The sequence below is a fragment of the Peptoniphilus sp. HMSC062D09 genome, assembly GCF_001811425.1.
Lineage (GTDB): Bacteria > Bacillota > Clostridia > Tissierellales > Peptoniphilaceae > Peptoniphilus_A.
The window spans coordinates 23,275-63,877 of sequence record NZ_KV804703.1 but is presented as its reverse complement, the minus strand read 5'-3'; the positions used below and the strand labels follow the sequence as shown (position 1 = coordinate 63,877).

Below are 40,603 nucleotides of genomic sequence, written 5' to 3'. Positions count from 1 at the left end.
AACCGATTTTTTTGCTTATCTTATACACTCTCATTAGTCTACTGTTCTGGCTAAAGATGTTTTCTTTAAAAATTAATTAAAAGTTCGCATCCGATAAAAGTCTTGTGGAAAAAAATTAGCTTTGCAAGAGTGCCCAGCTTGTTGATGTGTAGTAAGGAATCAATCTTTACTAATAAACAGTAGAAGCCATAAGGCAGTAAGCAAAAAGTTCGAAGGCGTTAAAAAATTTTGCTGTTTGAGAGAGCGAAGCGAACGAGTTCAAAATTTTAGCCGTAGAACTTTTTGCGTAGTTTAGGGTCGAGGCCCCTGCCAGGGCACAGGGGTGTGGGGGAGGTCAAAGGAGGGGGTAGAGGGGGCATTGCCGCCCCCTATGCCCCATCCTTAAAAAGAATTTAAAAGCGAAGCTTTTTTTATTTTTCCTTTAGTTCCTAACTAACAAATGATCTCCCACTAGGGCAACTTTAAAGTTTTTATAAAAATCTTTTTCGAAAAAGATTTGCCAGTCCCTTATTTCTGGATCCTTCACGATTATATTTTCATAAATCGCCCTTATGTTTTCCGCCTTTAGTCCAAAGGCAATGGCAAGGAGAAAGTCTTCTTCTTCATCTCCCAAGCCCTTCAATAGTTCTTCTTCTACTTTTTCGAGTTCTCTATATTTTTTGTTGCCAAGCTCTGTCATCTTGGAGAAGCTTGCTATTAGCCTTGCGTAAAATACCAGAGCCAAGACTATGCTTATTATGCCAAAGAATTTTTCGTTGTAGACTGTGACTATGCCAACGAAAAACAAGAGGGAAAAGACTACAAAGGATAATAAAATTTTAAGGGTCTTTTTTTCTCTTGTAAAAAGTTTTTTTGCCACCATTTCTTCTTCCAAGAAATATATAAAGTCGTTGAATTTTTTGTTGTAGTTGTCGGGTTCTCGCCTTCTCATTTTATCTAAAGTTCGAGTTGAAATTTCTCCATCGCCAAAGGAAAAGAGGGTGTCAAAAAGTTTTTTCTCACCATCATCTAGTCTTTCTGCCCTTAAATTTTTAAGCTTGAAGGAAATTTTTTCTTCGCCAGATTTTGTAGTGTAATAATTTTTTTCAATTTCTACATGACCCTCGCCAATAACTTTTACTATCATGGCTATTATTGTGTTGTAGATAAAGTTTGGTCCCTTGTAGAGGTAGCCCTTCTCGTAATATTTTAGGTCTAGATCTCTATCTTTTGCTGGGCCTTCTTTTTTCTTGGCTAAAAGATATGCCATGATGAGGGACAAGGCTAGGAGCAAGATATTTATTGTCAAAAAGTATGTGCCTGATAAGTTCATTTTTAATTCCATTTAATCACCTCTTTCTATTATATACAAAAAAATTTTTTTGGGTATAATATTTATATTGGAGGGATTGAATGTACGATATTATTATAATTGGTGGAGGTCCTGCTGGTTTATCTGCAGGTCTTTATGCGGCTAGAAGTAAAAAGAAAACTTTAATTATAGAAAAGGGAATCGAAGGCGGACAAATCGCTGAGACTACTAATGTTGAAAATTATCCTGGGATTGATGCCATTGATGGTGTTGAACTAGGAAAGAGAATGGCTGACCAAGCGAAAAAGTTTGGGGCAGAAATTGTCATGGACGAGGTTGAGGACATTGAACTTGAAGGCAAGGTCAAAAAGATCAAGGGTCATGTTGATTCTTACGAAGCCAAGGCAGTCATCATTGCCACTGGTGCTTCTCCAAGAGAAATTGGTGCGCCTGGTGAAAAAGAATACAAGGGTCGTGGCGTAAGCTACTGCTCAACTTGTGACGCTGCCTTCTACGAAAATGAAACTGTTTATGTTGTGGGCGGTGGCGACTCTGCTGTTCAAGAGGCAATTTTCATCACAAATTTTGCCAAGAAAGTTTACATCATTCACAGAAGGGACGAGCTTAGGGCTTCAAAGGTTCTTCAAGAAAAGGCCTTTAAGAATGACAAGATTGATTTTATTTGGAACACAACTGTAAAGGAAATCAAGGGCGACAAGATTGTCAACGAAATGATTTTAAAGGACACTAAGACTGGCGAGGAAAGGTCAATTAAGGCTGACGATCCTTTCGGAATTTTTGTCTTTATCGGCTATGTTCCTAAGACAGAAATGTTTAAGGGCAAGGTAGACTTAACTGATGATGGCTACATCAAGACTGACGAAGAGATGAGGACAAATGTGCCAGGAGTTTTTGCAGCAGGAGATATAAGAAAGAAGACTGTTCGTCAAGTTGTTAACGCAGCTGGTGACGGTGCAGTTGCTGCTATGAATGCGCAAAAGTATATTGACGAAGAAGAAGGAAATCTCTACGAAGGTTTCAAGGAAAATAAATAAAATTTTGCAAAAAGAAAAACATTGCTTGAAGATAAATTTCAAACAATGTTTTTTTATTGCCTAAATTTCCCTTGTCCAATCTGCCTTTAGGGTGTAGGCAATCATGAGGACTGCGCCCAGAGTCCAGGAGATGGGATAGAGAAGGTAGACATTCTCTATTGCCATGTAATGTGGAATTACAAATTTTGCGGCGAGAATCCTAAAGAGGCAAAGGGACAAGAGCATTATTATCATTGGTGGCAGAGTCCTGCCAGTGCCCCTCACTGTGCCTGCCAGGGAGTGGAGGATGGCAAGAAGGAAGTAGAAGGGACAGAAAAATTTCGTGGCGAGGACTCCTGCTGCAATTACATCAGGCTCCTGAGTGAAAAGGGCAATGACCCTTGGCGCAAACTTGTATAGCATGGTGCCAGATATAATTGTGTAGATGATAGTCATAAGAAGGGTTGTCCACATTCCCTTCTTCACCCTGTCAATTTTGCCTGCCCCGTAGTTTTGCCCAGAAAAGGTTGTTATGGCAAGGCTTAGACTAAGTACGGGCAAGATGTTAAAGCCGTCAATTTTTACAAAGGCTCCGAAGCCTGCCATGGGCATGGGGCCAAAGGCATTGACGCTAGACTGCATTATTACATTGGATAGAGATATTACTGCCCCTTGAATTGCTGTTGGTATGCCAACTTTTATTATGCGAAGTGCCATGTCAGCCTGAATTTTTATTTTATTCAAGCGAACTTTATAGATTTCAGGAACTCGGAGCAAAAATAAAAGTGCCAATAGGGCTGAAATAAATTGGCTGATGTTTGTGGCAATGGCTGCACCTTTTACGCCCATGGCAAAATTTTTGATGAATAAAAAATCTAGGACTACATTGGTAGCTGATGCTATAAAAAGGTATAAAAGGGAGCGTTTTGAATTTCCCACAGCATTTAAGATGCCAGCCTCCATGTTGTAGATGACATTAAAGACTAGACCCAGAGAAAAAGTTCGAAGGTATTGGATAGACTCGGGCATGACTTCACTTGGGGTCTGCATCTTTTCCAAAAACCAGGGGGCAAAGATGTAGCCCAAGATGGAAATGGAGATGCCAAGGACTAGGGCAAGAGCCATGGAAGTGTGGATGGAGACCCTCACATCCTTTCTTGAATTAGAGCCAAGGGACTGGGCAAGAATTATGCCAGACCCAACAGCTATGCCTTGGGCAAAGGATATGAGTAGGTTTATAAGGGCTGTGCTTGACCCAACGGCAGCCAAGGCATTACTTCCTACGAAGTTTCCAACTATCATGGAGTCAATGGTGTTGTAGGTCTGTTGAAGGAGGTTGCCGAGGATGAGGGGTATGGAGAAGATGAGAATGGTCTTCCAGATACTTCCTTCAGTCATTAAATTTTTTTCGATATTTGTAATTTCTTTATCTTTCACTTTTATCATTCCATTATTTTAAATTCATCTTGTAAAAATTTCTCTTATGAATAAGTAATATTGTACTTGAAAAGAAAAAATATTTCAAAGTTAGGACTTATTATTTAGAATTTGCTGAGAAAAAATTTATTAATGTCTTTTAAGAAATAGTCAAAAAGAAATATAATTTTTTTTACATTATATAAACTTATTTTTTATATTTGAATGATAGAATTCCCCTTAGTAGGAAAGTAACTTAGGTAAAATTCACATTTATTAGGAGGTTTTTAATGGAAGAAAATTTTAAGAGAATTTCCAGAATTTTTATCATTCTACTTCTAGTGTTTTGTCTACCTTTTAGGGTATTTGCAGCAGATGAAGTTGAAGGCAAAAATACAAGTGGAAATTCTACAGAAATTTCATCAACAAAAGATGAAAGAACAAGAGATGTTAGCAAGGAAAAGAGTAATTATTCAAGTGAAAAAAGTTCAGAAAATAAAGTTGCTAGTGAAGACACAAAAGAAAAGTCTTCAAAAGATTCTCATGCTAATAATGAAGTTGTAGCTAGTGAAAATAATTCAGCTACTGCAAAGCTTGCTGATGATAATAAAAATTTATTAGAAGAGGAAGATAAACTTGCTACAGAAAATTCAGCTGGTGATAAAAATGAAAAAGCTGAAGAAAATAGTGAAGTATCTGACGACAAAAATGCAGGATCTGATAAGAAGGAGGATTCTAAAGATTCAACTGCTGAAGATTCAACAACAATAGAAGAAAAAGAAAATCTTTCTGATAAGACAGAAGACAATAATAATACAGAAGATGAAAATAAATCTGGAGAAAAGGATAAATCTGATGACCAAAACAAATCTGATGATAAAAAAGAATTAGAAGATACAAAGAAATCAGATGATGGAAAAAATTCGCCAGAGAATACTTCTAATCCAGAAGAAACAAAAAATTCAGAAGAAAAGACAGAAGAAAATAAAGATAATACTGAAGAAAAGACTGAAGAAAATAAAAAAAATACTGAAGAAAACAAAGATAATAAAAAAGAAGAATCTGAAAACAAGTTTGACATTTCTATAATTTCAGATACTCATATTCTTCCTGAAGATATGATTGGCGAAAATGAAGATTATGAAGTTGCAAAAAATTCTGATAGAAAACTTTTTACAGAATCTGTTGGACTTTTAAAAGCAGCTTTAAAGAAAATAGATGAAAAGGGATCAAAATACATCTTTGTACCTGGAGATTTGACTAAGGACGGAGAATATGAAGCTCACAAAGAATTCGTGAAAATTCTAAGTGAATGGAAAAATGCTAAACCAGGCAGAGAAGTATTTATAGTTCCAGGAAACCACGACATAAATAATAAACACGCTTTTGACTTTAGTGGCAGTGAAAAGGAAGAAGCTAAAAGGACAGATCCAGATGATTTTATGGAAATTTATAAGGATTTTGTCTATGCAAATGAAAATCTAATTGATAAATACAAAGACTCTTCTTTATTTAAAGAATATTTAGAAGAAGTAAATAAAAAATACAATCGTAATTTAAACTATGCACAAGGCTATGAATCCTATGTAGTAAGAGTTAAAAATGAAAAAGGTGAAGACAAAAATGGTCTTACCTTAATTGGTCTTGACACAACTATTCACTCAGCTGAGTCAACTAAGGATCATTCTGAAATTCAAGAAACAGAGGGAAGAGTTACATTGCCACTAATTAAATGGCTTGTAAGTAAAGTTGATGAAGCAAATTCTAGAAATGATGTAGTTACAGTTATGAGTCATCATGCTTTTTTACCTCACTTTGACAAACAAGAAAAATTATTGAGTCCTTATATTATTAAAGAATGGGACACAAGATTTGAAGACAGCGATGAAAGAATAAATGGAAAGACTCCATCAGAAATTTTAGCAAACCTTGGTGTTAGGTTCTTATTTACAGGACACCTTCACGCACAAGATGTTGCAAAATATGATGACGGAAAGGGAAATGTGTTCTACGACATCCAAACAGGTTATCTCGTAACATATCCACTTCCAGTTAGACATATTACAATTGAAAATAATATTTCAAAGGGACAAGACTACACAATTGATATGAAGACAGACTTAATCGACTCCTTCACATACACTGACCCAGCTACAGGAGAAAAAATCACAGTTAATGATGCTATGAAATATGCAAGCAAAAATCAATTGACACCAGAACTTGTTGCAGGTCTTGTAAATTATTATCTTGACACTAATAATTTTTCAAAAATTGAAAGCAAGAAAATGATTTTTGATCTTTTAAAGAAAAATGGTATAGAAGTTTCTGAAGATGCTTATGGAGAAAAATTAATTAAGATCCTTGGCGATAAATTTTTAACTGAATCTAAAAAAATTAACGCAGGCGTAGCTGAAGTTGAAATTTCTGTTAAACCAATAGAAAACACAGAACTATATGGAAAGGGAAATAAAATTGCTATTGATACAAAAGTCTTTGGAATTCCTACAAAATTATTAATTAGAGGAGAAAAATTAGAAGACGCAATAGACAATATATTAAACCAAGTGGATACTAAGGTAGTTACAAGAGAAAATTTATATAATTGGTCAAAAAAACTTGTTGCAAAGATGATGGATTATCCAATCTACACAAGTGAAGATGGAACAGTTGTTAAGACTCTTTCTGATATAGCTAATGATTCTTACAAAGCTTATTTAAAGGGCGATGAAGTTCAACCAGAATATATTAAAGCTACTGTAGCAAAATATTCTAATCCTGAAAATGATTTAGTAAGAGATTTACTAGAATATGCAAGTAAAGATATAGAAGATGTGTTAATGGATGCAGCTTCAAAAATTGAATACAAAAAAGAAGGCTTAAGTGGTGCAGGAAATGATAGCTTTAAATTTATTAACCATTTAATTGAAGGTGAAGACAAACCAGATGATGGGCAAATGATAAAAGCCTTCCTAGCTCAAATGATTGGAAAGAATGTTGCTGAAACCTTAAAGAACTCAACTATTCAAGGAATGCTTGCTAAACAAGTTTATGGAAAGGAAACTGATAAGAAGAAAGTAGAAGCAAAGGACCTTGTAAATATGGTCTATGGAATGGGACCTGTAGAGAATCTTTTATCAAAACTTGCTAATTCCTTTGGCGCAAATAACATTACAGAACTTGCGGTGGGAACAGTTGACGGAATGACAAATGAAAACAATGGAAAATATAAGTATCCATTCTATCCAGATAACACACATAAATTTGAAGTGACTGTAAATACAGAAGGTCCTGGAAATATAAATTTAAGTCAAGATAAAAACTTGGATTTAAGTAAAGAAATTTCTGATGATTATAAGCTAAAGGATACAAAAGTTTTTGTGAATGGCGAAGAAAGACAAATCGACAAGGATAATCTTGAAGAAGCAATTAGAAATCTTGAAAAAGATTTAAAGAATAATGATGAGGTTTCTCTTGTCATGACTCTTACAAACAAATTTGGCAATGTATTTGAATTAGAAAGTAAAATCACATACAGCAAAGAAGAGCCAAAAGATAATGAAGATCCAAAGGACAATGAAGATCCAAAGGACAATGAAGAGCCAAAAGATAATGACAATGGAGAAGAAAAGCCAGAAGTTGAAATTGATTCAGATGATTTCACAATAATAAATCGTGATAGAGACAAGGAATCTAATGTAATTTTATTAAATCCAATAGTAACACTAGATGGAAAAAACATTCAATCAAAGAATGAAATTACCTTGACTTTCAAAAACTTCAAAGGATATACAGTATACTTTATCTATCTTGATGGACAAACTCTAATTGGCAAAATAACAACAGATGCATTAGGTTTTTCAAAAGTTGATTTAAAAATTCCAGAAGGAATAAAAGAAGGAAGCCATTTAATTACAATTAAAGATGAAAATGGAAACACAGTTTATTCAAAATATATGACTCTTGCAGAATTAAAGGCAGCATAATAATTAAAGACTTACAAGCTAAAGAACCACGAGCTTATTAGATAGCTTGTGGTTCTTTTTTGGATGTTTATATTTAAAATTTTATTTTACAGGAACAACTTTTAAGTCCTTTGATACATGGTTTAATACTTCGCAGCCATCTTCTGTTATTAGGACAAGGTCTTCGATGCGGACGCCAATGCCTTCATCTAAGAGATAAATGCCTGGCTCAACGGAAAAAATTTGTCCAACTTCTATGATGCTGTCGTTTACTGATGATACATCGCCTGCTTCGTGTGTTTCAAGTCCAATGGAGTGACCTGTTCTGTGAGTGAAGTATTTGCCGTAGCCCTTTTCTTCGATGTAGGACCTTGCAGCCTTATCTACATCGGACATCTTGTTGCCAGGTCTTGCTGCTTTTATGCCGCGAAGGTTGGCTTCCTTTACGATTTCGTAAATTTCACGAGCCCTGTCGCTTACTTCGCCAATGAAAACTGTGCGAGTCATGTCTGATGCGTAATTTTTATACATTCCGCCAATGTCAAGGACTACGCAGTCGCCAAGCTTTCCACAAGTATCGTCTGTGGAGTGGTGAGGGTCAGCGGCTGATCTTCCGTAGGCTGTAATTGGTTCAAAAGAAACTTCTTCAACGCCATGAGCCTTGTAGATTTCTTTTAACTTGGCGCTTAGTTCTTTTTCATTTAGTCCCTTAACAACCCAAGGGATGAGTTCTTCCATGACCTTGTCGTTTATGGCAGAAGATTCACGCATAAGCTGTTTTTCTTCTTCGTCCTTAACTCGTCTTACTGCGTCAACTATGTCTGAACCGTTTATATATTTTTTGTCAGGGAAAATTTCTTGAAGGCGAAGCAAAAATTTTGCAGACCAAAATTTGTCAATGCCAATGACTTCATCTTCTTTGATGTATTTTGACAACTTTTCAATGCCATCTTCAACATCGTTATACCAAATTAGGTCGGCGCCAACTTCGCCATCTTGGGGGAAGAGTTCGTTTATCAAAAGTTTTAAGTCGCCATCTCTATGAAGGTAAAGGGCAAGGGCTCTTTCGCCTGGCTCAATTTTTCTATCAAGTAGATAAAAAATTGCATAGGGATCGCTTATGATCATGTGAGCCAAATTATTTTCTTCCATTTTTTTTATTAGTCTATCAATTCTATTTTTGTGCATAATATCCTCCATTCTTTTTTAAAATATATCACAAAATGCTTATAATATCCATGGACTAGAGCCAGGAATAAAATTTTTCAAAAAAAATAATCTGCAGTTGCCCACAGATTATTTTGCTTCCAATGATTTAATTATATTTGCCACCTTTGATGGCATGAGTATTTCGTGACTTCCTGGAGCAAATTTTGTCACTCCAAGATTATTGCAAGTAGCTATAAAGTCATCAGGCGATTTGATTACGCCAATTTCCATTAAGGTGTTGGCAAGGTCAGCTGGGCTTGCGCCTTCAGCAATGTTTACCTTGTAAGATTGAAGACTTGTGTTTGAAACTATGGCTAGGACTTCACGCACAGTTAGTTCCTTGCTAAGGTCGTAAGTGCCAGGTACAATTTTGTCTCCAATTTGCATGTCGTCAATTAGTGCCTTGTAGGCATTTAAATCTTTTATTAGCCCATTTTCCATTAAAATTTTGCCAAGACCGTCGGCATTTGTGCCTTCAGGAATTGTTATTTTACTTGTCGCCATATTTTCTGCTGTTTCTTCTTTTTCTTCTTTTTCTTCTTCATTGTCAATTACCACAATTGGCTTTACGAATTCTTCTTCTCTAAGACCAGTGGCAACTAAAATTTCGCTTACAGTCTTAGAAAGCTCGTCGCCTATACCAATACTTACATTGCGGTGGGAAATTGAATTGACATAAAGGCAGTCCATTCTCCACTTGATTACGAAAACCAAGAAAAGGAAAAATAATATTGACAAGAAAACTTGCAAAAATTTAATAAAAAAGAGTTTGCCTCTGTTAATATTTTTCAAAATAAACCTCTTTTCAACTTGTTTTGATATAATTATATCAGTAAAGTTAAAAAATGAAAAGTTTGGAGATCTTATGCGAGAAATTATTGTAAATAAAAATGACCAGGGTAGAAGGCTGGACAGGTTCTTAAAAATTTATTTTGAGAAGGCGCCACTGTCCTTCATATATAAAAATTTGAGGAAGAAAAATATTGTCCTAAATGGCAAAAAGGCAAAGCCTGAAGATATTTTGTCTGAGGGAGATCAAATTAAATTATTTTTGTCAGAGGAGACAATAAATAAATTTAAAAAAGATATTAAGAAGTCAAAAAATTCTAAGCTACCAGATATTTTGTACGAAGACCAGGATATTATTTTGGTAAAAAAACCAGTTAACATGCTCACTCACAACGACAGCAAGGTTTACCAGGACAATGCCCTAGACAGGATGGTGGACTATTTAATAGCCAAGGGGGACTACAGTCCAAGGATGGAAAAATCCTTTAGACCTGCCTTTGTCAATAGGCTTGACAGAAACACTTCTGGGATTTTAATTGGGGCAAAAAATTTAAAGACACTGCAAATTTTAAATGAAGCTATAAAAAATCGTCAGATTAAAAAATATTATGTAACTCTTGTTTCTGGCAGGGTGAAAAAAGATTTTGATGTGGACATAAATTTAATGAAAACTGCAAATAATGTCATGAAAAAATCAAAGGAAGATGAGGGCAAGAGGTCTATCACAAAATTTCACCTCTTAAAAAATAAGGGAGACTACTCCCTTCTTGCTGTGGACTTAATAACGGGAAGGACCCACCAAATTAGGGCATCCCTAAAGGAAAAAAACCTCTTCATCATTGGCGACAGAAAGTATGGTCATGAAGGGGTCAATAAAATTTTTAGGGACAAGGGACTGGACAGTCAATTCCTCCACAATTATTCTATAGTTTTTGAGTGTGATGGGCTTGAAAATGTTAAGGACAAAAAATTTATTTATCTACCAGGAGAAAAGATGACAAATATAGCTGAAGAAATTTTTGGCGTAAATTTAGGTGATTTGTTAAATGAAAAAAATAATTTTTAGAAACCCAAGGGAAAAATTAAATTTTGAAAATTTAAAGGGCGAGAAGACTCTTGTCATCTTGCCATCTCAGTCTGCCATAAATTTTTACATAAGGGACATGCTGAGAAGGGGCATTGACATAACAAAGACAGACTTCGAAACTTTTGACGGCATTGGCAAAAAGAATAGGAGAAAGAGGCCTGATTCCGTTTTAAAATACATTATTCTATCAAAAATTTTAAAAGATAATTTTGTTGACATGGAAATTTTTCCTGAGACTGTGGATATTATTTTAGATTTTTTTGACGACATCTGCGAAAATAATTTGTCTTGTGAGGATATTTTAGAGATTGATGGAGAAATTTTTAAGGGACTTTCTAAAGTTTTTGAGCTTTATAAGGCATATTTTGATGAAAGGGGCTACGACCTTTATGGAAGGCTAAAGGATTCTTCTCTGGAAAAAAGTGCCTACGACAGCATAATTATCTCTGGCTTTTTGGAATTTAGAAAAAATGAAGAGGAAATTATAAAAAAACTTGCTGACCTGTCAGACAAAAACATTTACCTTGACCAGCCCTTTAATTTTATAAAATCTGATTTGATTTCATCCACTATAAGGAGCCTAGAGGAGCTTGGCTTTGTCTTGGAAGAGGCAGAATTTTTGGACTACAAAGAAGACTTAAAGAAGAAGGATATAAAAATTATTTCATCAGATAAGGATTTTTACAACTTATTTTTTTCTCAGCTAAAACTCTTGTTAAGGGACAAGGGGGTCCAAGACCTTGGCATCTTAAGTGGGTCAAAAAGTCTTGCTGAAAAGATAAAAGCTAGGGAAGGCTTTGAAGGACTTGAATTTAATGTAAAAAGTAGTGAAAAATCCCTTCTTGAAAGTGAATTTTTGGTCCTCATGGACTATTTTTTAAATAAAAACAAGGAAAACACCCTAAAAAGAGTGAGACTTATGTATTTTCCTCTGGATGTAGATGGAATTTCACTGGAAAAGGCACTGATGACCTATGATTTTAAGAATTTATCTGACATAGACTTTTCAAAAGTAAAAAACCTTGAAGTAAATACAGATTCTCCAGAGAATTTTTTTGCTGGCGTGGACTTTTTGCAAAAAGAAAAAATAGATGACCTTGGGACTTTAGATTATTACATGGAATTTTTTGAAAATTATTTAGAGGGTGGCCGAGAAAAAATAAGAGAAGAAGTAGAAAAAAATCCAGAGACTTTGGCACTTCGGGACCTAAGATTTCTCGACAAAATGGAAGAAAATTTTTCCAAGATGAAAAATCTCTCCTCACTTTACAAGGAGATTTCCCTTTTTGAATTTGTCTTAATCACGAAAAAATACCTTGAAAAGTCAATGCTTGATGAGGTTCAAAACCTAGAGGCAATAGAAATTGCAAATTATTCTTCAAACTATTATAGGGACTTTAAAAATTTAATTTTAATTGGCTTTGACAAAAATTTTGAAAAAAAAAATAAGAACAACTTCCTTTACAATAGGGAAACAGAAAAGGACATGGAGAGAATTGGACTCATAAGGGAGGATTTCCAGAGGGATTACATCTATCTAATTTACGATTTGCTTTCATCAGAGGAAATTTTTATTTTAATTGAGTACAAGGACAAGGGACTTTCAAAACTTTTAAACACCCTGATTTACGACTTGGACTTAAAAATTCAAGATCAGGAGAAAATTTATACCACATCAAAACTTGACCTGGACTATGAAAGTCAAGAACTTGACTACAAGGTTTCTGCCGCCGAATTAATTGGCATCAACAAAAAAATTAAGGAGAGAAATTATTCTGTAACAGATTTTGACATTTTAAAGGACTGCCCAAGGAGATTTCTCTTTGAGAGAGTTTACAAAATTGAAAGATTGGAAAAGGAATATGAGGAAAAATATTATTTAAGTGAAGGGGACAAGTTCCACCACATTTTGGAGAAATATTTTAAGAGGGAAAGAGATTTAAATGTTGAAGTTCTCAAAGAATTGATTCTAGAGGAAGAAAATTTGGGGGACTATGAAAATTTGTCCTTCCTAGAAAAAATTTCTGTAATAAATTCCTTTAACATCTTAAAAAATTATCTTGAGAAGGACTTGGAAGAGCAAAAAAAATATGGCTTTGTTCCAAAATATTTTGAAGAGGGTTTTGTAACAGATGCCAGTGGACTAAGGGTAAAGGGCAGAATCGACAGGATCGACGCCCTGGGAGACCAGGAGATTTTAATTGACTACAAGAGGTCCAAGGGCAGGACGAAACAGGAAATTCTAGATTTAAAATCTTTTCAAATGCCACTTTATGCTATAGCGAGAAAAAATCTGGGTAAGAAAATAGCAAGTGCCACTTATGGTTCTGTGAAGAGGGCAGAGATTTCCACTGTCATAAAAAATTCTGACCTCTTGCCAAGAGACGACAAGAAGAGAAATTATTTTACAGAGGAAGACTTGTCCACCCTTTTAGAAAATGTGGAAAAGGAAATAAGAAGAATGACAAATAGCATAAGAGCAGGGGACTATACTTCCACTAGCACTTGCGACAATTGCGACTACAGAGAAATTTGCGAGAACAAGGAGATTTAAATGGATAAAAGAGAAGTAAGGAAAAAATATACAAAAGTTAGAGCAAATATTGAAAATAGAGATGAAAAGAACAAAAAAATTAGGGAAAATCTTAAAAATTTAGAGATTTATAAAAATGCAAAGTCTGTTTTTGTTTTTATTTCCTATAAAAGTGAAGTGGACACAAAAAAAATCATTGAGGACATAATTAAGGATGGCAAAAAACTTTTGGTGCCACTGGTAAAGGGCAAGGACATGATCGCTGTTGAAGTAAAGGGAATAGAAGACTTAGAGCCAAATAAAATGGGCATCCTTGAACCAAAGTCTGGCGAAGAAGTCCTTGATGTAGACCTAACTATTACGCCAGGCCTTGCCTTTGACAGCGAGGGTTACAGACTTGGCTACGGCGGAGGCTACTACGACAAATTTTTTGCCAAAGTTGATACTATAAGAATGGGCATTGGCTATTCTGATCAAATTGTAGAAGAAGTCCCTCATGAAGATTACGACAAAAAATTATCTTATCTTTTGACAGATAAGGGTTTAATCGAGTTTGGTGCTAAATGAAAAGACACTACCCAAAGATAGAAGCAAAGACCTGGAGATGGATTCTCGCCCTTGTAATTTCAATTGGATCCTTTTACGGAGTTAGCTTTTTATTTTACGCACTAAAGGTAAAAAATGAAATTATCTACGCCCTTGCCATAAGTATTTTATGTCTACTTTCACTTTTAGTGGTGGACAAAAAATTCATCAAAAAAATATTTTTGCCATTAAAGATGAAGGACCTAGTCTATATAATTATTGGGCTTGGATTTTCCATTGTTGCTGTTGTAATTTCTTCTATTGTCGTCACAAATCTTGGCATAGAGGGTGCAACTAACCCAATATTTGATGTGCTTACGCCAGATAATTTCAAGAGCTTTTTTGTCTCAACCACAATTCAATTTATTGCAGAAGAAATTATTTTTATTATTCCATTTTTGTTTGTCATAAATAAAATGAAGACGGAAAATAATATTTTAAAGACAATTTTTGCCCTTCTTCTTTCTTCTGTAATCTTTGGGGCAATGCACCTTTCTACCTATGACTTTAACCTCTTGCAAGCAGTCCTAATCATTTCAATAATAAGGACGGGCCTATCCCTGTCCTATGTCCTTTCGAAAAATTTAAGCGTCACTTATATCATTCACATAATTTACGATTGGAGCTTGATTATAATTTATCTTGCGGCAAGACAAATGATACAATAAATAAAACCACGAGCTTTGATTTACAAAAAGCCCGTGGTTTTTGTCTGTTAATTAAATATTAAATCCCTTAAAGATTAAACTGAAAGTTCTTTAAAGCCATTGCCCAAAATTTCTGAAGTGTCAGAGACAGAGACAAAGGCATCGGGGTCGATCTCCTTTATAATTTGTCTAATCTTAACAAGTTGCTTGGAAGAGCAAACAACATATAAGATGTAGACATCCTTCTTTTTGTAAGAAGTTACGCCCTTGATGTAGGTTGCGCCTCTGTGAACTTCCTTGTAAATTTCTCTTGCAATCTCTTCGTTTTTTTCAGAAATGGCGAGGACTTGCTTTTGCTTGCCAACGCCAAGTTGAATTTTATCTACAACATTGTAGTTTATAAACATCAAGATTAAAGTGAAGAGGACCTTGTCTATAGAAAAGAAATAGCCAAGGGAACTTACGATAATAAAGTTGATGCCCATGAGGACACTGCCTATAGTGATGTTAAATTTCTTTTTAAGAATTGCCGCCACTATGTCAAGACCTCCCGTTGATGTTCCATTACGAAAGGCGATGCCCATGCCTATACCATTTAAGAGACCGCCAAAGATGCAGGCAAGGACGGGTTCCTTTGTGAGATAAAAACCTGGCAAGATTTTTTGATAAAAGGATGAAAAGACAGATAGGAGCAAAATCGATAGAGTAGAGAAAAATGTAAAATCCCTATCTAAAAAGAAAAAGCTCAAAACAGATGTAGGTATATTAAGTATAAATATTAAGAGGGGAAGACTTATGCCTGTGACATTTGATGTCAAAATACTAAGACCAGTCAAGCCACCTGATATCAATAAATTTGGTTTTATTATGTAAACAATGGAAAAGGAAACTATTAAAGTGCAGACAATTACTGATAGAAGTTTTCTCTGAAAAGTCTTTGAAAAAATCCATTTTCTTAAACTCAATGCATTTGAGTTCATAAAATCACCTCATAAGCTATGATACACTAAACGCAGAAGAATTATAAGTAAAAATTGAAATAAAAATCCTAAAAAAAGTTTTATTGTGAGGTAAGTTTATTTTAAAAAATTCACCTGAATTTAGTGAAAATGATTACCTAAAAAAGTGCTAAAATAATTGATAGAAATGGAAATAAGAAGTAGCTTGTGGTGATAAAATCAAAGGAAAAAAATTTTACCATTGTTTACGATTTGAATTATTATTTGCCAAAAAAAATTAAAAATTAAAGCTATAAGTACAAATATAAACAATTCGTTAAAGTTAATTCCACAACTTGAACTTAATATTTCTATTTGATATAATTATGACTGTAAGAAATGGTTATCATGAATATACATAAAGGAGAGTGTTTAAAAATGACAGATACTTTAAATCCGTTAGTAGCAGCTCAACAAAAAGTTAAGGCTGCATGTGACAAGCTAGGTTGCGACCCAGCAGTTTATGAAATCCTAAAAGAACCTGAAAGAGTAATTGAAATTTCTATTCCAGTAAAAATGGATGATGGTTCAGTTAAAACTTTCAAAGGTTGGAGATCAGCTCACTCAACAGCAGTTGGTCCAGCAAAAGGTGGAGTTAGATTCCATCCAAATGTAAATATGGATGAAGTTAAGGCTCTTTCTCTTTGGATGACTTTCAAAGGTGGAGCACTTGGCCTTCCATACGGTGGAGGAAAAGGTGGAATTTGTGTAGACCCATCTGAACTATCTGATAGAGAATTAGAACAACTTGCAAGAGGTTGGGTAAGAGGCCTTTATAAATATCTTGGTGAAAGAATTGATATTCCAGCACCAGATGTTAATACTAACGGACAAATCATGTCTTGGTTTATTGATGAATACATCAAAGTAAACGGAGACAGACAAGATATTGGAACTTTCACAGGTAAACCAGTTGGACTTGGTGGATCTGAAGGAAGAAACGAAGCAACAGGATTTGGTGTTGCTGTAGTAACTAGAGAAGCTGCTAAGCGTGAAGGAATTGACTTCTCAAAAGCTAAAATTGCAGTTCAAGGCTTCGGTAATGTTGGATCTTTCACAGTTAAAAACATTGAAAGACAAGGCGGAAAAGTTTACGCTCTAGCTGAATGGGACAAAAAAGAAGGAAACTACGCTCTATACAATGAAAATGGACTAGACTTCAAAAAACTTATTGCTTATAAGAACGAACACCACACACTAATTGGTTACCCAGATGCAAAACAAATTTCTGCAGATGATTTCTGGACAGGCGAATGGGATATCTTAATTCCAGCAGCTCTAGAAAATGTAATCACTGGTGATGTTGCTAAAAAACTTAATGTTAAATTAGTTTGTGAAGCAGCTAATGGACCTACTACTCCAGAAGGAGACAAGGTTCTTGTTGAAAGAGGAATTCCTCTAACTCCAGACATTTTAACTAACTCTGGTGGAGTTCTTGTTTCTTATTACGAATGGGTTCAAAACCAATACGGAATGTACTGGACTGAAGCTGAAGTTGAAGAAAAACAAGAAGCTGACATGATGAAAGCTATCGAAGGTGTATTTGGAATTTGTGACGAATACGATGTAGTTCCTAGAGAAGGAGTTTACATGTACGCTATCCAATCTATCGATAAAGCTATGAAACTAAGAGGATGGTATTAATCCTAAGGCTAAATGACAAGCTTAATAAAATGACTAAAAACCGCAGCATATGTTGCGGTTTTTTTATGTTTTGATATATATGATTTCAAAAAAAGGTGGAGAACAAAATCTTGTCTCCGCCTTTTTTGACATTTTAAATTATTTTAAATTTTTTCTCTTGGAATATAGGATGTGTGAAGCAGGTCGTGGGCTCTTTCGCCATAAGGCCTTCCTAGATAATTTTTGTAAATTTCTTTTATCATTGGATTTTCGTGAGACTTTCTAATTTTTTTATTTTTGTCAATTTCGTAAAGTGCCCTTTGTCTCTTTAAAAGAACTTCTTCGTGACCATGGTGGTAAGGTTGACCGCCGCCACCAATGCAGCCGCCAGGGCAAGCCATAATTTCTATAGCATCGAAGTCGTACTTCTTGCTTTTTATGCCGTCTAACAATTTTCTGGCATTGCCAAGTCCGTGAGCTATGCCAACTTTTAAGTTCAAGTCGCCAATTTTAACATCGGCTCCTCTTATGCCCTTAAGACCTCTTAGTTCTTCAAATTCAATTTTTTCTAGTTCTTCTCCAGTCATCCATTCGCTGGCAGTTCTTATGGCTGCTTCAATTACGCCGCCAGTTGTGCCAAAAATTGTTCCTGCGCCAGAAGATTCGCCCATTAATTTATCAAATTTGCCTTCTTCAAGTCCGTTAAAGTCTATGCCGTAAAGTTTTATCATTCTTCCGAGCTCTCTAGTTGAAAGGACATAATCCACATCGCGAATATCCTTGGTTCCAAGTTCTGATCTTGCGGCTTCAGCCTTCTTTGCTGTGCAAGGCATTACTGAAACCATGACAATATCCTTGGCAGGGATCCCTGTTTTATTTGAGTAATAAGTTTTTACCATGGAGCCCATCATAATTTGTGGGGACTTACAGCTTGAAGGAATATCCAACATGTCAGGGTAATTCATTTCTATAAATCTAACCCAGGCAGGGCAGCAGGAAGTCAAAATTGGAAGAGTTTTGTTGTTTTTAATTCTGTCTACAAGTTCGCTTGCCTCTTCCATAACTGTCAAGTCTGCTGAAAAGTCTGTGTCAAAGACTACATCAAAGCCGAGCTTTCTAAGAGCTGTGACAAGTTTTCCAGTTGTAACTTCGCCTGGCTCCATGTCAAAGAGCTCTCCAATGGCAACTCTAATTGATGGGGCAACTTGCACTACTACATGCTTCTTTGGATTTTTTATGGCATTAAAAACTTTTGCCGTTGCATCAATTTCTACTATTGCACCTGTTGGGCAAACTGCCACACATTGACCGCAGAAGGTACAGGAGCTTTCTGCAAGAGGAATGTTAAAGGCAGGGGCAACTATGGCATCAAAGCCACGATTTATGCCGCTAAGTGTTCCCACAGTTTGGACTTCGTTACACATTGTTTCGCATCTTCTGCACATGACACACTTATTTGGATTTCTGTAAATGGAGTTGGAAGATGCGTCCACCTTATGTTGCATTCTTTCGCCCTTGTAGGCAATTTCTCTTATGCCCATTTTTTCTGCCAAGGCTTGAAGTTCGCAGTTTAAATTTTTGGTACATACTAGGCAGTCCTTAGGGTGGTTGGAGAGGAGAAGCTCTAGGTTAATTTTTCTCGCTTCAACTGCCCTTGGCGTGTCAGTATTTACTACCATGCCCTCAGTTATTTCTTCAGAGCAAGCTGTACAAAGTTTTGGTCTTCCCACAACTTCAACCATACAAATTCTACAGCTTGAAGGTTTATTTTCATAATTAAAGTTAGGAAGCTTCATATGACAAAGTGTAGGGATGTCGATGCCAATTTCTTTTGCAGCTTCTAAGATTGTCGTGCCTTCCTTAACTTTTAATTTTTTATCATTAATAACACAATTTATCATAATTCACCTCTATTTAGGTTCCACAACTGCACCTACAGGACATGTCTTAAAGCAAGTTCCGCAGGCTATGCACTTGTCCTCATTAATTTCGTGTTTTTCCTTTGGCTTTCCTGATATGCACTTGACAGGGCATTCCCTTGCACATCTGTGACAGCCAATGCACTTGTCTTTATTTATCTTGTAGGCTCTCTTCACTTCGTGTCTAGCATATTTTAAATATTCATCAGGGAAATATTTCATAGTAGATAGAATTGGGTTTGGTGCAGTTTGTCCAAGACCACAAGCAGCTGAGTTTATTATGTTGTGACAGAGGTCTTCGATTTTTTGCAAATCTTCCTCTGAGCCCTTGTCATCTAAAAGTTTTGTCAGCATTTCAAGAAGCCTCTTGGTGCCAAGTCGACAAGGTGTGCACTTGCCGCAGGATTCGTCTTGGGTAAATTCAAGATAAAATTTTGCAATCTCAACCATGTCGTTGTCTTCGTCCATGACAATTAGTCCACCAGACCCCATCATGGCGCCAATTTCTTTTAAGTTTTCATAATCTATTGGAGTGTCAATATTTTCCTTGGTGATCATTCCACCAGAAGGTCCACCAATTTGCACTGCCTTGAACTTTTTGCCATCAGGAATGCCGCCGCCTATGTCGTAGACAATTTCACGAATAGTTATGCCCATAGGCACTTCAACAAGTCCAACATTGTTTACCTTGCCAGCTAGGGCAAAGACCTTTGTGCCCTTAGATTTTTCTGTTCCCATGGAAGTGAACCAGTCAGTTCCCTTTAAAATAATCTTTGGAATATTTGCATAGGTTTCAACATTATTTACAGTTGTAGGCTTACCCATATAGCCCTTTACGCTAGGGAAAGGAGGCTTTCTCGTAGGTTCGCCTCTCTTGCCTTCTACAGAGTGAATGAGGGCAGTTTCTTCGCCGCAGACAAAGGCACCTGCACCGTATCTAATTTCAATGTCAAAGTCAAAGCCTGAATTAAAAATATTTTTCCCCAAGAAGCCATAGTCTCTTGCTTGAGAAATTGCAGTCTTTAGTCTATGAATGGCAAGGGGATATTCAGCCCTGATGTAAACTACTCCGTGATTTGCACCAGTTGCGTAGCCGCCAATTGTCATTGCCTCAACAACGGAGTTGGGGTCGCCTTCCAAAATACTTCTATCCATAAAGGCACCAGGGTCGCCTTCGTCAGCGTTGCAGAAAATATATTTTTCATGACCTGGAGAATTATATGTATTTTGCCATTTAATGCCAGTAGGAAAACCTCCGCCGCCACGACCACGAAGTCCAGATGCTTTAATGATGTCTATGACTTCTTGCGGAGTCATTTCAGTTAAAACTTTAAAGAGAGCTTGGTAGCCATCGTAGGATATGTAGTCGTCAATATTTTCGGGGTCAATTTTGCCGCAGTTTTTTAAGGCAACACGAGTTTGCTTGCCGTAAAAACTCATTTCCCTTTGATTGTAAATTGGCTCCTTATTTTTTGGATTTTTGTAGAGAAGTCTCTTGACAGGTCTACCGTGAAGAATGTGTTCTGCCACAATTTCATTTACATCTTCAGGTCTTACATGAGTGTAAAAGACATTGTCAGGCTCAACCTTTACAATGGGGCCTTCGCCGCAAAAGCCAAAGCAACCCGTTATCATGGCTTCCACATCTTTTATCTTGTAATGTTCAATTGCCTTATCAAAATTTTCTTTAATCAAATCACTTCTTGCAGAGACACAGCCAGTTCCCTTGCAAATAAGCACTTGTAATCTCAAATTATTCATGGGTCACCTCTTTTTCGTACTCAAGAGTTTGACTTTTCATTGAAGCAACATTTAAAATAAAATCTTTTATGGCTTCAGTGTCAAGGGAGTTGCTCTTAACATTGGCGCAGACATTAAATTTTATTTCAATGTTAAACTTTTCTTTTTGATTTGGGTCGTCCTTGAATAAAAATTTGCAGTTTCGCATGCCCTTTTCGCGGACAAAGCTCTTCAAGTCGTCAAAAACTTTTTCTATCTCTGCATATTTTTCTCTTTCATTGCCAGTTATAAAAATTTCTATAACATCATCGTCAGGCATGTCGCCAATATCTCTTAAAATAGTTTGGTGATGTCTCGATTCTTTTATAGAAATAAGTTTTTCCAAGGAATCTATTTTTGCCATAATTACCTCCTTTGAAATCTATAATTTAATTTTTTTCTGTAGCTAATTCATTTCTGTGTGCCTTTATAATTTCCTTGACATCACTAACTTCAACATGGCCATAAATTTTGTCGTTGACGCGAACTACGGGACCAATGCCACAAGCTCCCACGCACCTAATAGAATTTACATTAAAAAGACCATCTTCGCTAAGTCCATCGCCATCAACGCTAAGCTCATCTTTAAAGGCCTTCATAATTTCTTCTGAGCCCTTTACAAAGCAAGCAGTGCCAAGGCAGACATCAACTTTGAACTTGCCCATCTTCTTTTCATTGAAGAAGGAATAAAAAGTTACAATTCCATTTATTCTGCTTGCAGGAAGACCGGTAAGCCTTGCTATGTAAACTTGAAGTTCCTTTGGCAGGTAGCCAAAAATATCTTGAGCGTAGTGAAGAATACTTATAATATTGTTTTCCTTATTATCGAAAGTATCTATGTAGTCCTTTAAACTCTTTAGAAGAGCATTGTCTAGACCCATAGTATTAAACTTCATAACTATCACCTCTCTTTCCATTGTAATACAATGAAAAGGTTTTATCAAAGAAAAGGGAATTCTTTTAAAAATTTATTTAAAATATATTTAAAATTTATGTAAAAGAGCAAATAAAAAAAGGAGCCGAAGCTCCTTAAAAATTTATATTTTTAAATTTATTATTCACTTGCAAAGTTGTCAAAGTAGCCTTGAATTAAAACTACTGGAGTTCCCTTGTCGCCAGAACCACTTGTAAGGTCGCAAAGACTTCCAAGTAGGTCAGTGATTCTTCTTGGAGTTGTGCCAAGAGTTTCATCAGTTCCCACTAAATCTTTATTTTTGTGAGAAATTTTTTCCTTCATTGCAGCAGTTGCGTGTTCTGCGTCCATATCCTTAAGGTCAGTGTCTGCAATGTATTTTATTTTAAGTTCGCTAGGTGTGCCAGCAAGTCCCTTAGTGTGGGCAGGTGAAACTACTGGGTCAGCAAGTTCCCAAATTTTTCCAACTGGGTCTTTGAAGGCACCGTCGCCGTAAATCATTACTTCGATTTCTTTATTGTACTTGTCAATTAATTTCTTTTGAACTGCACTTACAAATTCTTCGCCATCTCTTGGGAATAATTTTAATTTGCTTTCAGAGGCAAAGTTTGAGCCAAGAAGGCCGAAGTCTTTATTGTAACCACTGCCATTAATTGATTCAGTTAGGATATCGTCAAGACCAAGAACAACTTTTGCTCCCTCGTCCTTTAAAAGTCTCTTAATGGAAAATCTTGTGTGAGTTGAACCAACAAGAACCTCATCTGTATATTTTAAAATTGTCTTAGGGTCATTTGAGAAGTGGATGTCGCAGTTGCCGCCACAAATTTCCTTGTAAAGAGTGACATAGTCAATGCCTGTAAATTCGTGCTTAACAACTTCGCCAAAAATTCTTCTATAATCCTTTTCTTCTAAGACATCTGTGAAAGGATTGATCTTAGTTTCGTAAAGAAGGTTTGGATCCATTAGTGAGTTTCCAACTTCATCAGAAGGGTAGGAGAATAGAAAATGGATTTTCTTTCCTGATTTTGCGATTCCTCTTAAGATAGTTGAAAATCTGTTACGGCTAAGAATAGGGAATACTATTCCAATTTCTCCGTCATATTTTTTATTAATATCACAAGCTATGTCATCAACAGAGACATAATTATTTTGAGCTCTAGCAACTAAGGATTCAGTTACTGCCACTACATCTCTATCTTTCATAGAAATATTTTCTGATTCAAGAGCCTTGCCTAGGGAATCAACGACAATATCTACTAGATTGTCTCCACTTTTTACAATCGGAGTACGAATTCCACGCACTACTGTTCCAATGTATCTTTGCATATTTCCTCCTACATTTAAAAACAAATAAATAAATTACTTTTTTACTTCAAAATTATACACGAAGTCCTATGAAATGTAAAATATTTTTAAAAATTTTTTAAAAAAAATATTTTCACCTTTTAAAAATATTCAGATTATTGGAAAAATTACAGAAAATTAATAAATTTACTGTACATTTGTAACCACTTTGTAATATAATTATTAGAGATTATAGAAAGGTGTAATTATGATTAAATTTGAAAATGTATTTAAGGAATATAACAACGGTGTAACTGCACTTTCAAATGTAAGTATAGAAATACCTCGTGGTGATTTTGTTTTTTTAGTTGGTCCATCAGGTGCCGGTAAATCTACTATGATAAAACTTCTTATTAGAGAAGAAAAAGTTAACCGTGGCAAAATTTACATGGGCGATACTGACATAACTAAACTATCTAAATACATGATACCCAAACTTAGGAGAAATATTTCTGTAGTATTCCAAGATTACAGATTGTTAGAAAAAAAGACTGTCTATGAAAATGTGGCCTTTGCCCTAGAAATTCTTGGAGAGTCAAAAAAAGAAATAAATGAAAAGGTTGATTACGCTCTTGATCTTGTAAATTTAAGTGACAAGAAGAAAGACTATCCATCTGAACTTTCTGGTGGTGAATCCCAAAGAGTTTCTATTGCCAGGGCAATAGTAAATAAGGCTCCTTATCTTGTCTGTGATGAACCTACGGGTAACCTGGACGAGTCCACTGCCTGGGATATTATGAGTGCCCTAAAAAATATTAACGACGATGGCAAGACTGTCATCATGGCCACTCACGCAGTCAACATCGTAGATAAATTTAACAAGAGAGTTGTAACTCTAGATCAGGGACAAATTGTTTCAGATGTTAAAGAAGGAGGTTATTATGAAAGTAATAAGACAGTTCTTTAATGTTGTGAAAGAATCTTTTTCAGGTCTTTGGAGAAACAAGACTATGGCTCTCACTTCCATTATTTCCATTTCTGCAATGCTTACACTTTTTGGCGTTGTAATGCTTATGGTCTTAAATCTTAATGGAATTGTCTTTCAAACTGGTGAAAAGCTAGATAAGGTTGTCTTTTTCTTAAAGGACGATGCCAATCCCAGCGATGTAAATGCCTTTATTGATGAGCTTCACGACAACGACAAGGTTAAAAAAGTTTCCTATGTTTCAAGAGATGAGGCCTTAAAGGAATTTAAGGAAGGCTTTGGAGAAAATTCTAAAATTTTGGATAATATTCCTGGCGGCAATCCCCTACCTGCATCAGTAACTGTTGAGATGAAGGAACTTTCCTATGGAAAAGAAGTTGAAGATAAGTATAAGGACCTTCCCATAGTTGAAGACCACAATTATTATTACGACTTCGTCACTCAAATGATGAAGGTACAAAATGGAGTCAAAGTAGTTGGAGCAGGCATTGTTCTCATACTTGTCCTTGTGTCTATACTTATTATTCACAACACAATTAAGATTGCCATTTCCAACAGGAAAAAAGAAATTAACATAATGAAGTATGTAGGTGCCACTAACACTTACATTAGGGGACCCTTCCTCATAGATGGAATAATTTTTGGAGCTTTGGGAGCAGGCATAGCTGGCTTTGTAACTTTAAAGCTTTATGAAATTTTATTTGAAAGACTTAATCCACAACTATACGACATGACTGGCGTCGATTTGGTGTCCGCCTTGTCTATTAGATTGGATTTGTATATAATATTTTTATGTATTGGTGTAGGAATAGGCTTCTTTGGAAGTTTGTTCTCAACTAAGAAATTTTTAGATGTGTAGGTGAAGGAGAAAAATGTATAGTAAGAAAAAATTTCTTGCTCTATGTCTTGCAGCACTAATGGCTGTGCCAACAGGTGCCCTTGCTAAGAGCTCAAAGAGCCTGACAATTGAGAAAAACAAAAAAAAGCAAGAGCAAATGCAAATAAAAAATAAAATTAATAAAGAAAAGAGCAATATTTCAAACACTGAGAATGAAAAAAAATCAGTGGGCATGGATATTGAAAATCTTGATGCAAAAATTCAAGTTACTTCTGCAAAGATTTCCACTCTTGAAAGTGAAATTGTAAGACTAAATAAGGACATAGCGGAAAACCAAGAAAAATTGCAAGAAGCTCAGGTAAATCTTTCAGAAAATACTGATGCACTTCGCATGAGACTTAGGGAAATGTACAAGAGAGGCAATGTAAATTACCTTGAAGTCATTTTAAATTCAAAAGACATAGAAGAACTACTTAGAAACAACGAAATTATTTCATCTATAGCCAGAGCTGATAGGGAATTAATTGAGTTTATACAAGAACAAATTGACACAATAAAGCAAACTGAAGAAAGACTTCAAATAGATAAGGCAAAGGTATCTGCAAGCAAGGCTGCCGTTGAAAATGAAAGGCAATCCTATCAAGCAGCAGTCGATGCCAAAAATAATTATATGAAGGTATTGGAGTCAAACTTAGACTTATACAAGGCTGAATTTGAAAAAGCCCAATCAAATTGGGATGCCTTAGATTCAGAAATAGCTAGACTGCAAAAAGAAATCACTGCCCAAAAGAAGGCTGAAGAAGCTGCAGCAAGAAGAGCAACGAGAGTTCACAGCAACATCACTGTATCTTCTGGACCAAGAAATGGACAAAGCTATACTTGGCCCCTACCTGGTCACTATTCTATTTCTTCTCCTTTTGGATATAGGGTGCATCCAATACTTGGATACTCAAGGCTACACTCAGGCGTAGATATTCCTGCCCCAAGTGGCACGCCAATAGTTGCTGCCAAGTCTGGTACAGTTATTATGTCACAGCTAATGAGCGGTTATGGAAATGTAGTAATGGTTGATCATGGCGACACAGTTACAGTGTATGCTCACTGTTCAGCCCTAAATGTAGGTGTAGGCGAATCTGTAAAAGCAGGCGATGTTGTTGCCTTTGTAGGTTCAACTGGTCTTTCCACTGGAGCACATTTGCATTTTGAAGTGAGGGTTAATGGATCTCCTGTAAATCCATTGGGATATGTTTAATGAAAAATAATAAATTTTTAAAAATCATAGCAGTTGTACTTTTAGTAATTACAACTGCTTTTGTTACGAGAATGATAACTATAAGACAGGTCCTATCTTCCAATGAAAATTTTGGCAAGGTAATTGTCTTAGAAAAATATTTGAGAGAAAATTATCTTTACAACAAAGATATTAAAGATGAAAATTTGGAGGCAGGTCTTTTAAAGGGTCTTGTTGCAGGATTAGGCGACCCCTATTCACAGTATCTCACTGCTGAAGAGATGGCAAAGCTATCTGAAACAACTACGGGAAAATTTCAAGGTATTGGAGTTATAATTTCGCCTGACGAAGACGGAACTGTGACAGTAATTTCACCTATAAAGGGTTCACCAGCTGATAGGGCTGGAGTTGAATCGGGAGATAAAATTTTAAAGATCAATGGCAAGGACTTTAGCGCCGAAAAAATTAACGAGGCATCTAAGGAGATGCGTGGTGAAAAGGGAACTAGTGTTAAGATTTTGCTTCTCAAAAAGAAAAATTTAAAGACTGAAGAAGTTGAAATAAAAAGAGAAGAAATTAAAATCGATTCAATTATAAAAGATAAAATAGGAGACCTTGGCTACATTGGCATAACTATGTTTGATGAAGAAACAGGCAAGGATTTTGTTAAGGCTTTAAATGAACTTACAAGTGAAGGCGTTAAGGGCATAATCCTTGACATGAGGGGAAACCCTGGTGGAGTAGTTGACGCCGCAGTTGAAATTGGCGATGCAATTCTTCCAAAGACAAGTTTTGTTACCCTAAAGGACAACAAGGGAGAAGTGGTTCAAGATTATAAATTGGACGACAAGTACAATGACATCAAAATGGTTGTACTAGTTAACGAAGGCTCTGCATCTGCATCAGAAATTTTGGCAGGAGCCATAAGAGACCTTGACAGGGCAAAAATTATTGGCAAGACAAGTTATGGCAAGGGCGTAGTGCAAAATGTGATGTCTTTACCTGGTGGTGACGGACTAAAACTAACCACTTCAGAATACTTTACTCCAAGTGGCAAGTCCATTAACAAAAAGGGCATAGTGCCAGACATAGAAGTTGACCTGCCAGATGATGTAGAGGGCATCGGCATTGACTACAAGGACACAGACACTCAACTTCAAAAGGCAATAGAAGTTATAAATGAAAAATAAAATTAGCAGCTCTCGGGCTGCTTTTTTAATAAATATAAAAAAATGCAAAAAAAAAATCTACTGACTAAAAATCAGTAGATTATCTTGGAGGCGACAACCGGATTTGAACCGGTGATAAGGGTGTTGCAGACCCGTGCCTTACCACTTGGCTATGTCGCCATAACAACATTAGTATAGCAGAGAAAATAAAAAATTTCAAGATGAATTTTACATTATATTTATTTATGTAAAATTTTTTTGAAATAAAAGTCTCAAAAGTCTTTGAATAATTTTTACTCTAGGCTATGATTAGATTAAGAAATTTTTTACAGGTGATAAGATGAAATTATTGATATTAGTTGACAACAAGAATGCCATTGCCAAGGATGGAGAACAAATTTTGTTCGTAGATGATGACCTTCACATGTTTAGGGATTACACAACAAATAATATTATTGTCATGGGCAGGCATACTTTTGACGCCATTGGAAGGCAGCTTCCCAATAGAATTTCTGTAGTCTTCACTAGGTCTAATAGAGAAGACAAGAAGGATTTGTTTTATATTGATTCAATAGAAAAGTTGGAAGACATTATGAAAAAATATCCAGACAAGGAAGTTTTTGTAATTGGCGGCGCAGAAATTGTAAAGCTCTTGTGGGATAAGCTTGACGAGTTAATCGTGACGAGAGTTGACACAGTAGTGGAAGGTGCAGATACTTTTATTCCTGCCTTTGATGACTTTGAATTAATTGATAAAAGCGAAATAAAAGATCCAAATTATAAAGTTTACCACGAAAGATGGAAGAGGATAAAATGAAAATTTTACTTGTTGAAGATGAAGAAAGGCTTTTGGAATCCATAAGAGAGGGCTTGGTCCACTCTGGTTATGTAGTTGACACTGCCCTTGACGGCGAAGGAGGGTCCTTTATGGCCTTTACCAATGATTACGACCTCATTATCTTAGACATCAATCTCCCCAAAAAAGATGGCTTTGAAATTTTAAGGGAAATTAGAGAGAGGGACAGGGAAGTAAATATTATTATGCTCACTGCTCTATCAGATGTTGACGACAGAGTGCGCGGCTTTGACTTGGGTGCCAACGACTATGTCCTAAAGCCTTTCCACTTTGAGGAGTTAAAGGCAAGGATTAGGTCCCTTCTTAGGAGACAAACGACAATAAAGGATGCAGTAATAGAAACAAGCGGCATAAGCTTTGACACGACAAAGAGGACCTTTACCATTGATGGCGAAAATTTAAGGCTCACAGCCAAGGAAGCAGGCATCTTGGAATATTTATTTTTCAACCTGGGAAGATATGTAACAACAGAAGAACTCATGGAGCATGTTTGGAATGACGAGGTAGACTTATTTTCCAATGTTGTGAGGGTTCACATGTCAGCCCTTAGGAAAAAATTAAAGGCAAGGCTGGGGAAAAATATTATAAGAAATGAAATTGGAAAGGGCTACATTATTGATGAAGAAAATTAAAAATGCCAAGAACACCTTGGTCTTCAAGCTGATTTTTTCCATAATTCTCATCTTTATAATAATGATGGCGACCTCAAACTACATCATTGGCAAGTATCAAGAGAAGAGAATTTTAGATATTGGCGAAAAAATTGTCCAGGAAGAAAAAACCAAGGGCGATGATTATTTTATTGTCCTTGAAGATTCAAAGTTAAAATCAACGAAAGAGATAAAAAACTTTTCCTTAATTGTAATTACAGGGACAATTGCCCTTGGGTCTCTCGTTTATTATGTCTTGGTTTCAAGACTTTTAAAACCCCTAAAGGACTTAAAGGAAAAAGTTCAAGAAATCGATGTGGACAAGATAAAGAGTGAAGAAAATATTTATATGCCGGGAGAGTCCCAAGAGATTGAAGAGCTTTCCCTTGCCTTTGAAAAGTCTCTGGATAAAATTTATTCAAGTTATGCCAGGGAAAAGGCCCTTTCATCTGCCATTGCTCACGAGCTAAACACCCCAATTTCCATAATAAAGTCTTCACTTGAAATTTATCTTATGAAAAATAAAGTTTCTGATGGGGACTTAAAAGACCTACTAGATAATTTTGACGAAAACATAGACAGAATTTCAAAAATCATTGAGTCCCTTTTATTTTTAAATCGCAGGGAAAATGCTCTTTTAAGAAATTTTAACCTAAGAGACTTAGTGGAAGAAGTTGCCTTTGACTTGGAGGACTTGGCAGAAGAAAAAAATGTGAAGATTATTTCCAAGCTGGAAGATAAAATAATTTATTCCAATGACATTTTGCTAGAGAGGGTCCTCTTTAACCTTGGCAAAAATGGAATACTTTATAACATTGACGGCGGAAGTCTTTCCTTTGATTTTAGAGAAGATGAAGAAAATTATTTTATAGAAGTGAGAGATACTGGCGTGGGAATCAGCGACGAGGATAAAGATAAAGTTTTTGATTTGTTTTATAGGGTTGATGAGTCCAGAAACCGAAAGAGCGGCGGCTACGGCATTGGCTTAAACCTCGTGAAAAATATAATGGAAAAATTAAGGGGCGACATAAAAATTTTAGACAACAAAAATGAAAAGGGTGAAATTATAGGAACAGTATTTGAAATAATTTTGCCAAAAACAAAAGAAGAGACCCTATGAGGTCTCTATTTTAGTTAATTTCATTTATAATTTTTTTTGAATTTATTGGAAAGATCCTATAAAAAGGATGAGATCTTATGTTTTTTATTTTAATTGGACCAAAGATTCTCGAGTCCACAGATCCATTAGGACTTCTGTTGTCACCAAGAACAAATAATTCATCGGCTTGGACTTCAAATTCACTTGTAGGAGATAGAGTATAGGGTTTTTCCTTAAAATACTTTTCTTCTAAAAGTTTCCCGTCAATATAAATTGATCCATCATAAATTTCAACTTTTTCTCCAGGGAGTCCTACAATTCTTTTGATTAGCATTTTGTTTTCTGAAGGGGATTTAAAGACAACAATGTCGCCTCTTTTAAAATCTTTTTTGAACCTGTAGAGGGAAGATGACAAAATTATATCATTGGGTTTTACAGTTGGATACATTGAAGTTTGCTGAACTCTAACTATATTAAAGAGAAAAGTTCTCATAAAAAGTGCAAGTATAACTGCAATAACTATAACTTTTATGTAAGATAAATCTTTTTTCATTATAACCTCCTTTTTTATTATAGCATTAATCACAATTTGGTAAAATGGGATTTTTTCGTGTTATAATGTTTTTGGTGAAAATATGATTATTTTAAGAAATATTAAAGTTCCCTACGACAAGGACGAAAAATTTTTGCGAGGAAAAATTGAAAAGGAATTAAATAAAAAGGATTTTGACTATAAAATTTACAAGAAATCCCTAGATGCAAGATGTGAAATTAATTACATCTACCAAGTTTTAGTGGATTTAGAATTAAAGGACATAGATAAAAAAACTCTCAAGAGACTTAAAAATAATATTGATGAATTTCATGAAGAAAAGCTTGAAGTTAATAATCTTAACAATATAAAAACTGCGGTCATAGTTGGGACTGGACCTGCAGGACTTTTTGCTGCCTATTTGCTTTCAAAGAAGGGCGTAAAGGTGACCCTAATTGAAAGGGGCAAGGCAGTTGATGAAAGAGTAAAGGACATTGATGAACTTCACGAAAGTGGAAGACTGGACGAAAATTCCAATGTGCAATTTGGAGAAGGCGGCGCAGGAACTTTTTCTGACGGCAAACTAACATCCAGATCAAAAGACAAGAGGGTCTCTCATGTCTTTGACATCTTTGTGGAAAATGGAGCGCCAGAAGATATTCTCTACGAGCAAAAACCTCATATAGGGACAGATATTTTGCGTGACGTCATAAAAAATATGAGGCGTGAAATTGAAAGTCAAGGTGCAAGATATAAATTCAGCGAAAAGCTTATTGATTTTGACATAGAAGATGGAAAAATAAATAAAATAATAACAGACAAGGGAGAATATGTTGCCGATGCCTACATTTTAGCCCTTGGAAATTCTGCAAGAGATACTTTTTCTATGCTTGATAAGTATAATTTACTTGAGCAAAAGCCTTTTGCTGTAGGCTTTAGAATTGAACATTTAAGGAAAAATATTGAGATGGCCCAGTATGGCATGGTCTCAGATAAACTTCCAGCGGCAACTTATCAGCTTAATGTCACAGACAAAGACCAGGCGCACTCCGTTTACACCTTCTGCATGTGCCCAGGTGGCTATGTGGTAAACTCATCTTCAATAGAAGGTAAGCTTGTTGTAAATGGCATGTCCTATCACGACAGGTCTGGCGACAACTCAAATTCAGCAATAGTTGCAAGTATTGATGATAAAATTTTTGGTGCTGGGAACCTAGCTGGCATGAATTTTCAAAATGAAATCGAAAAGAAAGCCTATGACATGGGTCAGGGCAAGGCACCTGTCCAAAGAGTGAAGGACTTTATGGAAAATAGGGTGACTGAAAAACTTGGTCAGGTGAAGCCAACTTTTAAGCCAGGCTATGTCTTTGCCGATTTAAATGAAATTTATCCAGAATCCATTAATCGCGCCATAAAAAACGCCCTTAGGGTAATGGATAAAAGAGTTCACGGATTTTCAAGTGACGACGCAATCCTAACAGGAGTGGAGACAAGGACATCTTCGCCAGTTAGGATAGTGAGAGATAATTATAGAAGCATAAAAGTGGAAAATTTATTTCCCATAGGAGAAGGTGCAGGTTATTCTGGAGGAATAATTTCTTCTGCCCTTGACGGACTTAAATGTGCCATAGAAATTTTAGAAGGAGACAAAAAATGTTAAATATAGTATTTTATGAGCCAGAAATTCCCTTTAATACAGGTGCAATTGCAAGGACTTGCGGCCTTACAAAGACGAGGCTGCACCTAATAAAGCCTCTTGGTTTTGAAGTTGACGATAAACATTTAAAGAGGGCAGGGCTTGATTATTGGCACCTTGTAGACATAAATTATTACGATTCCTATGATGAACTTGTGGAAAAATATCCAGACAGCAATTTTTATCTCGCCTCCACCAAGGCAAAGAAAAAATATTCTGATGTGAAATTTAAGGATGGCGATTTTATAGTTTTTGGACCAGAAACTCGAGGTCTACCAGAAGATTTGATCTTCGGAAACTATGACATGGCTATAAGAATTCCCATGTTAAAGGATTATGGCAGGAGTTTAAACTTGTCAAATTCTGCAAATATTATTTTGTTTGAAGCTTTGAGACAGCTTGATTTTTTAGATTTGGAATAATTTTTTGAGAAAATATTTTAAATAAGGGTGGATTTATGTGAAGGAAGTAAAAATCTCCGTAAGAAATTTAATAGAATTCGTCAAAAGGTCTGGCGACATCGACAGGAGATTTTTTTCCAACAAGAGGGCAATAGAGGGAATAAAGGCTCATCAAAAGGTCCAAAGGGAATACTCCAAAGATTTTTTGACAGAAGTTTTTTTGAGGACCACAGAAGAAATTGAGGACATAATTTTCACTGTGGAAGGTCGCGCCGATGGCATTGAAGTTTCCGAGGAAGTTACAGTTGACGAAATAAAATCAACTACAAGGGACCTAGAAGACCTTAAAAAGGAAGAAAACATCATGCACTGGGCACAGGCTAGGTGCTACGCCTATATTTATGCAAAAGATCATGAACTTGATGAAATAAATGTAATGCTAACATATTTTCAACTTGAAACAGAAGAAACTTTAAACATAAAAAAGGCTTTTTCCTTTGGGGAACTTCGCGACTTTTTCATGGGAACTTTAATGGAATATTTGGAGTTTTCCAAGAGAATTGTTGACTGGAAGGACACTAGGGATGAGTCCATAAAAAAACTAAGATTTCCCTTTAAAAATTTTAGAAAGGGGCAGAGAGAACTTTCCGTTGCAGTTTATAACACAATTGATGAGGAAAATAAATTATTTGTTGAGGCACCAACAGGCATTGGCAAGTCAATTTCCACGATTTTCCCCACAATTAAAGCCATGGGAGAAGATAAAATTGACAAGGCATTTTATCTTGTGGCAAGGTCTACTGGGAAAAATGCTGCCAAGGATGCCCTGGAAAGACTTTTAAATAAAAAATTAAAATTAAAGCTTGCAATTGTCACGGCAAAGGAAAAAATTTGCTTAAATGACAAAGTTTCTTGCAATCCCAAGGACTGTCCCTATGCCAAGGGACACTTTGACAGAGTCAACGACGCCATAATAGACATTTTTGACTCCTGCCACAATTTTTCTAGGGAAAATATTGAAAAATTTGCAAGACTTCACATGGTCTGCCCCTTTGAATATCAATTGGACTTATTGGACTTCTCTGACTTCATTGTCTGCGACTACAATTACATCTTTGACCCAACAGTTTATCTCAAAAGATTTTTTGAAAACTCCATGCTCAGGTTCGCCCTCCTCATTGATGAGAGCCACAACCTCTTGGAGAGGGGGAGAGAAATGTACTCGGCAGAAGTTTTTATCGGCGACTTGGAAAAACTTTTAGACCTTCTTCCCAAGAAGAGAAAGGCTGCCAGAAAGCACCTCACAAATGCCCTAGAAGAGTTTAAAAAATTAGGCGAAAAAACTTTTTATTCCTATGATGAATTTTTAGCCTTTAATGGAGAAGTGGAAAAGACAGTTTTTTCAATGAACGACTTTCTAATAAAGGACAAGGAAGTGAAGAGCTATGAAGATGCTCTTGACATATACTTTAAACTTTTTAAGTACATCAAAATTTTGGAATACTACAACAAGGACTTTGTTTCCATAAAAAGTGAAAACTCTGTTAAGATTAAGTCCCTTGACATTGCACCAATTTTTGAAAATATTTTGAGGACACCTAGGTCTTCTGTCTTTTTCTCAGCAACCTTAAGCCCCATAAAATATTACGGAAAACTTTTAGGGGCAGATGAAAAGACAAACTATTACAAGATAAAATCCCCTTTTGACCCAGAAAATTTACTGGTCCTTAGAAATAATAAGATCTCAACAGTTTATAGGGATAGAGAAGATTCAATTGATGAAATAATTGAAAATCTTAAAAATTTTTCTGATGATGATGGCAATTATATTTTCTTCTTTCCATCCTATTCCTTTATGGAAAGTGTCTACGAAAGATACCTTGACATAGACCAGGAGGCAGTTAAGCAAGATAGGGACATGACAGAAGCTGACCGCCAAGAATTTTTAAACCAGTTTACCTTTTCTTCTAGCACAAGAGCCTTTGCAGTTATGGGTGGAGTTTTTTCTGAGGGCATAGACTTAATTGGCGAGAGACTGAGAGGGGTCGCCATAATAACTGTGGGTCTGCCTGGTCTATCCTATGAGAGAAATATTTTAAAGAGTCACTTCCAAAAAAAGTACAAGAGAGGTTATGAGTACGCCTACATTTATCCTGGCATGATAAAGGTTGTGCAAGCGGCAGGACGCGTCATAAGGACTGAAGATGACAGGGGCAAAATTCTTTTAATGGACAAGAGATTTTCCCTTGAACCCTACAAATTTTTGCTGCCAAATCACTGGAAAATTTATGATTTTATGGACTCAGCTGAAATAAGTGAAATCCTAAAAAATTTTCATGGTGAAAAAAATAATTAAAAGCAGAAAAAATAGAGAAAATTTATCACAAATAGCTTTACAAAAGGGGACTTATGTGGTAGTATTACTTAGTAAATTAGAAGGAGCCAAGGGCGGCTCTTTTTTTTAGCACTGGAGGTGTTTTTATGGCAGATAGAGTAGTACTTGAATGCACACAATGTAAAAACAGAAATTATGTGACATATAAAAACAAGAAGAATACTACTGAAAGATTGGAACTAAAGAAGTATTGTAAATTCTGTAAAGAACATACGACTCACAAAGAAACTAAGTAAGGAGGATTTATGGCTACTAAAACAGCACCTAAGACTGAAGAAAAAAAAGGCGGTCTAGGTAGATACTTTAGAGGTGTGAAATCTGAATTCAAAAAGGTTGTATGGCCTTCTAAGGATACTGTAATCAAATATTCTATAATAGTAATTGTTGCAGTTATTTTGTCATCATTACTACTATTAGCATATGATAAAATCATAATGTTTTTATTTGGTTTTATTTATTGATTGGAGTGTTTTAGTTGGATACACAAGAACTTAATAGCAATGAAGCTTCAAAATGGTATGTAATTCACACTTATTCAGGTTATGAAAAAAAGGTAAAGGCAAACATGGAAGCTATGGTTCACAATCGTGGTATGGAAGATGTCATCTTCGACATTAGAATTCCTATGGAAGACTATGTTGAAACTAAGGATGGAGTTTCCAAGGCAAAGGAAAGAAAGATGTTTCCATCTTATGTCCTTGTCAACATGATTATGAACGACGAAACTTGGTATCTTGTGAGAAATACAAGAGGAGTAACTGGTTTCGTTGGACCAGCTTCAAAGCCTGTGCCACTAACAGATGAAGAAGTGTTGCTACTAGGAGTTACCGATAGCAAAGAGTTATTCGATAACTTCGATGTAGGAGAAGTTGTCAAAGTTATTAATGGACCATTTAAAGATTTGGTAGGTAAAATCGACAGCTTCAATTACGACAAAGCTAAGGTTAAGGTATGTATCTCAATGTTTGGAAGAGATACAATTGTTGAATTGGATTTCAATCAGATTATTAAAGAGTAAGAAATGTGTGGGAGGGTAAACCCGCATTACCACAAGGAGGAAATAAAATGGCAAAAAAAGTCATAGCATTAGTAAAATTACAAATTCCTGCAGGAAAAGCTACACCAGCTCCACCAGTTGGTACTGCACTAGGACCACATGGTGTAAACATCATGCAGTTCACAAAGGAATTTAACGCAAAGACTCAAGATCAAGCAGGTATGATTATCCCTGTTGTTCTAACAGTTTATCAAGATCGTTCTTTCACTTTTATCACAAAGACTCCACCAGCTGCAGTTCTTATTAAGAAAGCTCTTAATATGGCTAAGGCAAGTGGTGAACCTAACAAGAAAAAAGTTGGAAAATTGACAAAGGCTCAAGTAGAAGAAATAGCTAAAACAAAGATGCCTGATCTTAACGCAGCAAGCGTTGAAGCTGCTATGGAAATGATCGCAGGTACAGCTAGAAGTATGGGTATAGAAGTAGAAAGATAAGTGGGAGGCTAGGCCGCAAGTACCACGAAGGAGGTAAATATGCCAAAAAGAGGTAAAAAATATCAAGATAGCGCAAAGCTAGTAGATAAATCAAATTTATATGATGTAAATGAAGCTCTTGACTTAGTTATAAAGACTGCTAAGGCAAACTTTGACGAAACAGTAGAACTTGCAGTAAGACTTGGTGTTGACCCAAGACACGCTGACCAACAAGTAAGAGGTACTGTAGTTCTTCCTAACGGAACAGGTAAACAAATTAGAGTTCTTGTTCTTGCAAAGGGAGAAAAAATTAAAGAAGCTGAAGCAGCAGGTGCTGACTATGCAGGTGGAGAAGAATTAGTTGAAAAAATCCAACACGAAAACTGGTTTGATTTTGATGTAATTATTGCAACTCCAGACATGATGGGCGTAGTTGGTAAAATCGGTAGAGTTCTTGGACCAAAGGGACTTATGCCAAACCCTAAATCAGGTACAGTTACATTTGATGTAGAACAAGCCGTAAAAGAAACTAAAGCAGGTAAAGTTGAATACAGAGTAGACAAGGCTGCAATCATTAACGTTCCAATCGGAAAAGTTTCTTTCGGAGTTGAAAAACTTGCTGAAAACTTTAAGACAATTGCAGAGGCTATAATAAAAGCAAAACCAGCAGCTGCAAAGGGTCGTTATTTAAAATCAGTAACAGTTGCATCAACAATGGGTCCTGGAATTAAAATCAATGGACAAAAATTAATGGAAAAATAAAAACACCTAAGACCACAGACTTCTCCATGAAATCTGTGGTTTTTTTTAAATTAAATCAAAAAAAGCCTTGACAAGGCACATTAGACTGTATATAATATCAATGTTACTAAGCCGCAGACAGTAGGTGGCAATGCCATAAGTCCTACCGAGGTTTGAAATTCGGATTTATTTGATTTTCACATCTCACGGCGGCGTGAGATTTTTTTATTTTGGGGGTGACAAATTGAAAGAAGAAAAATTACAATCAAAACAAGCCCTAGTAGATGAAATTAAAGAAAAAATACAAGGTGCACAGTCAATTGTACTTGTAAATTACAGAGGTCTAACAGTTGAAGAAGTAACTGAACTTAGAAGTAAGTTTAGAGATGCAAATGTTGACTACAAAGTTTACAAAAACACAATGATGAGACGTGCCTTTGAAGAACTAGAAGTAAGTGGTCTTGAAGAATTTTTAAAGGGACCAAGCGCTATTGCTTTCGGAATGGAAGATCCAGCATCCGCAGCAAAAATTTCATCTGAGTTTGCAGAAAGTCATGAAGCATTAGAAATTAAGGCAGGTTATGTTGACGGAAAAGTATTATCACTTTCTGAAGTTGATGCACTTGCTAAATTACCATCTAAGGAAGTTCTTGTTGCACAAGTTCTTGGAGGCTTGAACGCACCAATCCAAGGATTTGCTAATGTATTAAATGGAACACTATCAGGATTTGCAAGAGTTATTGCACAAATCGCTGATAAGAAAGAAAATGAAGCAGCATAATTAATATGCAAAAAAATTAAAATTATTAAAATTACGGAGGAAATAAAATGTCAGAAAAAGTAGAAAAATTAATTGAAGAAGTTAAAGAACTTACAGTATTAGAACTATCAGAAGTAGTTAAGGCTCTTGAAGAAGAATTCGGAGTATCAGCAGCAGCTCCAGCAGCAGTAGCAGCAGCTCCAGTAGCAGGTGGCGCAGCTCCAGCAGCAGCTGAAGAAAAAACTGAATTTGATGTAATCATCACTGAAGCAGGACAAGAAAAAGTTAAAGTTATCAAAGTAGTTAAAGACCTTACAGGACTTGGACTTAAAGATGCAAAGGCAGTAGTTGACGGAGCACCTAAAGCAGTTAAAGAAGGCGTTTCAAAAGACGAAGCTGACGACATCAAAGCTAAACTTGAAGAAGCTGGCGCAACTGTAGAAGTTAAATAATTTAACTTATTTAAATTTTAAAGAAACTGTCCCATTGGGGCAGTTTTTTTTGTGGAAATAATTTATAAGTTTGTAAAGAAAAAGAGAACTCATTTTACGGCGAGTTCTCTTTTTTTGATAGTTAATAAAGTTTTGCCTATGAAATTATTCCTTTAAAATAAATTAGTGGTATTTATTTTCGCTGGGGTCGTGAAATTTTACAACTACAGCTGGAACTCCAACGGCAGTAGAGTTTGCAGGGATGTCTGTGAGGACAAGGGCACCTGCTCCGATTTTTGCCCCGTCACCAATTTTTACCGGACCAAGGACAGTGGCACCTGTTCCTATTATTACATTGTTTCCCACTGTTGGGTGTCTTTTCTTTTCCTTTTCATTTCCCGTACCACCAAGAGTTATGTTGTGATACATGTGGCAGTTGTCACCAATTTCTGCAGTCTCTCCTATGACCACAGCCATGCCATGGTCGATAAAGAGATTTTTGCCAATTTTTGCACCAGGATGAATTTCGATTCCAGTTTTTTTGCGAGACCTTTGGGAAATCCATCGGGCAAGAGTGGTGTGGTCTTTTTCATAAAAGTAGTGGGCAATTCTGTGACGGATCATGGCTGACACAATGGGATACATAAATATAGCTTCAAATAAGCTTTTGCAAGCGGGATCTTCTCTTAAAATAAATTTCCCATAGGATTTTAATTCTTTAAAAAAATTAGTCATTTTTAAATAAGTCTGTAGACATATACCTTTCTGCAGTGTCAGGAGCAACTGTTACAATCTTGCCGCCAATTTCTTTTTGCATCATTAAAGCGCCAAGGACATTTGCACCTGCTGATATTCCCACTGAAAGTCCCTCTTGGCGAGAAAGTCTTCTTGCCATTTCAATTGCCTCATCTGATTTTACTGTTATAGTTTTGTCGAGAACTTTTTGGTCCAAAACTCCTGGAATAAAGTTTGCGCCAATGCCTTGGATTTTGTGGACGCCAGCCTTACCCCTTGTAATAAGTGGAGATTCATCAGGTTCAAGTCCCCAAACTTTTATATTTTTATTTTGTGACTTCAAATATCTTCCAATGCCAGTAACAGTACCACCAGTCCCAATACCTGCTATGAAACCTGAAAGGTCCTTTAGGTTCCTATAAATTTCTGGACCAGTAGTTTCTTCATGGGCAAGGGCATTGTATTTATTTTCAAATTGGTTTGGCATAAAATAATTTCCTGTGGCAACAAGTTCCTTTGCCTTGTCAACAGCTTCTTGCATTCCGCCTTCGCCAGTTAAAATTAAATTTGCACCAAAGGATGCAATTAAATTTCTTCTTTCAAGGGACATGGAAGAAGGCATGACTATATTTACCTTGTAGCCAAGTGCACGACCAATCATGGCAATGCCTATGCCAGTGTTGCCGCTAGTTGGCTCAACAATTTCCATTCCTTCTTTGAGAGAGCCATCTTCTATGGCGCCCTTTATCATGTAAAGAGCAGCCCTATCCTTAATTGAGCCTGCTGGATTAGATTTTTCCACCTTTACAAAAATATTTCCGTCGCCAATGTTTTCTAGTTGAACGAGTTTTGATTGGCCAATTGTTTCTAATAATTTTGTCATTTTGTCCTCCTTAAAACTAAATAAAAAAAGAGAGTATATGAATTCATATACTCTCAAAATCTTCTTGCTTAAAAATTTTAAAATATTGATTCACATTCAAATAAGTCCTATAAAATTTTTATAGAACAACAACAGAATGCTTGGCTTGTGAAATTTTTAAAGTTATTAAAGTTTTTCATTATTATCGCCTCATCAATATGTGTAGACTATACTATTATTTTTTTGTTTTGTCAAGGAGAGAAAAAATTTGCTTTTTAGAAAGGCAAAGTAAAATTTATTTTAAGGAGGGGGTAGAGGGGGCGGCAATGCCCCCCTCTACCCCCTCCTTTGACCTCCCCCACACCCCTGTGCCCTGGCAGGGGCCTCGACCCACGGCTACGCAAAAAGTCCTACGGCTAAAATTTTGAACTCGTTCTTCGAGCTCAAACAGCAAAATTTTTTAACGCCTTCGAACTTTTTGCTTACTGCCTGATGACTTCTACGGCATATTGGCAAAGACGACTGCCTGACAACCATAACAACAAGCTGGGCACTCTTGCCAACTTAACTATTTTCCACGAGATTTTTATCTGATCCACTTTTTTAATTAAGATATTAGGAGAACAACTTTAGCTATAGCCGTAGACTAATGGGAGTGTATAAGATAAGCAAAAAAATCGGTT

The 40,603-nt window shown here is 36.0% G+C and carries 37 protein-coding genes, 1 tRNA gene and 1 other annotated feature; of the genes, 24 read left to right on the top strand and 14 right to left on the bottom strand.

Going from position 1 to position 40,603, the window contains the following annotated elements; translation table 11 throughout:
- Window positions 1–421: 421 nt before the first annotated feature.
- On the bottom strand, window positions 422–1,324 hold the full coding sequence (locus tag HMPREF2801_RS02980) for a DUF2207 family protein (protein WP_070610483.1): 903 nt from the start codon (window positions 1,322–1,324) through the stop codon (window positions 422–424).
- Between the two features lie 68 nt (window positions 1,325–1,392).
- On the opposite strand from HMPREF2801_RS02980, the gene trxB reads away from it, so the two are divergent.
- Window positions 1,393–2,346 (top strand): thioredoxin-disulfide reductase, encoded by a 954-nt coding sequence (trxB, locus tag HMPREF2801_RS02975; protein WP_070610482.1) that lies wholly within the window; start codon window positions 1,393–1,395, stop codon window positions 2,344–2,346.
- A gap of 60 nt (window positions 2,347–2,406) precedes the next feature.
- Here trxB and HMPREF2801_RS02970 read toward each other — a convergent pair whose 3' ends face one another.
- Entirely contained in the window at window positions 2,407–3,771 is a 1,365-nt protein-coding gene (locus HMPREF2801_RS02970) for an MATE family efflux transporter (protein WP_070610481.1), read from the bottom strand.
- A 260-nt stretch (window positions 3,772–4,031) separates the two neighbouring features.
- Between HMPREF2801_RS02970 and HMPREF2801_RS02965 the strand changes: the two genes are divergently transcribed.
- Window positions 4,032–7,724, top strand: coding sequence for a metallophosphoesterase (locus tag HMPREF2801_RS02965; protein ID WP_070610480.1), 3,693 nt, complete (start codon window positions 4,032–4,034; stop codon window positions 7,722–7,724).
- Between the two features lie 81 nt (window positions 7,725–7,805).
- On the opposite strand, the gene HMPREF2801_RS02960 is transcribed toward HMPREF2801_RS02965, so the two are convergent.
- Window positions 7,806–8,891: a M24 family metallopeptidase gene (locus HMPREF2801_RS02960; RefSeq protein ID WP_070610479.1), complete on the bottom strand. Its 1,086-nt coding sequence runs from the start codon at window positions 8,889–8,891 to the stop codon at window positions 7,806–7,808.
- Window positions 8,892–8,999: 108 nt separating this feature from the next.
- Entirely contained in the window at window positions 9,000–9,602 is a 603-nt protein-coding gene (locus HMPREF2801_RS02955; protein WP_246829961.1) for an endolytic transglycosylase MltG, read from the bottom strand.
- A gap of 175 nt (window positions 9,603–9,777) precedes the next feature.
- Here HMPREF2801_RS02955 and HMPREF2801_RS02950 point away from each other — a divergent pair, with 175 nt between their 5' ends.
- From HMPREF2801_RS02950 to HMPREF2801_RS02935, 4 genes are read left to right on the top strand one after another with little or no spacing between them, the layout of a single operon-like run.
- Entirely contained in the window at window positions 9,778–10,767 is a 990-nt protein-coding gene (locus tag HMPREF2801_RS02950; RefSeq protein ID WP_070610478.1) for an RluA family pseudouridine synthase, read from the top strand.
- Window positions 10,748–13,342, top strand: coding sequence for a PD-(D/E)XK nuclease family protein (locus tag HMPREF2801_RS02945; protein WP_070610477.1), 2,595 nt, complete (start codon window positions 10,748–10,750; stop codon window positions 13,340–13,342). Before HMPREF2801_RS02950 ends, HMPREF2801_RS02945 begins: the two co-directional genes overlap by 20 nt.
- Window positions 13,343–13,888, top strand: a complete 546-nt coding sequence (locus tag HMPREF2801_RS02940; protein ID WP_070610476.1) for a 5-formyltetrahydrofolate cyclo-ligase — start codon at window positions 13,343–13,345, stop codon at window positions 13,886–13,888.
- Window positions 13,885–14,574, top strand: a complete 690-nt coding sequence (locus HMPREF2801_RS02935; RefSeq protein WP_070610475.1) for a CPBP family intramembrane glutamic endopeptidase — start codon at window positions 13,885–13,887, stop codon at window positions 14,572–14,574. Before HMPREF2801_RS02940 ends, HMPREF2801_RS02935 begins: the two co-directional genes overlap by 4 nt.
- Before the next feature lie 74 nt (window positions 14,575–14,648).
- Here the strand turns inward: HMPREF2801_RS02935 and HMPREF2801_RS02930 are convergent, their stop codons facing one another.
- Window positions 14,649–15,533 (bottom strand): YitT family protein, encoded by an 885-nt coding sequence (locus HMPREF2801_RS02930; protein ID WP_070610474.1) that lies wholly within the window; start codon window positions 15,531–15,533, stop codon window positions 14,649–14,651.
- Window positions 15,534–15,929: 396 nt separating this feature from the next.
- On the opposite strand from HMPREF2801_RS02930, the gene HMPREF2801_RS02925 reads away from it, so the two are divergent.
- Window positions 15,930–17,195 (top strand): Glu/Leu/Phe/Val family dehydrogenase, encoded by a 1,266-nt coding sequence (locus HMPREF2801_RS02925; protein WP_070610473.1) that lies wholly within the window; start codon window positions 15,930–15,932, stop codon window positions 17,193–17,195.
- Between the two features lie 143 nt (window positions 17,196–17,338).
- Here HMPREF2801_RS02925 and HMPREF2801_RS02920 read toward each other — a convergent pair whose 3' ends face one another.
- From HMPREF2801_RS02920 to HMPREF2801_RS02900, 5 genes are all read right to left on the bottom strand, one after another.
- Window positions 17,339–19,075 (bottom strand): NADH-dependent [FeFe] hydrogenase, group A6, encoded by a 1,737-nt coding sequence (locus HMPREF2801_RS02920; protein WP_070610472.1) that lies wholly within the window; start codon window positions 19,073–19,075, stop codon window positions 17,339–17,341.
- 9 nt (window positions 19,076–19,084) lie between these two features.
- On the bottom strand, window positions 19,085–20,854 hold the full coding sequence (locus HMPREF2801_RS02915) for an NADH-quinone oxidoreductase subunit NuoF (protein WP_070610471.1): 1,770 nt from the start codon (window positions 20,852–20,854) through the stop codon (window positions 19,085–19,087).
- The gene (locus HMPREF2801_RS02910) at window positions 20,847–21,236 is read right to left on the bottom strand and encodes a hypothetical protein (protein ID WP_070610470.1); all 390 of its coding nucleotides are present in this window, start codon (window positions 21,234–21,236) and stop codon (window positions 20,847–20,849) included. The genes HMPREF2801_RS02915 and HMPREF2801_RS02910 overlap by 8 nt, the downstream gene beginning before the upstream one ends.
- A 25-nt stretch (window positions 21,237–21,261) precedes the next feature.
- Window positions 21,262–21,768, bottom strand: a complete 507-nt coding sequence (locus tag HMPREF2801_RS02905) for an NADH-quinone oxidoreductase subunit NuoE family protein (RefSeq protein ID WP_083303700.1) — start codon at window positions 21,766–21,768, stop codon at window positions 21,262–21,264.
- A gap of 158 nt (window positions 21,769–21,926) precedes the next feature.
- Window positions 21,927–23,111, bottom strand: coding sequence for a coenzyme F420-0:L-glutamate ligase (locus tag HMPREF2801_RS02900; protein ID WP_070610469.1), 1,185 nt, complete (start codon window positions 23,109–23,111; stop codon window positions 21,927–21,929).
- 226 nt (window positions 23,112–23,337) lie between these two features.
- On the opposite strand from HMPREF2801_RS02900, the gene ftsE reads away from it, so the two are divergent.
- Genes ftsE through HMPREF2801_RS02880 form a run of 4 tightly spaced genes read left to right on the top strand, consistent with a single transcriptional unit; the run spans window position 23,338 to window position 27,313 of the window.
- Window positions 23,338–24,036, top strand: a complete 699-nt coding sequence (ftsE, locus tag HMPREF2801_RS02895; RefSeq protein WP_070610468.1) for a cell division ATP-binding protein FtsE — start codon at window positions 23,338–23,340, stop codon at window positions 24,034–24,036.
- Window positions 24,011–24,913: a permease-like cell division protein FtsX gene (gene ftsX, locus HMPREF2801_RS02890; RefSeq protein ID WP_070610467.1), complete on the top strand. Its 903-nt coding sequence runs from the start codon at window positions 24,011–24,013 to the stop codon at window positions 24,911–24,913. Before ftsE ends, ftsX begins: the two co-directional genes overlap by 26 nt.
- Before the next feature lie 13 nt (window positions 24,914–24,926).
- Window positions 24,927–26,144, top strand: coding sequence for a murein hydrolase activator EnvC family protein (locus HMPREF2801_RS02885; RefSeq protein ID WP_070610466.1), 1,218 nt, complete (start codon window positions 24,927–24,929; stop codon window positions 26,142–26,144).
- Window positions 26,144–27,313, top strand: coding sequence for a S41 family peptidase (locus tag HMPREF2801_RS02880; RefSeq protein ID WP_070610465.1), 1,170 nt, complete (start codon window positions 26,144–26,146; stop codon window positions 27,311–27,313). Before HMPREF2801_RS02885 ends, HMPREF2801_RS02880 begins: the two co-directional genes overlap by 1 nt.
- A gap of 85 nt (window positions 27,314–27,398) precedes the next feature.
- On the opposite strand, the gene HMPREF2801_RS02875 is transcribed toward HMPREF2801_RS02880, so the two are convergent.
- Window positions 27,399–27,472 (bottom strand) — tRNA-Cys (locus HMPREF2801_RS02875).
- A 160-nt stretch (window positions 27,473–27,632) separates the two neighbouring features.
- On the opposite strand from HMPREF2801_RS02875, the gene HMPREF2801_RS02870 reads away from it, so the two are divergent.
- From HMPREF2801_RS02870 to HMPREF2801_RS02860, 3 genes are read left to right on the top strand one after another with little or no spacing between them, the layout of a single operon-like run.
- A complete protein-coding gene (locus HMPREF2801_RS02870) occupies window positions 27,633–28,109 on the top strand; it encodes a dihydrofolate reductase (protein WP_070610464.1) in 477 nt (158 codons plus the stop codon).
- The gene (locus HMPREF2801_RS02865) at window positions 28,106–28,780 is read left to right on the top strand and encodes a response regulator transcription factor (RefSeq protein ID WP_070610463.1); all 675 of its coding nucleotides are present in this window, start codon (window positions 28,106–28,108) and stop codon (window positions 28,778–28,780) included. The genes HMPREF2801_RS02870 and HMPREF2801_RS02865 overlap by 4 nt, the downstream gene beginning before the upstream one ends.
- Window positions 28,767–29,918 carry a sensor histidine kinase gene (locus tag HMPREF2801_RS02860; RefSeq protein WP_070610561.1) on the top strand — a complete coding sequence of 384 codons (1,152 nt, stop codon included), beginning with the start codon at window positions 28,767–28,769 and terminating at the stop codon, window positions 29,916–29,918. The genes HMPREF2801_RS02865 and HMPREF2801_RS02860 overlap by 14 nt, the downstream gene beginning before the upstream one ends.
- 10 nt (window positions 29,919–29,928) lie before the next feature.
- Here the strand turns inward: HMPREF2801_RS02860 and lepB are convergent, their stop codons facing one another.
- Window positions 29,929–30,450: a signal peptidase I gene (gene lepB, locus HMPREF2801_RS02855; RefSeq protein WP_070610462.1), complete on the bottom strand. Its 522-nt coding sequence runs from the start codon at window positions 30,448–30,450 to the stop codon at window positions 29,929–29,931.
- An 82-nt stretch (window positions 30,451–30,532) separates the two neighbouring features.
- On the opposite strand from lepB, the gene HMPREF2801_RS02850 reads away from it, so the two are divergent.
- From HMPREF2801_RS02850 to rplL, 10 genes are all read left to right on the top strand, one after another.
- The gene (locus HMPREF2801_RS02850) at window positions 30,533–32,089 is read left to right on the top strand and encodes an NAD(P)/FAD-dependent oxidoreductase (RefSeq protein WP_070610461.1); all 1,557 of its coding nucleotides are present in this window, start codon (window positions 30,533–30,535) and stop codon (window positions 32,087–32,089) included.
- Entirely contained in the window at window positions 32,083–32,547 is a 465-nt protein-coding gene (locus HMPREF2801_RS02845; protein WP_019125663.1) for a tRNA (cytidine(34)-2'-O)-methyltransferase, read from the top strand. The genes HMPREF2801_RS02850 and HMPREF2801_RS02845 overlap by 7 nt, the downstream gene beginning before the upstream one ends.
- Before the next feature lie 37 nt (window positions 32,548–32,584).
- The gene (locus HMPREF2801_RS02840; RefSeq protein ID WP_070610460.1) at window positions 32,585–34,882 is read left to right on the top strand and encodes an ATP-dependent DNA helicase; all 2,298 of its coding nucleotides are present in this window, start codon (window positions 32,585–32,587) and stop codon (window positions 34,880–34,882) included.
- 125 nt (window positions 34,883–35,007) lie between these two features.
- The gene (rpmG, locus tag HMPREF2801_RS02835; RefSeq protein ID WP_010242627.1) at window positions 35,008–35,157 is read left to right on the top strand and encodes a 50S ribosomal protein L33; all 150 of its coding nucleotides are present in this window, start codon (window positions 35,008–35,010) and stop codon (window positions 35,155–35,157) included.
- Between the two features lie 9 nt (window positions 35,158–35,166).
- Window positions 35,167–35,382, top strand: coding sequence for a preprotein translocase subunit SecE (secE, locus tag HMPREF2801_RS02830; protein WP_070610459.1), 216 nt, complete (start codon window positions 35,167–35,169; stop codon window positions 35,380–35,382).
- A 14-nt stretch (window positions 35,383–35,396) separates the two neighbouring features.
- Entirely contained in the window at window positions 35,397–35,939 is a 543-nt protein-coding gene (nusG, locus tag HMPREF2801_RS02825; RefSeq protein ID WP_070610458.1) for a transcription termination/antitermination protein NusG, read from the top strand.
- Window positions 35,940–35,986: 47 nt separating this feature from the next.
- A complete protein-coding gene (rplK, locus tag HMPREF2801_RS02820; RefSeq protein ID WP_019125658.1) occupies window positions 35,987–36,412 on the top strand; it encodes a 50S ribosomal protein L11 in 426 nt (141 codons plus the stop codon).
- 39 nt (window positions 36,413–36,451) lie between these two features.
- Window positions 36,452–37,153 (top strand): 50S ribosomal protein L1, encoded by a 702-nt coding sequence (rplA, locus tag HMPREF2801_RS02815; protein ID WP_070610457.1) that lies wholly within the window; start codon window positions 36,452–36,454, stop codon window positions 37,151–37,153.
- Between the two features lie 93 nt (window positions 37,154–37,246).
- Window positions 37,247–37,368 (top strand) — a sequence feature (ribosomal protein L10 leader region).
- 8 nt (window positions 37,369–37,376) lie between these two features.
- Window positions 37,377–37,913 (top strand): 50S ribosomal protein L10, encoded by a 537-nt coding sequence (gene rplJ, locus HMPREF2801_RS02810; protein WP_070610456.1) that lies wholly within the window; start codon window positions 37,377–37,379, stop codon window positions 37,911–37,913.
- A 47-nt stretch (window positions 37,914–37,960) separates the two neighbouring features.
- A complete protein-coding gene (gene rplL, locus HMPREF2801_RS02805) occupies window positions 37,961–38,344 on the top strand; it encodes a 50S ribosomal protein L7/L12 (RefSeq protein ID WP_070610455.1) in 384 nt (127 codons plus the stop codon).
- Between the two features lie 162 nt (window positions 38,345–38,506).
- On the opposite strand, the gene epsC is transcribed toward rplL, so the two are convergent.
- On the bottom strand, window positions 38,507–39,058 hold the full coding sequence (gene epsC, locus HMPREF2801_RS02800) for a serine O-acetyltransferase EpsC (protein ID WP_070610454.1): 552 nt from the start codon (window positions 39,056–39,058) through the stop codon (window positions 38,507–38,509).
- On the bottom strand, window positions 39,051–39,941 hold the full coding sequence (gene cysK, locus HMPREF2801_RS02795; protein WP_070610453.1) for a cysteine synthase A: 891 nt from the start codon (window positions 39,939–39,941) through the stop codon (window positions 39,051–39,053). The genes epsC and cysK overlap by 8 nt, the downstream gene beginning before the upstream one ends.
- Window positions 39,942–40,603: the final 662 nt, after the last annotated feature.

What these genes read in the sequence shown, in the direction of transcription:
- HMPREF2801_RS02965 (WP_070610480.1), top strand. Translation starts at nt 4,032, where the DNA reads ATGGAAGAAAATTTTAAGAGAATTTCCAGAATTTTTATCATTCTACTT.
- HMPREF2801_RS02940 (WP_070610476.1), top strand. Translation starts at nt 13,343, where the DNA reads ATGGATAAAAGAGAAGTAAGGAAAAAATATACAAAAGTTAGAGCAAAT.
- HMPREF2801_RS02905 (WP_083303700.1), bottom strand. Translation starts at nt 21,768, where the DNA reads ATGAAGTTTAATACTATGGGTCTAGACAATGCTCTTCTAAAGAGTTTA.
- HMPREF2801_RS02910 (WP_070610470.1), bottom strand. Translation starts at nt 21,236, where the DNA reads ATGGCAAAAATAGATTCCTTGGAAAAACTTATTTCTATAAAAGAATCG.
- HMPREF2801_RS02870 (WP_070610464.1), top strand. Translation starts at nt 27,633, where the DNA reads ATGAAATTATTGATATTAGTTGACAACAAGAATGCCATTGCCAAGGAT.
- rpmG (WP_010242627.1), top strand. Translation starts at nt 35,008, where the DNA reads ATGGCAGATAGAGTAGTACTTGAATGCACACAATGTAAAAACAGAAAT.
- HMPREF2801_RS02860 (WP_070610561.1), top strand. Translation starts at nt 28,767, where the DNA reads ATGAAGAAAATTAAAAATGCCAAGAACACCTTGGTCTTCAAGCTGATT.
- rplA (WP_070610457.1), top strand. Translation starts at nt 36,452, where the DNA reads ATGCCAAAAAGAGGTAAAAAATATCAAGATAGCGCAAAGCTAGTAGAT.
- HMPREF2801_RS02930 (WP_070610474.1), bottom strand. Translation starts at nt 15,533, where the DNA reads ATGAACTCAAATGCATTGAGTTTAAGAAAATGGATTTTTTCAAAGACT.
- HMPREF2801_RS02850 (WP_070610461.1), top strand. Translation starts at nt 30,533, where the DNA reads ATGATTATTTTAAGAAATATTAAAGTTCCCTACGACAAGGACGAAAAA.
- HMPREF2801_RS02935 (WP_070610475.1), top strand. Translation starts at nt 13,885, where the DNA reads ATGAAAAGACACTACCCAAAGATAGAAGCAAAGACCTGGAGATGGATT.
- HMPREF2801_RS02950 (WP_070610478.1), top strand. Translation starts at nt 9,778, where the DNA reads ATGCGAGAAATTATTGTAAATAAAAATGACCAGGGTAGAAGGCTGGAC.
- rplK (WP_019125658.1), top strand. Translation starts at nt 35,987, where the DNA reads ATGGCAAAAAAAGTCATAGCATTAGTAAAATTACAAATTCCTGCAGGA.
- HMPREF2801_RS02885 (WP_070610466.1), top strand. Translation starts at nt 24,927, where the DNA reads ATGTATAGTAAGAAAAAATTTCTTGCTCTATGTCTTGCAGCACTAATG.
- HMPREF2801_RS02970 (WP_070610481.1), bottom strand. Translation starts at nt 3,771, where the DNA reads ATGATAAAAGTGAAAGATAAAGAAATTACAAATATCGAAAAAAATTTA.
- HMPREF2801_RS02925 (WP_070610473.1), top strand. Translation starts at nt 15,930, where the DNA reads ATGACAGATACTTTAAATCCGTTAGTAGCAGCTCAACAAAAAGTTAAG.
- secE (WP_070610459.1), top strand. Translation starts at nt 35,167, where the DNA reads ATGGCTACTAAAACAGCACCTAAGACTGAAGAAAAAAAAGGCGGTCTA.
- epsC (WP_070610454.1), bottom strand. Translation starts at nt 39,058, where the DNA reads ATGACTAATTTTTTTAAAGAATTAAAATCCTATGGGAAATTTATTTTA.
- HMPREF2801_RS02955 (WP_246829961.1), bottom strand. Translation starts at nt 9,602, where the DNA reads ATGGACTGCCTTTATGTCAATTCAATTTCCCACCGCAATGTAAGTATT.
- HMPREF2801_RS02960 (WP_070610479.1), bottom strand. Translation starts at nt 8,891, where the DNA reads ATGCACAAAAATAGAATTGATAGACTAATAAAAAAAATGGAAGAAAAT.
- HMPREF2801_RS02865 (WP_070610463.1), top strand. Translation starts at nt 28,106, where the DNA reads ATGAAAATTTTACTTGTTGAAGATGAAGAAAGGCTTTTGGAATCCATA.
- HMPREF2801_RS02920 (WP_070610472.1), bottom strand. Translation starts at nt 19,075, where the DNA reads ATGATAAATTGTGTTATTAATGATAAAAAATTAAAAGTTAAGGAAGGC.
- HMPREF2801_RS02945 (WP_070610477.1), top strand. Translation starts at nt 10,748, where the DNA reads ATGAAAAAAATAATTTTTAGAAACCCAAGGGAAAAATTAAATTTTGAA.
- HMPREF2801_RS02980 (WP_070610483.1), bottom strand. Translation starts at nt 1,324, where the DNA reads ATGGAATTAAAAATGAACTTATCAGGCACATACTTTTTGACAATAAAT.
- lepB (WP_070610462.1), bottom strand. Translation starts at nt 30,450, where the DNA reads ATGAAAAAAGATTTATCTTACATAAAAGTTATAGTTATTGCAGTTATA.
- HMPREF2801_RS02880 (WP_070610465.1), top strand. Translation starts at nt 26,144, where the DNA reads ATGAAAAATAATAAATTTTTAAAAATCATAGCAGTTGTACTTTTAGTA.
- ftsX (WP_070610467.1), top strand. Translation starts at nt 24,011, where the DNA reads ATGAAAGTAATAAGACAGTTCTTTAATGTTGTGAAAGAATCTTTTTCA.
- cysK (WP_070610453.1), bottom strand. Translation starts at nt 39,941, where the DNA reads ATGACAAAATTATTAGAAACAATTGGCCAATCAAAACTCGTTCAACTA.
- HMPREF2801_RS02900 (WP_070610469.1), bottom strand. Translation starts at nt 23,111, where the DNA reads ATGCAAAGATACATTGGAACAGTAGTGCGTGGAATTCGTACTCCGATT.
- HMPREF2801_RS02845 (WP_019125663.1), top strand. Translation starts at nt 32,083, where the DNA reads ATGTTAAATATAGTATTTTATGAGCCAGAAATTCCCTTTAATACAGGT.
- HMPREF2801_RS02915 (WP_070610471.1), bottom strand. Translation starts at nt 20,854, where the DNA reads ATGAATAATTTGAGATTACAAGTGCTTATTTGCAAGGGAACTGGCTGT.
- rplL (WP_070610455.1), top strand. Translation starts at nt 37,961, where the DNA reads ATGTCAGAAAAAGTAGAAAAATTAATTGAAGAAGTTAAAGAACTTACA.
- trxB (WP_070610482.1), top strand. Translation starts at nt 1,393, where the DNA reads ATGTACGATATTATTATAATTGGTGGAGGTCCTGCTGGTTTATCTGCA.
- ftsE (WP_070610468.1), top strand. Translation starts at nt 23,338, where the DNA reads ATGATTAAATTTGAAAATGTATTTAAGGAATATAACAACGGTGTAACT.